We start from the raw sequence: 49,951 nt of genomic DNA, 5'->3' as shown, positions 1-49,951 counted from the left end.
CGCGCCCCGTGCAGCCGAGCCGGCGGCAGCCCCGCGTCCGGACAATCCGCCCGGCCCGACCGAGCCCGCTGCGGCCCCGGCCCCGGCCGGCGGTGCCGCTCCGGTGGCCGTCACGCGCCCGGGCAGTTCGGTCGCTGCCGCTGGCACCACGCCGACTATCGCGTCGTCCACGCAGTCGGCGGTGCTTGCGCCCGTCGCCTCCCTTCCCGCGCCCGATGCGGTGGCGGTCCGCCCGTTGCGCGACGCCGTGGCGATCGCCGTCCCGGCAGAGGACGGCACCGGCCTCGCCCTGTTCCGCCGCGGCGAGGTGCTTCACGCCGTTCTGGACCGGCCCCTCGTGCTCGACCTCGCCGCGCTGCGCGGCCATCCCGTTTTCGGAGGGCTGGAGGCGCTTCCGGCCGGGGAGGGCACGCTGCTTCGGCTGCGCCTTCCGGCGCCGGCGCGTCTGGCCGCGCGCCGCGAAGGTGCCTCCTGGGTGATCGAGGCGACGCGCGCTCCCTCGCCGCCTGAGCTGGGTACGTTGCGCGTGGTCGCGGAGCCCGGCCCGCCTGCAAGGCTGCTGCTGCAGGGAGGCGCCGGCGGCGATGTCTCCGGTGGCATCGTCGCCCTGGCCGACCCGGAGACGGGGGAGCCGCTGCTCGTCGCCACCCTGCGCCGTCCGGGCCCCGGCCTGGCCCTGGCTCGGCGCCTGCCGGAACTGGAACTGCTGCCGAGCATGATGGGCGCGGCGGTCCTGGCGCGCTCCGACCGCGTCGCGCTGCGTCCGCTCGCCGAGGGCATCGCCGTGCAGGCGGCCGGTGGCTCGCTGGCCCTCGGCGGCGCCACCGGGCGGGAGCCGCCGGCGCAGGTCGTCGCCATGACCCGGCTGCTCGACCTGCCGGTCGCGCCCGTGCCGGTCTTGATGGAACGGCTGCGCATCCAGTTGCTCGCGGTCAACGAGGCACCGCCCCTTGCGCGCGGCGCGCGCCGGCGGGATGCGGCCGAGACGCTGCTCGCCCTCGGCATGCCGCAGGAGGCGCAGGCCATGGCGGGCCTTGGCCTGCGGGAGGATCCCCGGGCGCGCGAGGACGCGAGGCTCGTCTTCGCCCAGGGGGTCGCGGCGCTGCTGGCCGGACGGCCCGCCGAGGCGCGGGGCATCCTCGACCCGATGCTGCCTCGGCGCGACGAGGTGTCGCTCTGGCGCGCCCTGCTCGGCGCGGCGGAAGGTGAGGCGGGGGCCGCTTCCGCGCTGGTCGCGGGGGCGCCGCTCCTGCTCGCCTATCCGGAGCCGCTGCGCGTGCGCCTGCTGCCGCTGGCGCTCGAGACGATGGCGATGGGCGACGAGGCGCCAGCCGCTGCGCGCCTGCTTGCCGAGGCCGGGGACGTGCCGGGGCTCGACCTCGCGCGCGCCATCCTCGCGGAGGCCGCCGGCCGGCAGCCGGACGCGCTGGAAGGCTACGCCGCCGTGGCGCGGGGGCGGGATCGCCGGCAGCGCGCGGTGGCGATGCGCCGCGCGGCGGAACTGCGCCTCGCGGCGGGAGAGATCGATCCGGCTGCCGCGGCGGCGTTGCTGGACCAGGCGCTCGTCGCCTGGCGCGGTGGTGCGGAGGAGGTGGCCGCACGTCGGCGCATCGCCGCACTCAGGATCGCGGCGGGGCAGGGGGCGCAGGCCTTCGCGCTGCTCGACGAGGCGACGCGCCTATTCCCGGACGAGACGGCCGCGCTGCGTCCCGACCTCGCCACCGCCTTCGCCGCCGCACTCGAAACCGCGCCGCCCCTTGCCGCTGCCGCGCTGTTCGACGCCCACCCCGATCTCCTCCCCGAGGGCGAGCGCGGGGAGGCTGCGGTGCTGCTGCTCGCGGACCGGCTTGCGGGGCTCGACCTGCCGGGGCGCGCGGCGGCGCTTCTCGAGCGCACCTTGTCGCGGGCGGGGGCTTCGGCGCGGCCGGCGATCGGCGCGCGGCTCGCCGCGCTGCGCATGGAGGAAGGTGATGCGGGCGCTGCACTCGCGGCCCTCGATTCGACCGCGGCGGATGCGATGCCCGAACCGGTTGCGACGGCGCGGGCGCTGATCCGCGTGCGGGCGCTGTCACGGCGCGGCGCGCGGGATGAAGCGATGTCGGTTCTCGCCGCGCTGGGTCCCGCCGGCGCAGAGGCACGCGCGGACCTCCATGCCGAAGCGCGGGACTGGCCTGCCGCCGCTGCCGCGCAGCGCCAGCACCTGGCGGCGAAACTGCCGCCGGCACCCGCGCCGCTCGGCCAGGCGGAGCGCATGGCCGTGGCGCGCGCGGCGGCCTATGCCGCGCTGGCTGGCGACGAGACGGCGCTCGCCGAACTCCGGGCGGCCCATGGCGCGCGCATGGAAGGCGGCCCGCTGGCCGAGGCATTCGCCATGCTCACCGCCGATCCGCTGCGCGGCGTGGCCGACCTTCCGCGTCTGCAACGGGAGATCGGAGTATTGCGCGCAATGCCCTCGCGGCTGGAGGCCTTGCGGGGACCGGTGCAGGTCGCGCGATGAGATGCGCGTCCCCCGGTGGGGGGGTCTGCAATTTTTACGGTCCCGTCGCCGTGATTTCGCTTGCGCGCCGGACCCCCTTGCCCCATATGCCCCCGCCGTTGACCCAATGATCGGAATTCACCGATCGCCCTGGTCATCTGCTGGCTGGAAGGAGCCCTTAACATGGATGCTCTCGTCCAACCGGGGATGGTCTCGGATCTGCCGAGCGACACCCGGAACATTGACGAAGACCGCTCGGTGAGCCCCGAGAAGGATTACTTTATCGCGCGCAACGGCGTTCGTTACGCTGGCACGCACCTGATCATCGACCTCTGGGGCGCGACGAACCTCGACGACCCCGAGCACATCGATGCGGTGCTGCGTGATGCCGCGCTGGCGACCGGTGCGACGATCCTGCACGGGCACTTCCACCACTTCTCGCCGAATGGCGGAGTGTCGGGCGTGCTGGTGCTGGCGGAAAGCCACGTCTCCATCCATTCCTGGCCGGAGCGCGACTACGCGGCGCTGGACATCTTCGTTTGCGGCGACTGCGACCCATATAAGGCATTGCCGGCGCTCAAGCGCGGCTTCCTGCCGGAACGGGTGCAGCTTTCGGAGCACAAGCGCGGCCTGATCGGCTGACGCTTCACCGCGTTCAAGCCTCTTGGAAGGGGCCGGGCGGCAGCGCCCGGCCCCTCTTTGCGTGAAGGGGGATCATCCTCATGACCTTCGACGTCTGGGTGAACGAGACGATCTATGCCGCCTGGGGCCAGCGCTTCCGGGTAAAGCGCGAACTCGCCCGCGCGAAGTCCGACTTCCAGGACATCATGATCTTCGAGAGCGAGACTCATGGCCGCGTCATGATGCTCGACGGCGTGGTGCAGATCACCGAGGCGGACGAGTTCTCGTACCAGGAGATGATCGCCCATGTGCCGCTGCTGGCCCATGGCGACGCGAAGCGCGTGCTGATCATCGGCGCGGGCGACGGCGGCGTGCTGCGCCGCGTGCTGCAGCATCGCAACGTCGAGAAGGCCGTGATGGTCGAGATCGACGGCGAGGTGATCCGCCTCGCGAAGGAATTCCTGCCGAACATCGCCGGCGACGCGTGGAACGACCCGCGCGCGGAGGTGCTGGTCGCCGACGGCATCGACTATGTCCGCAACGCGCCGGCCGGTTCCTTCGACGTGGTGATCGTGGACAGCACGGATCCCATCGGCGTGGGCGAAGTGCTCTTCACCGACGAGTTCTACGCCAATTGTGCCCGCCTGCTGGGCCCGCGCGGCGTGCTGGTGAACCAGTGCGGCGTGCCGCAGATGCAGGCGGACGAGCTGCGCGACACCTCGGTCCGCCGCGGCAAGTCCTTCCCGGACATCTGGGCGTATCTCACCGTGGTGCCGACCTATGTGGGCGGCTTCATGACGCTCGGCTGGGCGGCCAAGGATGCGTCCTGCCGCGCCGTGCCGGTGGAGGAGATCCGCCGCCGCGCCGAGGCCGCGGGCATTCTCGGCACCACGCGCTACTGGACGCCGGAAATCCACGCCGGCGCCTTCCACCTGCCGCCCTTCATCGCCGAGCACCTGCCGCGCCGGTGAGGCGCGGCGGTATTCAGTATATCTCTGGCGTCGGCCGGTCCCCCGGGCGCAGCTGCATCAGCCGCTGCGCCTGGAAGCGCTCGCCGAAGAAGTCGAAGAGCGAGGTGCCGAGAGCGTTGCGCGCCGTCTCGAAGGCGAGCTCCGCTGCCTGGTCGCCCGGCTTGGCGATGACCTGCAATTCGGCCTCGCGCGCGGCGCGCACCTCCTCGTTCAGCCGGTTGGCCGATTCACGCGGCAGGGCACGGCCGGCGACGTAGACCGCCTGCGACAGGCCGATCAGGTAGTTGAGCTGTTCCGGAATCTCGAAATGCTCGAGGTCCCCCGTGCCGTTCACCACCAGCGCCAGCGCGGCGAAGATGCTGAAGGCCAGCGCCTGCACGCGGGTGACATCGATTTCCCCCTCGCCCGCCAGCATGTCCTGCCAGCGCGGGATGCGAGGGGAGGGATCGATCACCCCGGTCCCGAGCAGCCAGACCCGGTTCGGCGTGTCCACCACCGGCCCTTCGATCACCCGGGCCAGGGTCGAGCCCGTCATGGTGATGCCGAGCAGCGCCAGCACCGTGTTCGACAGCGTCGGCAGGCCACCGGTGCGCGCCATGACGTAGGCATAGACGCCGGCGAGCACGAGGGTGAACATCAGCACCTGGAAGCGCGCCAGGCTGCAGTAGCCGAAGGCATCCTGCGTGATCACGGTGGGGCGCAGGGCGAACTGCCAGGCGGGGATGCTGCGCCGCGCCTCGCGTTCCGCCGCCGCGCGCGCCACCTCGTATTGGCGCCGGTGCAGCCGCGCGGCGGTGAATGCCAGCACGACATAGAGCAGTGCGAATGTGCCGATTCCAATCGCCGCCGAGAGCTTCAGGCTGGAGAAGTAGAGCGTAACCCGGCCGAATTCCCGCACCATGCGGTTGTTCTCGAGGTTGGGGTTGGTGCCCGCGCCGACATCCACGCAGATAAGAAGCACCACCTCCCAGCGCGATGGCAGCCAGCCCGTGCTCGCGCTGGGGAACTCGACGATGACCTCGGTCTCGGTTTCGGAAGGCGTATGCGGCTGGACGATGCCGACGACGAGGCTTTCGGCCGGGATCGCCGTGCGCGAGGTGCCGGCGGGGTAGAGCACGGCCTCGAGCCAGGCGCGGCTCCAGTCTTCCGGCGAGACGGTCGTCGGCCGCGCGAGGCGGAACTGCGCTGTCGGCACCGCCTTGGCGGTCTGTTGCCCGGCCTTGATGGAGAGCCGCGGGGCGGCCTCGGTGAGGTAGGCGACGAGTTCCTGGGGGGCCATCCAGGGGCGCCTCGCGTGGATGTGGCCTTCGGGGGCGGCGAAGCTGTCGGTGCTGGGGCCACAGGCGATGAGATCGCCGGCCTGCCGCCGGCCTTCCGCGACCGGCTGGGCGACGGCGCTGAAACAGGCGAGGAACGATGCAAGGGCCGCGAGGAACACCCTCATGGCGCGATCCCTCTCTCCGTTGCCGTTACGATATCGGTAGGAGGTCGGTCCTGTCGACAAATGGTTGATCCGGCCGCGCCTGCTCGCCGCGGGGTTGTGCTGCCTTCACCCGCCGGCGAAGCCCTGCACCAGACTGGCCGAGACCAGCCGCCAGCCATCCACCAGCACAAAGAAGATCAGCTTGAAGGGCAGCGCCACGACGGATGGCGGCAGCATCATCATGCCGAGCGACATCAGGACGCTCGCCACCACCATGTCGATCACCAGGAAGGGCAGGAACAGCAGGAAGCCGATCTCGAAGGCGCGCTTCAGCTCGCTGACCATGAAGGCGGGCACGAGGGCACGGTAAGGGGCGGCCTCGGCGCTCGCCGGCGCGGGCAGGTTGGCGAGGTCGATGAAGTGGGTGAGGTCGTCCTCCCGGACGTTCGCCGCCATGAAGCGGCGGAAGGGCTCGGCGGCGGCCTCCAGCCCGGCGATCTCGCCGAGGCGCCCCTCGGTCATGGGCAGGATGCCCTGGGTCCAGGACGCCTCGAAGACCGGCTGCATGACGAAGAAGGTGAGGAAGAGCGCGAGCCCCACCAGCACCGGATTCGGCGGGATGCCCTGCGCGCCGATGGCGCTGCGCAGCAGGGACAGCACGATGACGATGCGCGCGAAGGCAGTCGCCATCACCAGCAGGGACGGGGCGAGCGAGAGCATCCCGATCAGTGCCGTGAGCTGCACGAGCCGCGCCGTCGCCCCCGGCTGCCCGGCCTGGCCGAGGTCGATCGCGACGCTCTGCGCCAGCGCCGCGCCCGGCAGCAGCAGCAGAAGCGCGACAAGCGCCGGCGGCGCGCGCCTCATGCCGGGGTTTCCGGCAGCCAGCCCACCACCTGGTCCTGCGTACCGCCGGTCAGCAGCAGCAGCGCGCGCCCGTCGCAGCGCACGATCAGGAGGCGCCGGCGTGCGTCGAGGACGAGGGTTTCCTCGACGCGCAGCCTCCCCGCGCCGGCGCGCGGCGCGAGCCCAGCCCGGCGCGCCAGCCGCGCGGCGAGCAGGATGAGCGCCAGCACGCCGAGCAGCGCGGCGGCGGCGGTGAGCCATTGGGTCGTCTCGGGGATCATGCCGCGGCCTCCTGCCGGCGGGTGGGTGTCGTCAGGGGCGCGGAAGCCCGGCCTCCAGCCGGTCGAGCGCGAGGCGCAGCGCCTCGAGCCGTGTGCGGATGGTGGGCAGCGCCTCGGCCGGGGCGAGCAGGGAGGCGGCGCAGAGCCGGCCCATCTCGTTCTCCAGGCCACTGAGATCGATGCGGCGGCGCCCGGCGAGCAGCGCCTCGGCGACCGAGAGGGTGCCTTCCATCGCCTCGAATGCGGCGAGCAGCGCGGTGGTCTGGCGCGCGCGTTCGGCATCCGCGGAAGGGGGCGTGGTCCGGTTCATCGGACCCATCCAACACGGTGGGTGGTTACCGCGCGGTTGTCGGCGGCGTTAACCGATCCTTCGCGGCGGCATGGCACCAATGGCGGCATGGACCCGACCCGCACCGGCCCCGTCGCGCTCGCCGAAACCCGGCTGCGCTGGCTCGACGCCCGCCAGCGCGTGCTGGCGCAGAACGTGGCGAATGCCGATACGCCGGGCTACCGGCCATCCGACCTGACGCCCTTCGCGCAGAGCCTCACGGCCGCAGCGCCCGCGGCAGCGATGCGGCAGACGAATCCGCAGCACATGTCCGGCGCGGGCGGCAACGACCCGCGCGCGCGGCCGGAGCGGCGCCTCGCCGAGCGCAGCCTCGACGGCAATGGCGTCGCGCTGGATCGGGAAGCCATGCGCATCGCCGATACCGAGACGGCGCATGCGCTCGCGGTCGGGCTGCACCGCCGCTACCTCGGCATGTTCCGCACCGCGCTCGGGCGCAATTCGTAACCGGGGAGGGATCGCATGGATCTCGATCGCGCGCTCCGCATTTCCGCCGCCGGCATGCAGGCGCAGTCCACGCGCCTGCGCGTGGTGGCGGAGAACCTCGCAAACCGCGACAGCACGGGGCAGTCGCCCGGCGCCGATCCCTATCGCCGGCGCACCGTCACCTTCGCGAATCGGCTCGACCGGGAACTCGGCACCAGCACGGTGCGCGTGGCGCGCATCGGGACCGCGGGCGGGGATTTCCCGGTGCGGCACGACCCGTCCCACCCGGCCGCCGATGCGCGCGGCTACGTGCGCGTGCCGAACGTGGACAGCATGGTGGAGACCATGGACATGCGGGAGGCGCAGCGGTCCTACGCCGCCAACCTCTCGGTGCTGGAAGTGACGCGCGGCATGCTGACCCGCACCATCGAGGCGCTGCGCGGATGAGCATCCCGCTCGCCCCGGCGGGGGCCGCCGCCGCCTATCGCGCCGCCGAGGCGCTGCCGCAGGCCGCGACCCAGGGCACGGGCGGCGCGGGCTTCGGCGCGGCGCTGACGCGCGCCATGGAACAGGCCGTGGATGTGGGGCGGGAAGCCGATGCCAGCACCACGCGCGCGCTGACCGGGCAGGGCAGCGTGACGGATGTCGTGCTCGCCGTGGGGCGGGCGGAACTGACGTTGCAAACCGCCGTCGCGGTGCGCGACCGCGTCGTCGCGGCATACCAGGACGTGATGCGCATGCCGATCTGAGGCACCGGTGACGAAAGCAGGTGACATGGCCGCAGGATGCGGCCGGGGCAGGGCGATGCCCATGGGCGTGCCGGTGCGCGGGTGAACGAGGTCGCGCTCGCCTCTCGGGAGGCGCTTTGGATCGCGCTGCAGATCGGCGGGCCGCTGCTGGTGCTGATGCTGGTCACGGGCCTCGTCGTCGCCGTGATGCAGGCGCTGACGCAGGTGAACGAGGCGACGCTCGGCTTCCTCCCGAAAGCCGTCGCGCTGGCCGTGGCGCTGCTGTTGCTCGGCCCTTTCTTCGCCGGCGTGCTGCGCGGCTATGCCGGCAGCCTCTTCCAGGCCGCGATAGAGGTCGGGCTGCGCGGCTGAGATGGACGAGGCCGCGCTGCTCGCCGCCCTGCCGGTGCTGGCCTTCCACGCGGTACTGGCCTTCGCGCGCCTGGGCGCCGCGGTGATGGTGCTGCCCGGTCTCGGGCAGGAGGATGTGCCGCCCGCCATCCGCCTCGGCCTCGGGCTTGGCCTCGTGCTGCTGCTGCTGCCGGGGCTGACCGACCGCCTGCCGCCGCCGCCCGACGATGCGGGCGAGGCGGTGCGGCTGATCGTCCTGGAGGTGGTCGTCGGGCTCTGGCTCGGTGGGCTGGCGCGGGTCACGGTGCTGGCCATGGCGATGGCGGGGCAGGCGATCGCGTTGCTGCTGGGGCTGGCGCAGGCGCTGGTGCCGGACCCCGCCTCGGGTGGCATGGGTACGGCGACGGGGCGGCTGCTGGCACTTGCCGCCACAGTTCTGGTGCTGGGCAGCGGGCTCTATGTTCTGCCGTTGCAGGCGCTGGCGCAGTCCTACGATCTGCTTCCGGCGGGCGAGCCTTTCCCGGCCGGGACAGGGGCGGAGGCATTCGCGGCCGCGGCCGCGGAAAGCCTGGCGCTCGCGCTGCGTCTTGCCGCGCCCTTCGTGGTGGCGGCGATCCTGGTGAACGTCGCCCTGGGTCTGCTCGCGCGCATCGCGCCACAGGTGCAGGTCTATTTCGTGGCGGTGCCGGGCCAGGTGTTGCTCGGCCTGGCCTTGCTCGCGGCGCTGATGCCCGCGCTGCTCGGCGCCTTCGGGGAGGGGGCGCGGGCCGCCTTCCTCGCCCTGCCTGGCATGCCCTGAGCCATGGCCGAGCAAGGTCGGGACGCCGAAGACCGTACGGAAGCCGCAACGCCAAGGCGGCTCGAGAAGGCGCGCGAGGAAGGCCAGGTCGCGCTGTCCCGCGAGATGGTGAGCTTCGGGGCGCTCGGCGGTGGCGTGCTGGGGATGATGATCGCGCTGCCGCCCATGGGCGCGGGCATGCTGCGCGGGATGCGCGCGGTGCTGGAACGGGCGCACGAGGTCACGCCGGCGGCGGCGGCGGTGGAGCTCGGGCGGCTCGGGCTGCTCGCGGTGCTGCCGGTGGCGGGGCTTGCGGCGGCGGGTGCGGTCGCGGCGACGATGTTGCAGACGCAGGGGCTCGTCTCGGCCAAGGGGTTGAAGCCGCAGGTCTCGCGCATCAATCCGATGTCGGCGCTGAAGCGGATCCTCGGGCCGGAGGGCGCGATCGAGTTCCTCCGCACGCTGCTGAAGCTGGGGTTGGTGGGGGCGGCGCTGTGGTGGGCGCTGGGCGACCCCTCCGGGTTGCAGGCGCTGTTGCATCTCCCGGCGGCGGCGCTGCTGGAGCGCGGCGGATGGGTGGCGCTCGACCTCGCGCTGCCCGCACTCGTGGCCTTCGCGGCGATCGCGGCGCTCGACTGGCTTTGGGTGCGCTGGCGGCACCTGCAGCGCCTGCGCATGAGCCGCCAGGACATCAAGGAGGAGATGCGCGAAAGCGATGGCGACCCGCAGGTGAAGGGGCGGCTGCGGCAACTCCGCCAGCAGCGCGCGCGGGGACGCATGATGGCGGCGGTGCCGAAGGCGGCGGTGGTCATCACCAACCCGACGCACTACGCCGTGGCGCTGGCCTATGAGCAGGGTGGCAGCGCCGCGCCGCGCGTCGTTGCCAAGGGGGCGGATGCCATGGCTGCGCGAATCCGCGAGGCGGCGGCGGAGGCCGGCGTGCCGATCGTCTCCAACCCGCCGCTGGCGCGCGCACTTTACCGGCTCGACCTGGAAGCGGAGATTGCGCCCGAGCATTATCAGGCGGCGGCCGAGATCATCGCCTATGTCTGGCGGCTCGGCGGGCGGGGGCAGGCAGGTTGAGCGTGACCGATCCGGAAGCTGCGGCATTCCGCAGGCTGTTCGAGGCGGAGGAAGAAGCGGGCCTTGCGGTGCTCGATGCCGAAGGGCGCATCCGCGCGGCGAATGCAGCCCTGGCTCGCATGCGCGGCGCGGCGCCGGCCCCGGGCATGCCGGCGGCGGCGCTGTTCGTCGAAGCCTCGCGCGAGGCCGTGGCCGGCGCCATCGCCGTCGCTTTGGCCGGGCCGCCGGCGCCGCCCGTGGTGCCGGCGCGGCTCACAGGCGCGGCGCTTCCGGCCGATGCCAGTTTCGAGGTCGCCTGCCGCCCGCTGCGCGGCGAGCCCGGCGCGCTCATGCGCGTGACGGACGTGACGGCGCGCCGGCGCATGCAGGCGCAGATGGAGGAAGGGGCGCGGCTGCAGTCGATCGGGCAGCTCGCCGGCGGCGTGGCGCACGACTTCAACAACCTGCTCGCGGCCATCTCCGGCGCGGCCGAGGCCGCCCTGGCCCGCGGGCCGGAGGCCGAGACGGCGGAGGACCTGCGCCAGATCCTCGACAGCGCGACGCGCGGCGCACGGCTGGTGAAGCAGTTGCTCGCCTTCGCCAGCCGACAGGCGCTGGCCCCGCGCGTGATCGCGCTGGGGGAAGCGGTGGAGGCGATGGCGCCGCTGCTCGCGCGGCTGCTCGGCGCCCGGCATACGCTGGAGGTGCAGGCGCCGGCACCCGGCCCGAGGGTGCGCGTCGATCCGTCGCAACTCGACCAGGCGCTGCTGAACCTGGTGGTGAATGCGCGCGACGCCATGCCGGATGGCGGCGCCATCCGCATCGCACTGAACGAGGTGACGCTGGCGACGGAGGAAGTGGCTCAGGGCGCCGTCATCCCACCGGGCCGCTGGGCGGTGCTCTCGGTGGAGGACAGCGGCAGCGGCATGCCGCCCGACCTGCTGCCGCGCATCTTCGAGCCCTTCTTCACCACGCGGCGCGGCGCCGGGGGAACGGGGCTGGGGCTGTCCACCGTGCTCGGCATCCTGCGGCAGTCGGGCGGGCATGTCTCGGTGGCCTCGTCGCGGGGGCGGGGGACGGTGTTCCGCCTGTGGTTCCCGCCCGCCTCCGGCGCGGCGCAGGCAGCGCGCCCGCCCGCCCCGGCCGAGGCCGCGCCCGCCATGGCCCGGCGCGTGCTGCTGGTGGAGGACGAGGCGCCGCTGCGTCTGCTCGCCCGCCGCGCGCTGGAAGGCGCGGGGCATGAGGTGCGCGCGGCGGAGGATGCCGACGCCGCGCTCGATGTGGTCGAGACCGGCTTCCTGCCGGAAGTACTGGTCAGCGACGTCACCATGCCCGGGGAGATGGACGGGCTGGCGCTGGCCCAGGCGCTGCGGGCGCGCATCGCCGGCCTCTCGGTAGTCCTGGTCTCGGGTTACGCCGAGGCGACGGTGGGGGAGGGGCTGTCGGGCCTCGGCATCCGCTTCCTGGAGAAGCCCTTCCGCATGGCCGATCTGGCCGCGGCGGTGGCGGGGGCGCGACCCTTCGAAGGTTAATGTTCTTTGTCTGTTCTTGATGCCGCGGCCTGTTTGGCGCATGCTCCGCTTGCGTCGAATCGCCTCGCCGTGCGCGGGTGGGGCGAGCGAGGGACCCGCCGGGTCTCATTATTAACGGGCGATGGACGCCTGGAGGATATCGCCCTATGGTTGAGAAGCCATCGCTGGAGCGGGGGAAGGGCATGGACAAGGGAAAGGCGCTGGATGCGGCGCTGAGCCAGATCGAGCGGGCCTTCGGCAAGGGCTCGATCATGCGCCTCGGCGCCAAGCAGGCGGCGCAGGGGGATATCGAGGTCGTCTCGACCGGTTCGCTCGGCCTTGACCTGGCGCTCGGCATCGGCGGCCTGCCCAAGGGCCGCATCATCGAGATCTACGGCCCGGAATCCTCGGGCAAGACGACGCTGGCGCTGCATGTCATCGCGGAAGCCCAGAAGAAGGGCGGCACCTGCGCCTTCGTGGACGCGGAACATGCGCTCGATCCGGGCTACGCCAAGAAGCTCGGCGTCGATGTGGACAACCTGCTGATCAGCCAGCCGGATGCGGGCGAGCAGGCGCTCGAGATCGCGGACACGCTGGTGCGGTCCGGCGCGGTCGACGTGCTGGTGGTGGATTCCGTCGCGGCGCTGGTGCCCCGCGCCGAACTCGAAGGCGAGATGGGCGACAGCCATGTCGGCCTGCATGCCCGCCTGATGTCCCAGGCGCTGCGCAAGCTGACGGGGTCGGTGTCCAAGTCCAACACGCTGCTGATCTTCCTGAACCAGATCCGGCTCAAGATCGGCGTCATGTTCGGCAACCCGGAGACGACCACGGGCGGCAACGCGCTGAAGTTCTACGCCTCGGTCCGCATGGAGATCCGCCGCATCGGGGCGATCAAGGACCGCGACGAGGTGACCGGCAACCACACCCGCGTGAAGGTGGTGAAGAACAAGATGGCCCCGCCGTTCCGCGAGGTCGAGTTCGACATCATGTACGGCGAGGGCATCAGCAAGGTGGGTGAACTCATCGACCTCGGCGTGAAGGCCAATGTGGTCGAGAAGTCGGGCGCCTGGTTCTCCTGCGACAGCCAGCGGATCGGGCAGGGGCGCGAGAACGCGAAGCAGTTCCTGCGCGACCACCCGGAGATGGCCATTTCCATCGAGCAGCGCGTCCGCGGCCAGGCCGGGCTGCTGGCGGAGCAGATGCTCGTCGGCGAAGGCGGGGACGACGACGAGGCGCTGGCGGCCGAATAGGCCGCCCTTGCTCGCGGCGGGGCGCAACCATCTACGGCGCGGGGTGTTTCTCCGGGAAGGAGGACCCCGCATGAATCAGCCTCGCCGCCCCCGACTTCCCCGGATTGCGCCCGATCCCCCGCCGCCGCACCGGCCGGACCCCAGGTTCCGGCCGGATGAGCGGAAGGAAGGTGGCCCCGATTTCGGGAAGGAGGCGCTCCAGCATGAAAAGGCCCACCAGGACCGGCAGAACGCGGCCCGGGAGGCCGAGGTGGGCCCGCCTACCGCGAAGGAACGCTGACGCGCCCCTTCACGCCCCGGCCCCCGCGCGCTACCTCTCCCGCCCTTGAATCCTTGCCAGCCCCCGGCTGGCCTTGCAGGGCGACGCGACGGGCAGGACATGACCAGCAGCAACGACATCCGCGCCACCTTCCTCGACTACTTCCGCCGCAACGGGCACGAGGTGGTGGAAAGCAGCCCGCTGGTGCCGCGCAACGACCCGACGCTGATGTTCGCGAACTCGGGCATGGTCCAGTTCAAGAACGTCTTCACCGGGCAGGAGACGCGGCCCTACAAGCGCGCCACCACGGCCCAGAAGTCGGTGCGCGCGGGCGGCAAGCACAACGACCTCGACAATGTCGGCTACACCGCGCGCCACCACACCTTCTTCGAGATGCTGGGGAACTTTTCCTTCGGCGACTATTTCAAGGAACAGGCCATCCCCTATGCCTGGGACCTGCTGACCAAGGATTTTGGCCTTCCGAAGGACCGGCTGCTGGTCACGGTCTACAGCGAGGACGACGACGCGGCGGCGATCTGGAAGAAGGTGGCCGGGCTGCCGGACAGCCGGATCATCCGCATCTCCACCTCCGACAATTTCTGGCGCATGGGCGATACCGGCCCCTGCGGCCCGTGCTCGGAGATCTTCTTCGACCACGGCGACAAGATCCCGGGCGGCCCGCCGGGCAGCCCTGACGAGGACGGCGACCGGTTCATCGAGATCTGGAACCTGGTCTTCATGCAGTTCCTCGAGGAGCCGGCCGGCACTCGGAACCCGCTGCCCAGGCCCTCGATCGACACGGGCATGGGGCTGGAACGCTTCGCCGCCATCCTGCAGGGCAAGCACGACAACTACGACACGGACACGCTGCGGGCGATCATCCTCGCTTCCGCCGAGGCGACGGGGCAGGCGCCGGATGGGCCATTCCGCGTCAGCCATCGCGTCGTCGCCGACCACCTGCGCGCCGGCGCCTTCCTGATGGCGGACGGCGTGTTGCCGTCCAACGAGGGCCGCGGCTATGTGCTGCGCCGCATCCTGCGCCGCGCGATGCGCCACGCGCACATGCTCGGCGCGCGGGAGCCGCTGATGCACCGGCTGCTGCCGGCGCTGGTGCGCCAGATGGGCGCCGCCTATCCGGAGCTGGTGCGCGCCGAGGCGCTGATCAGCGAAACGCTGCGGCTGGAGGAAACGCGCTTCCGCTCGCTGCTCGAACGCGGCCTGCACCTTCTGGCCGAGGAAACCGGCAAGCTCGGCTCTGGCCAGACCCTGCCGGGCGAGGTCGCCTTCCGCCTCTATGACACCTACGGCTTCCCGCTCGACCTGACGCAGGACGCGCTGCGCGCCGAAGGCCGCCCGGTGGACGTGGAGGGCTTCAACGCCGCCATGGCCGAGCAGCGCAAGCGCGCCCGCGCCGCCTGGGCCGGCTCGGGCGAGGCAGCGACAGAGAGCGTGTGGTTCGACCTCAAGGAGACGGTCGGCGCGTCCGAATTCCTCGGCTATTCGACCGAGACGGCGGAAGGCGAGATCGTCGCCATCGTCGCCGATGGCAAGCCGGTGGGCAGCGCTCCGGTCGGGATGGAAGTGGCCGTGCTGTTGAACCAGACGCCGTTCTACGCGGAGTCCGGCGGCCAGGTCGGCGACACCGGCATCATCCAGGCGGGCCCGGCCTGCTGGATCGAGGTGCGCGACACGCAGAAGAAGCTCGGCGCGCTCTACGTCCATCTCGGCACGGTGGTGCAGGGCGAGGCGAGGCTCGGTCTCGCGGTGCAGGCGGAGGTCGCGCATGACCGCCGCGCCAGGATCCGTTCGCATCATTCCGCGACCCACCTGCTGCACGAGGCACTGCGCCGCCGGCTCGGCACGCATGTGGCGCAGAAGGGCTCGCTGAACGCGCCGGACCGCCTGCGCTTCGACGTCTCCCAGCCGGTGCCGATGACCGAGGAGGACCTGCAGTGGGTCGAGGCCGAGGTGAACGCCCGCATCCGCGAGAACGCCAAGGTCACGACGCGGCTGATGACGCCCGAGGCGGCGGTCGAGGCCGGCGCGATGGCGCTTTTCGGCGAGAAGTACGGCGAGGAGGTGCGCGTCGTCGGCATGGGCCATGACCCGGCGGCGGTGGAGAAGCACGGCGTCTATTCGCTGGAGCTCTGCGGCGGCACGCATGTGAAGCGGACTGGCGACATCGGGCTGTTCAAGATCGTGTCCGAGGGCGCGGTCTCGGCCGGCATCCGGCGCGTGGAGGCCGTCACCGGCGACGCCGCGCTCGCCTACATCTCGGAGATGGAGGAAAGCCTGCAGGCCGCGGCAGCGGTGCTGAAGGCGCAGCCGGGCGAACTCGCCGGCCGCATCTCCGCGCTGGTCGAGGAGCGCCGCAAGCTCGAGCGCGACGTGGCGGAGCTTCGCAAGAAGCTCGCCACCGGCGGTGGCGGGGCGGAGGTCGAGCAGGTCGCCGGGCTGCGCGTCGCGCTGCGCGACCTCGGCGAAGTGCCACCGCGCGACCTCAAGGGCCTGGCGGAAGCGATCCTAAAGGGCGGCGCGGCGGATGTGGTGGCGCTGGTCTCCACGGCCGAGGGCAAGGCCTCCATCGTCGTGGCGACGGGCGACGCGGCGAAGGGCAAGGCGGACGCCGTGGCGCTGGTGCGTGCCGCCTCCGCGGCGGTCGGCGGCAAGGGCGGCGGTGGGCGGCCGGACATGGCGCAGGCCGGCGGTCCGGACGGCGCCAAGGCTGCCGAAGCGCTGGCTGCGGTGCGCGAGACGCTGGCGCACGGCGTCGCGGCATGACGGAGGGCGCCGGCGCGGCTGCGCCGGTGAGCGCCCGCTGCCGTGCGCGCGACCTCGGCCTCGCGCCGGGTATTTTCGCGCCCGGCACGCACAACGCGATCACCGACGTGGCCGGCGTGCGCGTCGGCCATGTCACGCTGATCGAAGGCGACGCCACCCGCACCGGCGTCACCGCCATCCTGCCGCATCCCGGCAATCCCTTCGCCGATCGCGTTCCGGCGGGGCTGTCCGTCATCAACGGCTTCGGCAAGCTCGCCGGGGGTACGCAGGTCGCGGAACTCGGGGAACTCGAGACGCCCATCGTGCTGACCAACACCCTCGCCGTCGGGCGGGCGGTGGAGGCGCTGGTGGACTGGACGCTGGCGCGCAACCCGCAGGCCGTCAGCGTCAACGCCTTCGTCGGCGAGACCAATGACGGCCGCCTCAACGACATCCGCGCCCGCGGCGTGACGCAGGACCACGTCCGCGCCGCGCTGGACGGCGCCGCGGAGGGTGCCGTCGCGGAAGGCTGCGTCGGCGCCGGCACGGGCACCATGGCCTTCGGCTGGAAGGGTGGGATCGGGACGTCTTCGCGCGTGCTGCCGGAGGCACTCGGCGCCTGGACCCTCGGCGCGCTGGTGCAGGCGAATTACGGCGGCGTGCTGACCATGGACGGCGTCCCGGTCGGGCGCGAACTCGGCAAGTGGTATCTGAAGGAGCACACCGATCGCGGCGACGCGGACGGCTCGGTCATGGTGGTCATCGCGACCAATGCGCCACTCTCCGACCGCAACCTGATGCGCCTCGCGACACGGGCGATGGCGGGGCTTGCGCGCACCGGCGCGGCCTTCAGCGACGGCTCGGGCGACTACGCCATTGCCTTCTCGACCCATCCCGACGTGCGGCGGACCGCGGAACGCCGCACCCACCAGTCCGTCATCGCCGACTGGCCGAACGACCGCATGTCGCCGCTGTTCCAGGCGGCGGCCGAAGCGGTGGAGGAAGCGGTGCTCAATGCCCTGACCATGGCCACGACCGTGATCGGCCGGGACGGCCGCACCGGGCGCCGCGCGAAGGGGGAGGCGATCGACCTCGACGCCTTGCGAGCGGTGCTTGCGCGGCACGGGCAGGCGGCATGAGCCGGCGCGCAATCCTTGCCGGCGTCGCGTTGCTCGCTCTCGCGCTGTCGGCCGCGGAGGCCGCGCGCACCACGCTGCGGGCCACCCGCCCCGGTGCCCCGCCGCTGACGCTGCGCGCGACCTCCAGCCAGGAACACTGGACCATCAGCGTCCTCGAGGGCGGCATCGAGAGCCAGCGCATCGAGGTGCAGTCCGACCTTCCCGACATGCTGCCCCGGCTCGCTGACACCAACGGCGACGGCGCGGTGGATCTCTGGGTGCCGGTCATCGGCGGCAATGCCAACACCGCCTGGGACCTCTGGCTGATGCAGCCGGACCAGGCGCGCTTCCGCCGGGCGGGCGAGATCGGCGGCCTCGGCTTCTCGCGCGATTCCGCCGGGCGGCTGGTCTCGGTCGGGCGCAACGGGTGCTGCGCCGTCTCCTACACGTTCCATACCTTCGACGCGGAAGGCACGCTGCGGGAGGCCTTCTCCATCGAGCGGCAGGTGGACGACCTCGGTCGCGGCACATGCGAGCCAGTGCCCATCGCCGTGACGCCGCCGCCCGCCGCGGTGCGCGCGACCTGTGGCCTGCGTCCCGGCCAACTGCCCGGCAGGCCGTTGCCGCTGCCCTGAGCGGCACGCCGCGACAGTCGCCGCCCGCGCGCCTTGCAGCGCGACATCACGCGAACCCGGGAGCAGATCCCGATCAGGTGGAACCGCCTGATCGGGTGAAGATGCTTGCAGGAACAAGGGCCTGGAGCGGTATCCGTGAGCCGAGGCGAACGGAGACCGCTCCATTGGGCCGCGTGAGTGCCGGGAATGATATGCCCGGCATCCTTGCCGAGCGTATCCGCACGCGGGGCTGGTGTGGTGGCCGCGTGCAAGACCAAGGGCATGCGGGCGGCAGCGACCTTCGACCTCGAGTCAGCGATCGCTGCCGCTCGTATGAGCGCGAGACCGGCGCACTTCCGCCGGGCTCGCACCTGGAGCGATGTCCGGTCGCGATGGCTTGCGGCAATCGCTCCAGGTTATCGCGCTCGAGGGTATGGTCACCCGGTCGGGTCATTCCATCGATCGGGTCTGCCCTGGGATGCGCAATCAGCCGCGCTGCGGATAGGTGAAGGCCGGACGGGCCTTCAGGCTCTCCACCGTAGCGCCGGGCAGCGTCCAGCGGCTCCGCTCGATGTTCCACTGCAGGTCGCTCAGCGGCACGGTGACATAGCGTTCACCGATACCGAGGAAGCCGCCGACCGACAGGACCGCGGTGATCGCGCCGCCCGACTGGGTCACGAGCAGGTCGTGCACCTCGCCGACGCTGCGGTTCTCCTCGTTGTAGATGTTCGCGCCGATGATGCTGCTGGCGCGGCGGGGTTCGGTGCTCGCGACACGCATGGGCGTCACAGGCTGCGTCGTCTGCGGCATGGGCGGCGCCGGGGCGGGCGTGGTCGCGGCCGGTGGCGTGGCGCGAGGCTGGGCCGGCGCTGGCTGCGTCTGTGACATGACGAGCGTCGGCAGCGTCACGATGGCGGCAGCGAGGGCAGTCGTCATCAGGGTGTTGGTGCGCATGTATGCGTTCTCCTCCGATCTCCCCGGCTTACCGGGATCAAAGTGAAACGCACGCGCCGCCAAGCGGTTTTGGCGGCTCCGTCAAGTCGGCGTGAGTGCATCCCGCGCGGCGGAGCGGAACTCCCGCCGGTGCAGCTCGCGCAGCACGAGCAGGCTGGCGACGATCAGCGCGACCGGGTGGATGATCCAGGCGAGCGCCGCGAGCCCGAAGTAGAAGGACCGCAGCCCGGTGTTGAAGTGCCGCGCTCCGCGGTTGGCGAGGCGCGCCGCAGCCTCTGCCTGCGCCAACGCCTTCGGGTCGCAGGGCATGCCGACGACGAGGGTGCTCGTGTAGTTGAACTGCCGCAGCGCCCAGGTCAGCTCGAAGAAGGCGTTGATGAAGATCAGCAGCAGCAGGCCGATCTTCACCTCCCACATCGTCTCGTCCGGGACCGTGCTCCAGGGCAGCATCGCGACGACGCGCCGCCCGATGTCCGGCGCGGAGAGCATCGCCACCAACCCACCCAGCAGGAGGATGGAGGTGGTGGCGAGGAAGGAGGTGGACGACATCAGGTTGCCGATCGCCGAGATGTCCGCGATGCGGTTCTCCCGCGTCAGCGCCGCACGCATCCAGCGGCGCCGGTGCTCGTCCATGGCGGCGATCACGCTCTTCGCGCGAATGGAGGGCACGCGGTCCACCACCAGGGCATAGACCACCCAGCACAGCACGAAGACAGCGAGGGCGAGCCAGTCGAGGAGGGTCAGCGGCGGCATGGCGCCAGAGTAGCGCGGCGAGGCCGGGAATCGGAACGGCCGCCGCGGTTGCCCGCGACGGCCGTCCCTTCACGCCGGGAAGAAGGCCGGATCAGGCCATCTTCTTCTTCAGGTTCTCGTCCAGCTTGGCGAGGAAGGCCTGGGTGTTGAGCCAGGGCTGGTCCTTGCCGATCAGGATGGCGAGGTCCTTCGTCATTGAGCCGCTCTCGACCGTCTCGATGCAGACCTGCTCGAGCGCGTTGGCGAAATCGACCACGTCCTGCGTGCCGTCGAACTTGCCGCGATAGGCCAGGCCGCGCGTCCAGGCGAAGATGGACGCGATCGGGTTGGTCGAGGTCTCGCGGCCCTTCTGGTGCTCGCGGTAGTGACGCGTCACCGTGCCGTGCGCCGCCTCGGACTCCACCGTCGCACCGTCCGGGGACAGCAGCACCGAGGTCATCAGGCCGAGCGAGCCGAAGCCCTGCGCCACGATGTCGGACTGCACGTCGCCGTCGTAGTTCTTGCAGGCCCAGACGTAGCCGCCTTCCCACTTCAGGGCGCAGGCGACCATGTCGTCGATCAGGCGGTCCTCGTAGATCAGGCCGGCGGCCTTGAACTTCTCCGCGAACTCCTGGTCGAAGACGCGGCGGAAGATGTCCTTGAACTCGCCGTCATAGGCCTTGAGGATCGTGTTCTTGTGGCTGAAGTACACCGAGTAGCCGCGGGCGAGGCCGTAGTTCAGGCTGGCGCGGGCGAAGCCCTCGATCGACTTGCGGGTGTTGTGCATGCCCATCAGCACGCCGCCGCCGGCCGGGAAGTTCGTCACTTCCAGCTCGATCGGCGCGCCGCCATCGGCCGGCGTCCAGGTCAGCGTCGCCTTGCCGGCGCCGGGGATCTTGGTCTCGGCGGCGCGGTAGATGTCGCCATAGGCGTGGCGGCCGACGACGATCGGCTTGGACCAGTGCGGCACCAGGCGCGGCACGTTCTGGCAGATGATCGGCTCACGGAAGATCGTGCCGTCGAGGATGTTGCGGATGGTCCCGTTGGGCGACCTCCACATCTTCTTCAGGCCGAATTCCTTCACGCGGGCCTCGTCCGGCGTGATGGTCGCGCACTTCACGGCCACGCCGTACTGCTTCGTGGCATTGGCGGAATCGACGGTGATCTGGTCGTCCGTCTCGTCGCGCTTCTGGATGCCGAGGTCGTAGTACTTCAGGTCGACGTCGAGGTACGGGAGGATCAGCTTGTCCTTGATGAACCCCCAGATGATGCGGGTCATCTCGTCCCCGTCCATCTCGACGACGGGGGTCTTCACTTTGATCTTGGCCATTGGCTGTCCTCTGCGGGGCGATCGTTGTGCTGGCCCGTCCCGGAGGCGGCCGGCGCGGGCGGAAATTGCCCCGGTTAGGCGGGGGCGGCAAGCCCGGGCGGGCCTGAAAGCCCCGGATCGGAGCCGCCTTGGCGGCTTTCGGAACGGGAAATGCACAGACGATGCGGCGAAAGGGGCGGCGGGCCGTCTTGCCCGCAGCCCGCAGGGGGCAACCGGGACCTGTTGCCGCCGGCCGCGAAGCTCCCTGGCCCGCCCCTCGAGGCAGGCCGCGCGGACATCGCCCGGCGCGGGTGCGCCCTGCGGGCCCTGGCCAGGGTCCGCAGGGCCGGGAAAGCCTCAGCCGAGGCTGGTCACGTCCATCGGCGCCGGCATCCAGGCGTAGCCTTCGCCCTCCTTCGCCACGCGGCCAAGGCCCGGCCAGGGGAAGTGGTAGGAAAGGAGCACCGGCCTGTCGGTGGCGAAGCGGTCGAGCGCCCGCGCCCGGGTCTGCGCCGACTGCTTCGGATCGGTATCGAAGGAGAATTCCAGCAGCGGCCGCCGCAGCAGAAGCACGTGGTGATGCGCGAGGTCGCCCGTGTAGACCATCACGTTGGGCCCGGAACTGATCGCGTAGATCATGTGGCCCACCGTATGCCCCGGGGCGGAGACGGCGGTGATGCCCGGCACCACGTCCTGCCCGTCCTGCACCATGATCATGCGGTCGCGATAGGCGGCGAGGTTCTTCTTCGCCCCGTCGATGAAAGGCACCATGAAGGCCGGGCCGCGCTTGTTGGCGTCGTCGGTCCAGAAGCGGAGGTCGGCCTCGCTGATCGCCACCTGCGCGTTGGGGAAGTTGCGGTTGCCCTGCGCGTCCACCAATGCCCAGCAATGGTCGCAATGCGCGTGGGAGAGCACGACGAGGTCGATCTGCGCCGGGTCGATGCCGGCTTCGCGCAGGTTGCGCAGCAGCCGCCCCGTGGTCGGGCCGAACATGCGGCTCGCCTCGCCCATGCTCTCGCCCATGCCGGTGTCGAACAGGATCAGGTGGCGTCCGGTGTTCAGCACCAGTGCGTTCTGCTCGAGCACCGCATTGGCCGGGTCGAGGAAATTCGCCTGCATCATGGCGTTGATCTCGCCGGGGCGCGCGCCGACGAAGGCATCCTCGGCCTTGCCCAGCGGCAGGGAGCCGTCGGAGACGATCGTCGCTTCGTATTCGCCGAAGCGGAACCGATACCATGCCGGGGCGCCCCGGCCGGCGAAGGGCGCGGCCGCCTCGGCCCGCAGCAGGGGCAGCATCGCGGCGCCAGCCCCAGCGCCCAGGAGGGCGCGGCGAGAGATCGTCATGTTCGGTGTTTCCCCATGTCTGTCGTGGCAGCCGGGACGGGCCTGCGCAGGAAGGCTATGTTCGGGGGCGGGTGCTGGGCCAGTCGCGCTTGCGGGCCGAGGCTACACACCTGCGTTACGGGAAAGGAAGAATTCGATGATCCTCCGCGTGATCGGGGCCGGAATCCTGGGGACCGCCGTGGCGACCGCGGCGGCCGTGACGGCGGTGGCCGCGGGTGGGGCCGGGCTTGCCCTGCTCGTCTGCGCCGCGAAGCGTCGGGCGGCGGCGCGCGCCGCCTGGCCGGCCGAGGCGGACGCGGCGCCCCCGCCGGTCGCCGAGGAAGGCTGAGAGACCGTTTGCGAATGCGCCATCCGGCGCGTTCTGAAGCCCGGCACCGCCCCGGTGCCGGCGTTCTCGAACGGTCCTTGAGCCCGGCCCCTCGCACCCCGGCCGCCCTGCCGGTATGACGCTGGCCTACGACAGGGAAAGGGGCTGCGCATGCGGGTGCTGATCGCGGGCGGCGGTGTAGGTGGGCTGACACTGGCCCTCTGCCTGCATGAGCGCGGCATTCCGTGCACGGTGCTTGAGGCCGCGACGCAGGTTCGCCCCCTCGGCGTCGGCATCAACACCCTGCCGCATGCGATCCGCGAACTCGCGGCACTCGGGCTGCTGCCGGCGCTCGATGCCGTCGCGGTGCGCACGCGGGAACTGCGCTACCTCAACCGCTTCGGCCAGGAGATCTGGGTCGAGCCGCGCGGCACCTGGGCCGGGCACGACGTGCCCCAATTCTCCATCCATCGCGGCCATCTGCACGAAGTGTTGTGGAAGGCGGCGCTGGAACGCCTCGGTCCCGACGCGCTGGTGGCGGGGGCGCGCTTCGCGGGCTTCGAGCAGGATGCGGAAGGCGTGACCGCGCGTCTTGGCGATGGCCGCAGCGCGCGCGGCGACGTGCTGGTCGGCGCGGACGGCATCCATTCCGTGCTCCGCGCCGCGCTGCATCCGGATGATGGCGGGATCCGCTGGAACGGCATCGAGATGTGGCGCGGCGCGGTGGACTGGCCGGAATACGAGGGCGGCGACACCATGATCGTCGCCGGCGACATGCGGGAGAAGCTGGTCCTCTACCCGATCGCCGCCGGGTCGCGGCCGGGGACGCGCCTCACCAACTGGGTGGTCTGCGCGCAGATCGGCGATCCGGCACGGCCGCCGCCGCGACGGGAGGATTGGTCGCGGCCGGGACGGCTCGAGGAAGTGCTGCCGCATGTCGCGCGCTTCCGCATCCCGTTCCTGGACGTGGAATCGCTGGTGCGGGCGACGCCGGAATTCTGGGAATACCCGATGTGCGACCGCGACCCCCTGCCGTGGTGGACGCAGGGAAGGGTGACGCTGCTCGGCGACGCGGCGCATCCGATGTATCCGGTGGGTTCGAACGGCGCGTCGCAGGCGGTGCTCGATGCGCGCTGCCTCGCCGCGCTGCTCGCGGAACAGCCGGCGCCCGAGGCGCTCGCCGCCTACGAGGCCGAGCGCCTGCCGAAGACCGCCGAGATCGTGCGCAGCAACCGCAAGGGCGGCCCGGAGCGCGTGGTGGACGTCGTGTCCGAACGCGCGCCGGAGGGCTTCGTGCGGCTGGAGGACGTCATCGCGCGTGACGAACTCGCCGCCATCGCCGGCGGCTACGCACGCATGGCCGGCTTCGCGACGCCACGGTAGTGCTTCGCTCCTCGCCGCAACATCGGCGCGCGGCGGCAGGCATCCTCGGTTCCGCACATGGCGGGAGAGAGGATGATGGCAAGCCACAGCCGAGCATGGTCGGACGGGCGCGTCGCGCCTGCGGTGCCGCGGTCCTGGCGGTCGGCACTGGACCGGATGGTGACGGCGCTGGAGCGGCGCCGCCAGCGCGCGCGGCTTGCGGTGCTGGAACCGCGCCTGCTGCGCGACATCGGCGTCACCCCGGAGGAGGCGCTGGCGGAATCCCGCAAGCCCTGGTGGCGGCGCTGAGCGGCCGCATTGGCAGCCCTTTCATGCGCGGGCAGGATGCGCTGCGAATGGAGGGATTGCCATGGCAGGACGGATGGATGTGCGGCGCTCGCATGAGGGGCGCGTCGCGCATGTCGCGGTGGATCACGACGCCAAGCTGAACACGCTGAACCCCGACTTGATGCGGGAGTTCGCCGCGACCTTCGCGGCGCTTGCGAAGGAGCCTTCGCTGCGCGCCGTGGTGCTGACCGGCGTGGGGGGGCGGGCCTTCATCGGCGGCGCGGACATCTCAGTGATGGCGGGCATTCCCGGCGAGGTGGCGGCGCAGGACTTCATCCGGCTGGTGCATGGCTGCTGCCGCGCGGTGCGCGACCTGCCGGTGCCGGTGATCGCGCGGGTGAACGGGTGGTGCCTCGGCGCCGGGCTGGAGGTCGCGGCCGCCTGCGACCTGCGCATCGCGGCCGAAGGCGCCAAGTTCGGCATGCCCGAGGTACGGGTCGGCATCCCCTCGGTGGTGGAAGCCGCGCTGCTGCCCGGCCTGATCGGCTGGGGCCGCACGCGGCGCCTGCTGTTGCTGGCCGAGACGATCGGCGCGCGGGAGGCCGAGGACTGGGGCCTGGTCGAGCGCGTGGTCCCCGACGCGGCGCTGGACGCGGCGGTGGAGGAATGGCTCGACCTGCTGCTGGATGCCGGCCCGGAGGCGATCCGCGGCCAGAAGGCGCTGATCCGCAAGTGGGAGGACAGCACCGTCACCCAGGGCATCGCCGCCGGCGTCGAGGCCTTCGGCGCGTCCTGGCGCAGCGACGAGCCCGGGCGGATGCTCGGCGCCTTCATGGCCAACAAGAAGAAGAGCGCCAAGCCCTGAGCACCCCCGTCGCGCCGACGCAGGAGGCGCGACCCTGACAAAGAAGGGAGGGGGCCCGGGGGAGGTTCATCCTCCCCCGCTCTTCTTCCTTCAGCCCGGCGGCGGCAGGAACTCCACCTCGTGCTCGGCCGCGATGCGCACCACCTCGGCCGGGTCCGGGACGTTGTGGATGCGCTTGAACAGCGTCTCGAGGCTGCGTGCCGGGCTGACCCAGAACAGCGCGCGCACGGGCGCGCCGGACTTGTTGAAGATGCCGTGCATGATGCCCATCGGCATGCGGATCAGGTCGCCGGCCTTGGCTTGAACCGGCTGCCCGTCCAGCACCAGGTCGAAGCGCCCTTCGAGGATGCGGATGAATTCGTCCTGCGTGGTGTGGATGTGCGGCGGGACGAAGGTCTCGGGCGGGAAGAGCGTGTCGAAGGCGAAGCAGGACTCGCCGCTCGCCACCGGCTTGTAGGTCTGGCCCAGGATGTTCCAGACGACGCCGCCGATGCCTTCCCCGGCGGGGGTGATGCCTGCGGTCAGAGCGGTCATGATGGGGTCCTCCCTCAAACGTGAAGATACGTGTCGCGCACTTCCGGTGCGGCCGCCAGGGCGTCGCTGCTGCCGGTCCAGACCACAGCGCCCTTTTCGATGACGACATGGCGGTCGGCGAGGCGAAGCAGGGCCGCGAGGTTCTTGTCGATCAGCAGGATCGCCAGCCCCTCGGCGCGCAGGCGGGCGAGGACGGACCAGATCTCGGCGCGGATGATGGGGGCGAGGCCCTCGGTGGCCTCGTCCAGGATGAGCAGGCGCGGATTGGTCATCAGCGCGCGGCCGATGGCGAGCATCTGCTGCTCCCCGCCCGAAAGCCGCGAGCCCAGGTTGCGCCGCCGTTCGGCGAGGCGCGGGAACAGCGCCAGCACCTCCGGCAGCGTCCAGCGCTGCGCACCGCCGGAGCGGTTGGCGGCGGTGGCGACCAGGTTTTCCTCGACGGTCAGGGTCGGGAAGATCTGGCGGCCCTCGGGCACCAGGCCGATGCCCTGCTGCGCGATGCGGTGCGGCGGCCGGCCGGCGACGTCGTTGCCCGCGAAGCGGATGCGGCCGGCGGTGGGGGTGAGCAGCCCCATGACGGCGCGCACGGTGGTGGTCTTGCCCATGCCGTTGCGGCCGAGCAGCGTCACGACCTCCCCCGCGCCGACGGAGAAGGAGACGCCGTGCAGTACGCGGCTGCCGCCGTAGCCGGCGACCAGGTCCTCGACGATCAGCATCAGGCGCCGTCCTCGCCGAGGTAGGCGGCGCGGACTTCCGGATTGCCGCGGATCTCGGCGACCGTGCCGGTGGCGATGACGCGGCCATAGACCAGGACGGAGATGCGGTCGGCCAGCGCGAAGACAGCCTGCATGTCGTGTTCGACGAGCAGGATGGTGTAGGCGGATTTCAGGCGCGTCAGCAGGGCGATAAGGCGTTCCGTTTCCTCCGGCCCGGCGCCGGCGAGGGGTTCGTCGAGCAGCAGCAGGCGGGGTTCCGTGGCCAGCGCGATCGCCAGTTCCAGCGCGCGCTTTTCGCCATGGCTGAGGGCGCCGGCGGGCGTGTCGGCGCGGTCGGCGAGGCCGACCTCGGCGAGCGCCTGCATCGCCGCGTCGTTCAGCCTGCGCTCGGATGCCGCGGGGCGGAAGAAGCGGAAGGACGAACCCGAGCGCGCCTGCGCGGCGAGCGCCACATTCGCCCGCGCCGTGAATCCCGCGACGACGCTGGTGATCTGGAAGGTCCGCGCGAGACCCGCGCGCACGCGGCGCGGCAGGGAGAAGCGCGTCACGTCCTGGCCGGCGAAGACCACGCGGCCCTCATCGGGGGCGACGATGCCGGTGATCTCGTGGATCAGCGTGGTCTTGCCGGCGCCGTTGGGGCCGATGACGGCGTGGATCTCGCCGGGCAGCACCTCGAGCGAGACGCCGTCCGTCACGGCGAGGCCGCCATAGTGCTTGCGCAGCCCGTCGAGGCGCAGCAGGGGCTCAGCCATGGCGCCGCGCCACCAGGCCGGAGAGGCCACCGCGCAGGAAGATCACCGCCAGCACCAACAGCGGGCCGAAGACGAGTTTCCAATGCTGCATCTGCTGCGCGAGCCAGGTCTCCAACAATACGAAGGCCAGCGCGCCGAGGATCGCGCCCCAGAGCCTGCCGGCGCCGCCGAGGATCACCATGAACAGCAGTTCCCCCGACCGCTGCCAGGACAGGCTGGCCGGGGAGACGAACTCGGTTGCGTTCGCCAACAGGAAGCCGGCCAGCCCGCCCATCGCCCCGGCCAGGACGTAGCCGACCAGGCGGAAGGAGTAGGGGGCGAGGCCGACCGCCTCGACGCGTTGCGCGTTCTCCCGCGCCGCGCGCAGCACGCGCCCGAAGCGGGAGGCGAGCAGCATGGCGCAGACAGCCCAGGTCAGCGCCAGCGCGCCGAGGCAGATGTAGTGGAAGGCGAGACGGTCCTCGAGCAGCCGCGTGCCCAGCACTTCCGTCCGGCTGTAGAGCGTGTAGCCGTCATCCCCGCCATAGGCCGCGAGCGAGGAGGCGGTGAAGAACGCCATCTGCCCGAAGGCCAGCGTGATCATGATGAAATGCACGCCGGAGGTGCGGATGGCGATGGCACCCGTGGCCAGCGAGAAGACCGCCGCCGCGCCGACGGCGACAGGCAGCACGCGCGCGGCCTCGGTGACGCCATGCGCGTCGAGGATCGCCACGGCATAGGCGCCGACGCCGACCGAGGCCGCATGCCCCAGGCTGGCCAGCCCCGCCCCGCCGACCAGGAAGGAGAGCGAGACCGCCGCCATACCGAGGATCATCGTCCGCGCCATCAGCGTGGTCTCGTAGGACCCGCCGAACCCCAGCAGCGGCGCCGCACCGAGGGCGATCAGCACCGCAAGCGGCAGCCAGGCCTCGCGCATGGATCAGCCCGCGCGCACGGGAAACAGGCCCGCCGGACGGAAGGCCAGGATCGCCGCCATGGCGACATAAACGAGCATCGACGCCAGCGCCGCCCCCGCCTGCCGCGCCGCGGAGGCATCGAGGAAGAGCCGCATCAGGTCCGGCATCAGCGACTTGCCGAGCGTGTCGATCAGCCCGACCAGCAGCGCCGCGACGAAGGCGCCGCGGATGGACCCGATCCCGCCGATCACGATCACCACGAAGGCGAGGATCAGCACATTGTCGCCCATGCCGGGCTCGACGGAGAAGATCGGCCCCGCCAGCACGCCGGCAAAGCCCGCGAGCATCGCGCCGAAGGCGAAGACGAGCGTGAAGAGCCGCCCGATATCCACGCCGAGGGCCGAGACCATCGCCGCATTGGTCGCACCCGCGCGCACCAGCATGCCGGCGCGGGTGCGCTCCACCAGCCACCACAGCCCCGCCGCCGTCGCAATGCCGGCGGCGAGCACCGCCACGCGGTAGAGCGGGTATTGCAGCCCGGGCATGATCTCGACGCCGCCTTCGAGCAGCGGCGGCACCGCCACCTGGAGCGGGGCGGCACCCCAGACGACCTTCACGCCCTCGTTCAGGAACAGGATGACGCCGAAGGTCGCGAGCACCTGCGCCAGGTGGTCGCGGGCGTAGAGGTGCCGGAACACCAGCACCTCCAGCAGCAGCCCTGCCGCCAGTGCCGCGGGCAGCGCGAGCACCAGTCCCCACCAGAAGGACCCCGTCGCCGCGGCCAGCGAGGCGCCGAGATAGGCGCCCAGCATGTACTGCACCCCGTGCGCGAGGTTGATGAAGTCCATCACCCCGAACACCAGCGTCAGCCCCGCCGCGACGAGGAAGAGCAGGATCCCGAGCTGCAGGCCGTTGAGCGCCTGCACCAGCAGAAGTTGCGTGGTCACGCCCCGCTCAGCGCATGCGGCATTCGGCGGCCCAGGGGTCGACGTTGTTCTCGAAGACCTTGCGCACGGTTTCCGTCTGCAGCTTGCCGTCCGGACGCTTGGCCACCTTGCACAGCCAGAAATCCTGCACCGGGTAGTGGTTCACGCCGAACTTGAACGACCCGCGCACGGAGCGGAAATCGGCGGCGCGGATCGCCTCCCGCAGCGCGCCCTTGTCGGCGAGGTTCCCGCGCACGCGGCGGATCGCGGAATCGAGCAGCACCGCCGCGTCATAGGCCTGCGCGGCATAGGTGGCCGGGACGTAGTTGAAGCCGTCCTCGAAGTCGCGCACGAAGCGGCGGTTCTGTTCGCTGTCCATGTTCGGCGCCCAGGATGCGGCCGAGTAGAAGCCGAGCGCCGCTTCGCCCTGCGCCGGCAGCGTCGCCTCGTCCACCGTGAAGGTGGACAGGAACGGGATGTTGGCGAGGCCGGCCTGGCGGTACTGCCGCACCAGGTTCACGCCGAGCCCGCCCGGCATGAAGGTGAAGATCGCGTCGGGCCGCGCCGCGGCGATCTTCGCCAGCTCGGCCGAGAAGTCGAGCTGCGTCAGCGGGACATAGACCTCGTCCACCACCTCGCCCCGGAAGCGGGACTTGAAGCCCGCCATGGCGTCGCGCCCGGCCTGGTAATTCGGCGTCATCAGGAAGACGCGGCGGTAGTTATTGTCCTGCGCCACCTGGCCCATCACCGCATGGACCTGGTCGTTGTTGTAGGAGGTGGTGAAGAAGAACGGGTTGCAGCCGCGGCCGGCAAAGGTGGACGGCCCGGCATTGGTGCTGATGAGGAAGGTGTTGCTCTCCGTCACCGGCCGCATGATGGCCTGGAGGATGTTGGAGAAGACCACGCCGACGATGAAGTCCACCTTGTCGCGCTCGAGCGCGGCGCGGACCTTGGTGACGGCGACATCGGGCTTCAGTTCGTCGTCGATCAGCACCGTCTCGGCCGTCAGCCCGCCAAGCTTGCCGTCCAGGTGACGCAGGCCGAGGGCGAAGCCGTCCTTGAGCTGGTTGCCGAGCGCGGCCTGCGGGCCGGTCTGCACGGCCACCACGCCGATCTTCACGCCGCCCGCGGGCTGCGCGTGCAGGATGGCGGGCGCGGCCAGCAAAGCCGTGGTGCCGCCCAGAAGCCCGCGCCGTCCGATCCCGATCATGGAAGTTCCCCGTTCGTGGTGTGACCCGCCTGTAAAGCGCGAAGCATCACAGGGACGCAAGCCGCCGGGCCATCCCTGCCGCGCGGGCGGTCAGGGGGTGGTCCGGGTCGGTCAGGGGGTCGAGGACGGTGAAATGGTTCGCGCCCGGGATCTCCTCCGCGGTGCCGCCCCAGGCGGCGGAAAAGTCATGGGTCTGGCGGAGGAACTCGGCGCTTTCCGCCCCGCCCACCACGGCGTGCAGCACGCCCCCGGGCGGCGGCAGCCAGCGGGGGGAGAGGGCGCGGGCCGCCTCCGGCGTCAGGTTCAACCCGCGGCCGATGCCGGTCGGCAGCACGGGTTCGATTTCGAAGACGCCGGAAATCGGCAGGGCGGCCGGCACCACGTCCTTCGGCAGCCCCGCTGCGAAGGCGGGGAAGTCGCTTGCCAGCAGCATGGCCGAGAGGTGCCCGCCGGCCGAATGGCCCATGGCGAGCATCCGCTGGCGGGTCGTCAGGCAGAGCACGGCGGCGGCGCGGCGCATCTGCTCGACGATCGTCGCCAGCGGCACCTGCGGGCAGAGACCGTAGGACGGCACTGCCACCGCTACCCCACGCAGCAGCAGGCCGCGGGCGAAATGGCTGGCCGCCGTGCGGTCCAGCGCCTGCCAGTAGCCACCATGGATGAACAGGGCGAGCGGGCAGGGGCCGTCCGTCTCGGGCAGGAAGAGGTCCAGCAGTTCCGGCTCAGTGTCGCCGTAGCGGATGTCGAGCCGTTTCCGTGGCCAGGCGGCGCGGAACGCGGCGGCGTCGCTCAGCCAGCGGGCGATGATCGCGGCCGAATCCGCCACGCGGGCGCGGTTGTTGTATTCTTCCTCAGGGTTCATCGGCGGCATTGCGCATGGCGCGCGGCCCTCCGGCAAGGCAGGAGTGTGTGGATGCGCGTCTATCTCGCCGGCCCTGAGGTCTTCCTCCCCGGCGCCCTGGAGGTGGCGGCGGCCAAGAAGCGCATCTGCGCGGCGCATGGGCTGGAAGGGGTCTTCCCGCTCGATGCCCCGCCCCAGGTGCCGCCGGCCGAATGCCCCTACTGGATGCGGATCTACCTCGGGAACGAGGCGCACATCCGGTCCTGCGGCGCGCTGATCGCCAACCTGACACCCTTCCGCGGGCCCTCCGCCGATGTCGGGACCGTGTTCGAACTCGGCTTCATGCGCGCGCTCGGGCGGCCGGTGATGGGGTACAGCAATGCGGCGGCGGATTTCCTCGACCGCACGCGGGGTTTCCTCGGGGCTGCCGCGCGGCGGCGCGCCGATGGTGGCTGGGAGGATGCGGAGGCCATGGGCCTCGAGGATTTCGGCCTGGCCGACAACCTCATGATCGATGGCGGCATCGAGGCCGCGGGCGGCGCCTTCGAACGGCACGAGGCGACAGGCGACCGCTGGCGAGACCTGACGGCCTTCGAATCCTGCGTCCGGCGCCTCGCTGCGCTGCGCGCCGGTTAGCGCGAAAGGCCGAGGCCCTGCGGGTCCTCCCGCCGGGCCGAGCCGCGGTCGAGTTCGTCGAGGCTGGATCCCTCGATCGCCGCGTCGATATGGGCGATGTAGCGCCGCACCGGCCCCGCGCGCTCATCCTCGATGATCAGTTCCTCGAGCCCCACCAGCGCGGCGCGCAGCCTCCGCAGCACCTGGATGGAGGTGATGCCGAACATGCGGATCTCGTCGAAGGCGAGGGAAAGGTAGTCCTCCCAGTTCGGCGTCGGGAAGACGACGCGCAGCGTGCCCTCGGCGTCGCGCACGCGGCCGACATCGAGCTTCTGACGCGCCAGGCGCCGCAGCAGGTCGTCGATCTGGTCGAGCGCCTGCACTGCCGTGGTCGGGTCGTTGATGGCGGGGGAGAGCGCCTTGATCGCGATGTCCACCAGCAGGCGGAGGGGATACTTCGGGTCCTGCTCGAAGGTGCGTTCGAGACCGAGGGCAATCGCGCGCAACAGTTCCGCCTCGGGGATCTGCGCCGTGCCGCCATGCACGCGCAGCAGCACGGACCCGCTGGTGACCATGTCCCCGACGGCGCAACCCATGACGACCCGGCCGCCCGCCCGGCGGGCGAGCGCGGCCAGCGCAGGGATGTCGAGGCGCTCGACGTAACGGGGGGAGCCCCCGAATCGTAGGGTCTGGGTTGGCGGGCCTTCCGGCGCGTCGGGCGCGCGCGCCGGATGCGTGGGCGGGGCGTCGTAGGCGCTGGAGAAGCCTTCGGCGATTATCTCCCGCCCGCGGTCGCCCAGGAAGCGAAGCGTATTGCCGATCTGCAGGTCGGCGAGACGGCGGATCAGCATGGCGAAGACGAGCAGGCTGGCCACCAGCATCACGACGCAGACGAGCCAGGAGACGATCGGCACCCGCCCCGTCCCCTCCCGGTCCACCCAGGCGGTGGCGGTGAGGGCGTAGCTGAAGGTCGCGAAGAAGATGCCGAGCGCATGGAACAGCAGCGGGTCGTTTGCGAAGCGGGCGGCGAAGCGCGGCGAGTAGGTGACCGCGCTGAACTGCACCATGACGAAGGCGACCGTGAACACGATGCCCGTCAGCGCCATCATGCCGGAGGCGACCGCCGACAGAGCCGCGAGCGCCGAGGAGGCCGAGATTCCGAGGTCGACATGGGGCACGAGCGCGTGCTCGACGCGCGGCAGCACGCCGGCGAGGAGCATGCTCGCCATCATGTAGGCGATGGGGATCAGCCAGACCGGCATGTCGTCGTCCTACCGTTTGTGTCCTGCGACGTCGCGCCCCGCGCGAAGAGGGCCGCCGCGACGAGGGCGCAGACGAGTTGCACCGGCAGCGCCAGCACGACGGCGACGACCGCCCGCTCGTCGGGCGCCTCCATCGAGAGCAGCGGCGCCAGCGCCGCCCCGAGGTTGCGCGTGCACATGCCAAGGCCGAGCACGCTGCGTTCCCGCTGCGCGAGCCCGCCGCCGGAGCGGTAGGCGGCGAGGGTGAGCAGGCCGAGGAAGAGGACCTCGGCCGCGATCACCCGCTGCCCGAAGGTCCCGGCCATGCTGCGGCCATAGACGACCACGCAGAGCGCCAGCAGGGCGAGCGCCGCGATGCCGCCCACCGCCCTGGCCCAGGGGTGCAGCGCCGCGGCGATGGCGGGCGCCATGGCGAACACCGCCATGCCGATGAGGAGTGGCAGCAGCACCAGGACGAGGATCGGCCTGGCCACGGTCCAGGCATCGACGGTCAGGCCTTCGGCGATCAATGGCGTCGCGACGGGCAGCACCGCCACCGTGGCGAGGGCCGTCACCAGCATCATCGCCGCCGCATGGCGCATGTCGCCCTTCGCGCGCCGCACCATGGCCGGCAGGAAGGGCGCGCCGGGCGTCAGGCCCACCAGCATGAGCCCGGTCGCGTAGGACGGGTCGAGCCCGAGCGCCCGGCCGATCGCCCAGGCGAGCGCCGGCCCCGCCAGGAACCCGAACGCCAGCACACGCACCAGGAAGCGCCGGTTGCCGAGGCAGGCCAGCGCATCCCGCACGCGCATCTCGAGGCCCATGTCGAGCAGCGAGCCCACCATGAAGGCGATGAGGGAAATCCTCACCGCCAGGGCGAGGAGCGCATCGGCATCCTGCATGACGGACCCCGCGCCCCAGCGGCGTCAGGCGGTGGGCGGCGGCGTGCCCACCGTGTCCGCGACCACCTTCCAGGGATAGTCGGGCTCGACGTAGTCGCCCTGCTTCTGGCGCTTCGGCAGTTCCACCTTCGCGCGCTTCGGCTCCTCGTAGGGGATGTGGTGCAGCAGGTGGCGGATGATGTTCAGCCGCGCCCGCTTCTTGTCGTCCGAATGCGCGACGTACCAGGGCCCCCAGGACGTGTCGGTGGCCTTGAACATCTCGTCCCGCGCGCGGGAATAATCGTACCAGCGGCTGTAGGACTTGAGGTCCATGGGCGAGAGCTTCCACAGCTTCCGCCCGTCGTCGATGCGCGCCTCGAGCCGGCGGGTCTGTTCCTCCTTGCTCACCTCGAGCCAGTACTTGAGGAGGATGATGCCGGAATCGACCATGGCCTTTTCGACCCCCGGCGCCATGTTCAGGAAGTAGTGCGACTGTTCGTCGTTGGCGAAGCCCATGACCCGTTCGACGCCGGCGCGATTGTACCAGGAGCGGTCGAAGATCACGATCTCGCCGGCCGCCGGGAAGTGCTGGATGTAGCGCTGGATGTACATCTGCGACTTCTCGCGCTCGGTCGGCGCGGGCAGGGCGACGACGCGGAAGACTCGCGGGCTGACGCGTTCGGTGATCGCCTTGATGGTGCCGCCCTTGCCGGCGCCGTCGCGGCCTTCGAAGACGATGCAGACCTTCGCGCCGGTTTCCTGCGCCCACATCTGCAGCTTCACCAGTTCCACATGCAGGTCGTAGAGCGCGCGCTCATAGGCCTTGCGGGTGACCCGGCCGTCCGGCTTGAAGGGGGATGCCTCCGCCGTCCGCTTCGCGGGCCGGGGCGCGGGCGGGTCTATCGACGCGGCATCCTGGCCGCGCCCGTCCTTCCTGTTCTTCTTGTCCTTCTTGGACATCGCGGCTTTCTCCTGGTTTCGTCGCGTCGTGGATGGGGCCGTCAGCCTTCCTCCGGGTGCTTCCAGGCGAGGAACCAGCCGCAGTCGCCCGGCATGCCGCCTGGCCAATCGATGATCTCGACCTTCAGCTGGAAGCCGCGCGGGGCGAGTTCCTTCACGTAGTAATCGTAGGCCCGCCTCGGGAAGCCCTCGAGCTTTTCGTGCCAGCGGGGGTCGTGGGTGGTCAGGGAGCGACCCGAGTCCGGCAGCCAGTCCGAGGGAAACTGGAACAGCAGCACCTCCTTCTCGCCGCGCTCGACGGCACGGCTGACGGCGGTGGCGATGTTGTCCAGTGCCTCCGGCTTCACCTCCCGGGCCTCGAAGGCCTCGCGGAGCGCGTCGCGCGCCGCCTTCGCATCCGCCTCGTGGGCGAGCCGCGCATCCTCCTCCGCGCGCTTCTTGCCCGAAATGTGATCCCAGATGGCCTGGGCGCTGAAGTTCTTTCCGGTAATGGCCATCCCTATGTCTCTCCTGCCTTTGCTCGGGCCCGTCGCCGCCTGCGCGTGGCTCCGCGTTTCGTCCGCCCGGCGCCCGCGGCGCGCACCGAGCGCGCAGCGAAGGGGCGGGCATGGCAACGAGCGCCAATGTTTCAGAATGGTCCCGTGACGGCCCAATCGGTCTTGATGCGAATCAAATTTCGGCCAGCCGGTCCAGGCTAAAAAGCGTCACTCAAGAAGCCGCAGCTCAGGTCGCGTAGTCGTGTCCCGAAAGGGAATGGCGTCATGCGGCCCGGCGAGGCGACAGTCTGGCAGTAGCTTTCCGTGGGATGCGCGCGTCAGGGCCGTCGCTTAGGGCGCTGACCGTCGGCCCGGCCGTTGCGGTCCCATGCATGAGGAGACGAGCGATGACCCCCGATCCTGGCCTTTTCCCCTGGGCGGCCTATGCCCTGGACGCCTGGCAGCGCTCGGTGCTGTTCCTCGACGTGCTGCGCCGGCGCGGCAATGCTTTCCTGGAGAGCGAGGACGACCCGATGCGTCACGTCCTCACCTTCGGCTTCGAGGTGGTGATGGACGGGCGCGACCTGCCGCGCCCGGTCAACTACTGGCTGGCGCGCGTGACACCCCCGGCCGGCGCACCGCCCACCGACCCGCTGAACCGCCCCTTCATCGTCATCGACCCGCGCGCCGGCCACGGCCCGGGCATCGGCGGCTTCAAGGCGGACAGCGAGATCGGCGTCGCCATCAATGCCGGCCACCCCTGCTACTTCGTCGGCTTCCGCCCCGAGCCCGAGCCCGGCCAGACGATCGAGGACGTGGTCCGGGCCATCGTCGCCTTCGCTGAGGAGGTCGGCCGCCGCCACGCCGACGCCGAGGGCAGGCCGGTCGCCATCGGCAATTGCCAGGCCGGCTGGGCGCTGATGATGGCCGCCGCGATCCGCCCCGAGGTCTTCGGGCCGCTGATGGTGGCAGGATCGCCGTTGTCCTATTGGGCCGGCACGCGGGGCAAGGCGCCGATGCGCTACCTCGGCGGGCTGCTCGGCGGATCATGGCTGGCCGCCATGACCGGCGACCTCGGCGGCGGGAAGTTCGACGGTGCCTGGCTGGTGACGAACTTCGAGAGCGGCAACCCGGCCAATACCTACTGGACCAAGCAGTACGAGGTCTGGGCCGACGTCGACAAGGCGGGCGACCGCTACCTCGGCTTCGAGAAGTGGTGGGGCGGGCATGTCACGCTGAACGCCGAGGAAATGCAATTCATTGTCGACCAGCTTTTCGTCGGCAACCGCCTGGCGACGGGGGAACTCACCTTCTCCGACGGCACGCGCGTCGACCTGCGCGCGATCCGTTCGCCCATCATCGTCTTCTGCTCGGAGGGCGACGAGATCACGCCACCGGCGCAGGCGCTCTCCTGGATCAGCGACCTCTATGCCGACATGAACGACCTGCGGACGCACGGGCAGACCATCGTCTATTCCGTGCACGGCAACGTCGGGCACCTCGGCATCTTCGTCTCGGGCGGTGTGGCGCGGAAGGAGCACAACGAGTTCGCGTCCAACATGGACATGATCGACGTGCTGCCGCCGGGCCTCTACGAGGCGGTGCTGGAGCAGGGGAAGGCGCCGGTCGGCCCGGATGTGGGGGAATGGGCGGTCACCTTCGAGTCGCGCGGCCTGGCGGACCTCACCGCATACGGTGGCACCGACCCGGAGGACGAGGCGCGCTTCGCCGCCGCGCGCCGGGTCTCGGAAGCCAACCTCGCGCTCTACCGGATGTTCGCCCAGCCCGCGCTGCGCGCCATGGCGACACCGGCGATCGCGGAGGCATTCGCCCAACTCCACCCCGCCCGCCTGGGCTACACGCTGTTCTCGGACCGCAACCCGTTCATGGCGTGGGTGCCCCCCGCCGCCCGCCTGGCGGAAGCGAACCGTCGCCAGGTGGATGCGGCGAATGCGGGGCGCGCGGCAGAACGCTTCTTCTCCAACGCCGTGGAATCGGCACTGACGACCTACGGCCGACAGCGGGATGCACTCAGCGAGCGCACCTTCCTCGACATCTATGGCTCGCCGCTGGTGCAGGCGCTCACGGGCGTCGCGATGAAGGGCGTGCCGCTGCGGCACCGGCCCGGGGAGTCGCCGGACCACCGGCAATTCGTCGAACTCGCCACCGAGCGGCTGCGGGCGACGATGAGCGAGGGCGGATTGCTCGAGGCCGTCCTGCGCGCCCTGATCTGGATCCGCCTCCCGGCCGGCGCGGCCGAGGAGCGGTCCTTCGCCGTCATCCGCCAACTCCGCAAGGCGCAGGGAGACAAGCGGGTGCCGTTGCCGCAGTTCAAGCAGACGATGCGCCTGCAATTCTTCCGCCTGCTGATCGACGAGGAAGCCGCGATCGCCGCCCTGCCGGACTTGTTGCCCGAGGACCAGGAACCGCGCAGCGCGGCCTTTGCCATGCTGCGCGACGTGGTGACGGCCGCGGGTGAGCTGCCGGAGGCGCTGGCCCAACGCCTTGCCGCGGTGGAGCGCATCTTCCTCGGCGATGGCGGGCCGGTCGAGGACGAGAAGGTGCGCCGGCTGCGGCCCGCCGGCCCGCGTGGCGGCAAGGCCGCCGCGGCCGAGGCCCAGGGCCGGCAGGGCCGCCGGGGCGGGGAAGGCGGCGCGGCCTGACCCGCGCCGCGCCGGGGATCAGTGGTCCTCGGCGTCCAGCGCGTAGCCTGCGGAGCGGACGGTACGGATGAGGTCCACCTCGTTCGTGCCGTTGATCGCCTTGCGCAGCCGGCGAATGTGCACGTCCACCGTGCGCGGCTCGACATGGATGTCGCGGCCCCACACGGCGTCGAGCAGTTGCTCGCGCGTGAAGACGCGCCCCGGGTGCTGCAGGAAGAACTCGAGCAACCGGTACTCGGTCGGCCCGAGGTGCAGCGCACGCCCGCCGCGGGAGACCCGGTGCGCGTCCTGGTCCATCGTGAGGTCGCGGTAGGTCAGCGTGCCCTTCACCGCGACGCTGCCCGAACGGCGCAGCAGCGCCCGGATGCGCGCGAGCAGCGCTTCCATCACGAAGGGCTTGGCGATGTAGTCGTCCGCGCCGGTGTCGAGCGCGCGCACCGCGTCCTGGTCCTCGGTGCGTGCCGTGACCATGATGATGGGCAGGTCACGCGTGTTGGGGCGGCGGCGCAACTGGCGGCAGACCTCGATGCCCGAGAGCGCGGGCAGCATCCAGTCGAGCAGCACCAGGTCGGGGCGGGCCTCGGAGACGCGCAGCAGCGCCTCCTGGCCGTCGGCGGCCTCGTCGACCTTGAAGCCCTGCTTCTCGAGGTTGTAGCGCAGCAGCGTGAGCAGCGGCGCCTCGTCCTCGACCACCAGGATGGTCGGCTTGGTGAGCGAGGAAAAGGCCTCGGCCATCGGGATCTCCTGCGCTTAGCTGCCGGCCGGGCGGACCACCGCATAGGCCGATTCGTCGGCCTTGGGGCGGTCTTCCGGCAGGTTGTCGCCGCGTACTGCGTAGTGGATGCGCTCGGCGATGTTGGTGGTGTGGTCGCCGATGCGCTCGAGGTTCTTGGCGATGAACAGCATGTGGGTCGCCGAGGTGATGTTGCGCGGGTCCTCCATCATGAAGGTGAGCAACTCACGGAAGATGCCGTTGTAGATGGCATCCACCGGCTCGTCCGCTTCCCAGACGCGGCGGGCGGCCTCGGCGTCGCTGTTCACGAAGGCATCCATCGCCGCCTTCAGGTTCTCCTGCACCAGGTGCGCCATGCGCTCGAAGCCGTTGAGGCTGCCGATGGCGGGCAGGGAGGAGAGTACCAGTGACCGCTTCGCACCGTTCGCCGCGTAGTCCCCGATGCGTTCGAGGTCGTTGGAAACCTTCATCGCCGCGATGATGATCCGCAGGTCCGACGCGACCGGCTGGCGCAGGGCCAGGAGGCGGACGCAGAAGGCCTCGATCTCGCGCTCGAGCTGGTCGATCTGCACGTCGCGCTGCACCACCTCGGTGGCGAGCGCCGTGTCGCGGCGCACCAGGGCCTGGGTCGAATCCGCCACCTGGCGTTCCGCGAGGCCGCCCATGCGCGCGGTCATGTCACGCAGGCGGCGGAGTTCCTCGTCGTAGCTGCGCACGATATGCTCCGGGACCGGTTCGTTGGACATGGAGGGTCTTTCCCGTCACTCAGCCGAAGCGGCCGGTGATGTATTCCTGTGTCTTGGGGTGCTTCGGCGCGGTGAACATCTGCGCGGCGCCGGAAACCTCGATCAGCTCGCCGAGGTAGAAGAACGCCACCTGGTCGGCGCAGCGCGCGGCCTGCTGCATGTTGTGCGTGACGATGACGATGGTGAAGTCGCGCTTCAGCTCGTCGATCAGCTCCTCGATCTTCAGCGTCGAGATGGGGTCGAGCGCCGAGGTCGGCTCGTCGAACAGGATCACCTCCGGCCGCACGGCGATGGTGCGGGCGATGCACAGGCGCTGCTGCTGGCCGCCCGACAGGCCGAGGGCCGAGGAGTCGAGCCGGTCCTTCACCTCGTCCCAGATGGCGGCGCGCGTCAGCGCCCATTCCACCCGTTCCTCCATCTGCGCGCGCGGCAGCTTCTCGTGCAGCCGAACGCCGAACGCGATGTTCTCGAAGATGGTCATCGGGAAGGGCGTCGGCTTCTGGAAGACCATGCCGATCTTCGCGCGCAGCGCATTGAGGTCGGTCTCGGAGGCGATGACGTTCTCGCCGTCGAGCATCACCTCGCCGGTTGCGCGCTGGCCGGGATAGAGGCTGTACATGCGGTTCAGCACGCGCAGCAGTGTGGACTTGCCACAGCCGGAGGGGCCGATCATGCCCGTGACCTGGCGGTCGGGAACGTCGAAGTCGATCGACTTCAGGGCGCGATTGTCGCCGTAGAAGAAGTCGAGGTTGCGGATGGCGATGCGCGGCGGGTTGATCTCCGCCTCCGAGCGCGCCTGCACGCCGCCGAAGCCTTGGGTTGCCGTCGCGCCGGGGGCGGTGGTGGTGGTGGACATCGTGCCGTTCCTTCCGGTCACTTGCGGCCGCTCAGCACGGCGCGGGCGAGAACATTGAGGCCGAGCACGCCGAGCGTGATCAGCAGTGCGCCGGCCCAGGCAAGGGCGATCCAGTCCTCGAAGGGGGAACCGGCGAAGGAGTAGATGGCGATCGGCAGGCTGGCCATCGGCTTGGTGAGGTCGATGGACCAGGCGTTGTTGCCGAGCGAGGTGAAGAGCAGCGGCGCCGTCTCGCCGGCCACACGGGCGACCGCGAGCAGGATGCCGGTGATGATGCCCGACATCGCCGAGCGCCAGCAGATCAGGACGATCATCTTCCACTTCGGCGCGCCGAGGCCGATCACCGCCTCGCGCAGCGTGTTCGGAATGAGGTTCAGCATGTCCTCGGTGGTGCGGACCACCACCGGGATCACGATGATCGCCAGCGCCGCGACGCCGGCCCAGCCGGAGAAGCCGCCGAAGGGCAGCACCAGGATCTGGTAGACGAAGAGGCCGATCAGGATCGACGGCGCCGAGAGCAGGATGTCCGAGACGAAGCGGACCAGGTTCCCGAACTTCGACCCGCGCGCGTATTCCGCGAGGTAAGTGCCGACCAGCATGCCGACCGGCGTGCCGATGGCGGTCCCCAGCGCGGCCTGGATGATGCTGCCGACGATGGCGTTCAGCAGCCCGCCCTCCGAGCCCGGCGCCGCGGTGATGTGGGTGAAGACCCGCGGGGACATCGCCTCGAAGCCGCGGATCGTCAGCGTGAACAGGATGGAGGCGAGGAAGCCGAGCGCCACCAGCGTCGCGGCGACGCAGAGCGAGCGGATGATGCGGTCGGCCCGCTTGCGGCGCCGGCCGAGCGCGGCGGCGACCGCGGGATCCTTGCGCGGGCCGGGCACCATGCCGGCGGTGAGGGAAAGGCTCATCGGATCAGGCCTTCAGCCGCGAGCGCAGCATGTATCGGGAGGCGGCGAGCACCACGAAGGACAGCACGAAAAGGATGAAGCCGAGCGCCAGCAGCGAGGCGAGCTTGAGGCTGCCCGTCTCGCTCTCCCCGAATTCCAGCGCGACGAGGGAGGCGATGGTGTTGCCGGGGCCGAAGAGGCTGGCGCTGATGCGGTTGGCGTTGCCGATGACGAAGGTGACGGCCATCGTCTCGCCCAGCGCCCGGCCGAGCCCGAGCATGATGCCGCCCACCACCGAGCTGCGGGTGTAGGGGATGACGACACCCTTCATCACTTCCCAGGTGGTCGCACCCAGGCCGTAGGCGCTTTCCTTGTAGACGGGGGGCACCTGCTCGAAGACGTCGCGCATGGTCGCGGCGATGAAGGGCAGGATCATGATCGCGAGGATGAAGGCGGCCATGAAGATGCCCGTGCCGAAGGGCGCGCCCTGGAAGAAGATGCCGATCAGCGGCAACTCGCCGATGTTGTCGATGATCCAGGGCTGGAGGTTCGCGGCGAAGGCCGGGGCGATCACGAAGAAGCCCCACATGCCGTAGATGATGGAGGGCACCGCCGCGAGCAGCTCGACCGCCGTACCGACCGGCCGCCGCAGCCAGGCGGGCGCGAGCTCGGTCAGGTAGAAGGCGACGCCGAAGGCCAGAGGCACCGCGAGGACGATGGCCAGCACCGCGGTGACGACGGTGCCGTAGACCGAGACGCCGGCGCCGAACACCTCCTGCACCGGATCCCAGTCGGTCGAGATGAGGAAGCCGAGGCCGAAGGCCTGGAATGCCGGCAGGCCGGCAATGAAGAGTTCGACGATGATGGCGCCAAGCAGCAGCAGGACGAAGACGCCCGCGCCTCTGCAGGCCCATTCGAATATGGTGTCCCCGAGGCTGCCGCCGCGGCGCACCGCGCCTTCCTGGATCGGGGAGGAAGCTGTTGCCGCCTGGCTCAAGGGGAGTGGTCCGTCGCGTCAGGGTTGGGAGGGGCCGGCGCGTGCCGGCCCCTTCTTGTATCAGGCGCCGAACTGGGTGCGCCACGCCGCACGGATGGCGGTCTTGGTCGCCGCCGGCAGCGGGATGTACTCGAGTTCCCGCGCCAGGTCGTCCCCGCTGGTGAAGGCCCAGTCGAAGAAGCGGCGGACATGGGCGCTGCGCGCGGGATCCTGCGGGTTGGTCGGCAGCAGGATGAAGGTCGGCGAGACGATCGGCCAGGAATTCGCGCCGGCCTGGTCGATGATGCTCGCGGCGAAGCCCGGCACGCTCCAGTCGGCGTTGGTGGCCGCGGCGACGAAGTTCTCCATCTTCGGCTTCACGAAGTTGCCGGCCTTGTTGCGAAGCTGCGTCGTCACCAGGCGGTTGGCGGTGGCGTAGGCGTTCTCGACATAGCCGATGCCGCCGCGCGTGTTGCGCACGCCGCCGGCCACGCCCTCATTGCCGCGGGCGCCGTTGCCGACGGGCCAGCGCACCGAGGTCGCCGCACCGACCTTGTCCTTCCACTCCGCCGAGGTGGCCGAGAGGTAGGAGGTGAACACGAAGGTCGTGCCCGAGCCATCCGCGCGGTAGACCGGCGCGATGGCCTGCGCGGGCAGGTTCACGCCGGCGTTCAGGGCCACGATGCGCTGGTCGTTCCAGCGGGTGATCTTGCCGAGGAAGATGTCGGCCAGCACCTCGCCGGTCAGCTTGAGCTGCTCGTCCTCGATGCCCGGGACGTTGATGATCGGCACGATGGAGCCCATCACCGTCGGGAACTGCAGCAGGTTGCCTTCCTGCAACTGCTGGGCGGTCAGCGGCGCGTCGGTGGCGCCGAAATCGACCGTGCGGTTGCGGATCTGGTTGATGCCGGCGCCCGAGCCGACCGACTGGTAGTTGAGCTGCACGCCCACGGCGGCGCGGGCCGCCTCGGCCCACTTCTGGTAGATCGGGTTCGGGAAGGACGCGCCGGCGCCCGTGATCTGCGTGCCCTGCGCACGCGCATCGATGATCGGAAGGCTCAGCGTCGCACCGGCGCCGAGAAGGAAGGACCGCCTGTTCACAGCGTCTCTCTCCGTCAATGGTAGAACCATCGCTGCCCCGGACGGAGCAGCACCGGGCGGGGTTCTAGGCCCGACGAAAGACTTCGAGATTTCAAATTTGTGAAAGATCGATGACACTCCCTCCGACAAGCGGGCGTCTTGTCGGAGGGAGCCGTGCCTGCAACCAGAGGTTGAGGTAGCCTTACTTGTACCAGGCCGGCCGGCGCTTCTGCTGGAAGGCCGCGAGGCCTTCCTTCCCCTCGGCCGAGGCCCGCTGCATCCAGGATTCGTGCGCGAGCAGCGACATCTCCCGCTCCGAGAGCTTAAGCCCGTTGGCGCCGAGGAACGAATCCTTCGTCATGGCGATCGCGCTGGGCGCGGAAAGCATGGTCTGGTCGATGATCTCCGCGAGGCGGGCATCGGCCTTGCCGGGTTCGACCACCTCATGCACCAGGCCGATGCGCATCGCCTCGGCGGCGTCGAAACGCTCGCCGGTGAGGGCGTAGCGACGCGTCTGCCGCAGGCCCATGGCGTGCACCATGTGCGTGCTGATCGGGGTGGGGGCGACGCCGACGCGGACTTCGGTGATGCCGAAGATCGCATCCGTCGTCGCGATGGCGACATCGACGCAGCACACCACGCCGCAGCCGCCGCCGAAGCAGGCGCCGTGCACCAGGGCGAAGGTCGGGCGGGGGAATTCGTTCAGCTTCTGCATGGCGGTGGTGGTCGCCATGGAGGCGGCATAGGCCTGCTCCGGCCCATAGGTCGCGGCCACGGCGAGCCAGTCGAGATCCGCGCCGGCCTGGAAGTGCTTGCCCGCACCGCGGATCACCAGCGCGCGCACCGCCGGGTCGTCGCGCAGCTTGTCGAGGCCGGCGATCAGCGCGCCGAGCAGGTCCTCGTCATAGGCATTGCCCTTGGCGGGCTTGTTCAGTGTCGCGGTGGCGATGCCGCGGGCATCGATCGAAAGCAGGACGGGTTCGGACATGGGCGTTGCTCCCTTTGAGGCGGCGGCATACTTGCCTTGCCTCGGCCGCGCGCCAAGCCGCGGTTGACGCATGGCCGCCGCGCGCCGACCCTGCCGCCACCGACCCGGGAGGACCCACCCATGTTCGCCACCCGCCCGACGCTTTCCGGCCCGCGCCATGCCGTCTCGGCCGGGCATTATCTCGCGTCCACGGCAGGCATGGCCGTGCTGGAGGCAGGCGGCAATGCGGTCGATGCCGGCTGCGCCGCGGGCATCGCGCTGGGTGTGCTGCTGCCGGACCTGGTGAACGTCGCCGGCGTCGCGCCGATCATGATCCGCATGGCGGACGGCACGGTGGAGACCATCGCCGGCCTCGGCCATTGGCCGCGCGCCCTGCCGCCGGACGTCTTCATGCGCGAGCATGGCGGCAGGATCCCGAACGGCGTGCGCCGCACGGTCGTGCCCGCGGCGCCGGATGCCTGGATCACCGCGCTCGAACGCCACGGCACCATGGGCTTCGGGGATGTGGCCCGATACGCCATCCGCTACGCGGCGGAAGGCTTTGCCGTCTTCCCGCTGCTCGCGGAGACGGTGGCGGCGCATCGCGACGAGTATGCGCAATACCCGTCCAATGCCGCGATCTTCCTGCCGGGCGGGGAGCCGCCGCGCGCCGGCGAACGCTTCGTGCAGTCCGACCTCGCGCGCACGCTGTCCTTCATGGTGGAGGAGGAACGCCGCGCCGCCGCGACCGGCGGGCGGATGGCGGGGCTCGCGGCGGCTCATGCCGCCTTCTACCGCGGCGACATAGCGCGCGAGATCGTGCGCTTCATCCAGGGCGAGGGCGGCTTCCTCTCCATGGAGGACATGGCGGGCTTCCGTTCACGACTTGAGCCTGCCGTCATGCGCGGCTGGCGCGGCCATACGCTGCTGACCTGCGGGCCCTGGTGCCAGGGACCGGCGCTGGCGCAGGCGCTGCTGCTGATGGAGCGCGCGGGCTTCGACGGGATGCGGCACAACTCGGTGGACTACCTGCACCTGCTGACCGAATGCGTGAAGGCGGCGATGGCCGACCGCGAGTACCATTTCGGCGATCCGCGCTTCACGCCCGTGCCGCTGGACGAGTTGCTGTCGCCCGAGCATCTCGACGCGCGCCTTGCGCAGATCGACCCGCGGCATGCGCATCCGTCGATGTATCCGCCGCTGCTGGGGCAGGGCACGCCGGCCGATGGCCCGCAGCGCGCCGACCTGCCGAAGGTGGAGGCCGATACCTCCTACGTCGCTGTCGTCGATCGCTGGGGGAATGCCTTCAGCGCGACGCCGTCCGATGGGTCCTGGAACTCGCCGGTGGTGCCGGGGCTGGGGCTGATCCCGTCCAACCGCGGCAGCCAGTCGCGGCCCGATCCGGCGCATCCGTCGGGCGTCGCGCCGGGCAAGCGGCCGCGCCTGACGCCGAACCCGGCGATGGTCGTCACCGAGGATGGCGGCGTCATGCCCTTCGGCACGCCGGGCGGCGACGTGCAGATCCAGGCCATGCTGCAGGTCATGCTCAACGTCTTCCATTTCGGCATGGAATTGCAGGAGGCGATCGAGGCGCCGCGCATCGCCTCCTATGCCTTCCCCTCTTCCTTCGCGCCCTTCGACTACTTCCCGCGCCGCGTGGCGGCGGAGGCGCGCATCCCGCAATCGGTGCGCGACGGCCTCTCGGCGCGCGGGCACGAGGTGAAGGAGTGGCCGGAGGTCACCTGGCTCGCCGGCAGCGTGGAAGCGGTGCTGTCGGACCCGCGTGCCGGGCTGGTGCGCGCTGGCGCCGATCCGCGCCGCCCGGCCTACGCCATCGCGGGGTGAACGCGGAGGCGGTCCGGCCGGCCGAGGCCGCGACGGCCCGCCAGAGGCAGGGAAGGCCGCGGAGGCGCCGGAACCCTGGCGACGCGCGGGGCCGCCAGGCGATGGAGCATGAGGTTGCCCTGAAGGCGGGGCTCAGACGTAGCCCGGCCCTTCGATCGCCGGGTAGGCGGCGAGGAAGGCCTCGTCCACCTCCACCCCGATGCCGGGCGTCTCGTTCGGGCGGACATTGCCGTCCGCGCCGATAGCCCAGGGCGTACTGCCGAGTTCATCGCGGAAGCGGTTCGCCTTCGAGATGTCGGCCTCGAAATAGCCGCCGTTCTCGATGGCGGCGAGGAAGTGGATCGACGCCGCCTGGTTCACGCCCGTCATCGAGGAATGCGGGTGGATCGGGATCTTGAAGGCGGAGGCCATGCCGGCGATGCGCAGCGCCTCGGTGATGCCGCCGCATTTCGACAGGTCCGGCTGCCAGATCGTGATGACGCCGTCCTCCAGCACGCGGGTGAACTCATAGCGCGTGAAGTGGTTCTCGCCGGCGGCGAGCGGCGTCGAGCCATAGCCGCGCGCCTGCGAATAGGAATGGTGGTCGTGCGCGGGGAAGGGTTCCTCGAGCCAGCCGATGTCCAGCCGGTCCATCTCCGGCATCACCTGCCGCACCTGGTCCACCGAGTAGCCGATATTCGCGTCCGTCAGGATGGTGAGGTCGTTGCCGAAGGCGTCGCGCACCGCTTCCATGCGCGCCACGTCGGCCTTCACCGTGTCGCCGACGCGCAGCTTCGCCGCCTTGTATCCGGCATCGATGTGCGGCGCCGCCTCGTCGATCAGCGCCGCGGGTTCCTGGTAGCCGAGCGCGACGCCGCCGGCATAGGCCGGCACCGGCCGCGCCGAGCCGCCGAGCAGCTTGTAGAGCGGCAGGTTCAGCGCCTTCCCCTTGGCGTCCCACAGCGCCATGTCGATGCCCGACATCGCCATCGCGCAGGCCGCGCCCATCCCGTGCGATGCCAGTTGGTACTTGTAGATGCGCGCGTTGATGCCCGTGGTGTCGAAGGCGTCCATGCCGAGGATGAGGCCGCGCAGCGTCGTCTCGATGAGTTTCGCGATCGCGGTGTGCGCGCGGCCGTGATGGCTTTCGCCCCAGCCGACGATGCCGTCCTCGGTGATCACCTTGACCATCACCGCGTCGCGCTTCACCGCCTGGCCGATGCCGAGGCGCGGGCCGCCCTGCGGCAGCGGGAAGGAAGTGGGGAAGGCTCGGACGTCCACGATCTTCATCTGCGTTTCCTCGTCTGGCGGGCCGAGGCTGCCAGCCGGGCACGGGGTTTGCAAATCCGTCGGCACGGGCGACGATGGCGCGTCCTATGAAGGAGACAGCCAGCATGCCGACAGATCCGGTTCCGCAGATGATGGAGGCGATCCGCCTCTGGTCCGGCGTGACGAGCCCCAACCAGGCCGCGCAGCGCGGCCTCGCGGACCTCGCCGCGCTGATCGCGGAATTCGAGGCTGTCCGCGGCACGCTGGTCTTCGAGGACGAGCCGTCCTCCTTCGAGGCCGCGCTGCGCGAGGAAGCGGAGAAGCGGGCATGAGCGACCTCACGAACCTTTCGGTCACCGAGGCCGTGGACGCTTTTGCGAAGGGCGAGGCGACGGCGGAAGCCATGGTCCGCGCCAGCCTGGCGCGCATCGACGCGCATGACGGCAAGGTGAATTCCGTCATCCGCCTGGACCGCGACGCGGCGATCGAGGCCGCGGCTGCGCAGGACAAGGCGCGCGCCGCCGGCGCGAAGCCCGGCCCGCTCTCGGGCGTGCCGATGATGAACAAGGACATGTACTACCGCGCCGGGAAGGTGAGCACCTGCGGCTCGAAGATCCGCAAGGACTTCAGGCCCACGGTGACGGCGACGGTGCTGCAGAAGCTGGACGCGGCCGGCGCCATCGACATGGGCACGCTGAACATGGCCGAGTTCGCGCAGAACCCGACCGGCCACAACGGGCATTTCGGCGACTGCCACAACCCGTGGGACCTGGCCTATTGCACGGGCGGCTCCTCCTCGGGATCCGGCGCGGGCGTGGCGGCGCGGTTCTTCGCCGCTGCCCTGGGTTCGGACACCGGCGGATCGATCCGCCTGCCGGCAACCATCTGCGGCGTGACCGGCATCAAGGGGACGATGACGCGCGTCTCGCGCGCCGGGGTGATGCCGCTGTCGTTTTCCATGGACAATGTCGGGCCGCTGACGCGCACGGCGCGCGACGCCGCGCGGATCATGACCGTGATCTCCGGCAAGGACCCGCTCGACCCGACCAGCGCGCCGGAGGAGGTTCCGGACTACGAGGCAGCGCTGACCGGCGACATCCGCGGCCTTTCCATCGCCGTGCCGAAGGAGTGGTTCTTCGACGGTGCCGACGACGTCGTGGTGAAGGGCTTCGAGGCGGCCCTCGGGGTGCTGAAGGCGCGCGGGGCGAAGGTGGATTATGTCTCCTGCCCCTCGCTGCACGCCGTGGGGACCTATGTCACCGTGGTCAGCCGCGTGGAGGCCGCGGCGATCCACGCCCAATGGATGCGGGAGCATCCGGGCGACTACGCGATCCACCTCTCGGGCCGGCTCTATGCCGGCTATGCCATCCCCGGGCATTACTACGTGGAGACGCTGTCCCGCCGCGGGCCGCTGCTGCGGCAGTTCTGCAAGGAGGCCTTCGCCGGCCACGACATCGTCGCGACGCCGACGCTGCGCACGCGCGTGCCGACGCTGGCCGAGACCGACATCGACGCGAGCCCCGACAACTGGGCGCGGCACATGGTGGTCTCGGCGAATACGCGGCCGTTCAACTACCTCGGCATTCCGACGGTGAGCGTGCCCTGCGGCTTCGACGACCGCGGGCTGCCGATGGGGCTGCAACTCTCCGCCCGGCCCTTCGCGGAAGGGCGCGCGCTGCAGGTGGCGGATGCGTACCAGCGGGATACCGACTGGCACGCGCGCGTGCCGGCGCTGTAGCGCCTCGGCGCGCACCGAACGGGGGCGCCCGCGGCCGGTCGCCCCCGTGACCGCCATGTCCTCCTCCCGCGTGGAGGAGGACATGGCGCCGCAGGCGGCTTATCCGCGCAGGGCCTTGATCTGCGCCGGATAGCCGCTCGGATCGACGGCGACATCGATCAGCGCGGGACCCTTCGCCGCGCAGGCCTGTTCCAGCGCCACGGCGAATTCCGCCTCGGAATTGGCGGTCAGGCCGAGCCCACCCATCGACCGCATGGCGGCCGCGAGATCCGCGCGCGGCCAGCCGAGCGCGCCCTCGGGCAGGTCGCGCTTCTCCTTCTTGATGTCGATCAGCGAGAGCGTCGCGTCGTTGAACGCCACCACGACGACGCGCGCGCCGAGCACCGCGGCGGTCGCCAATTCCCCCAGCCCCATCAGCAGCCCGCCATCGCCCGTGAAGGCCAGCGCGCCACGCGTCGGATCGTGCAGCGCCGCCGCGATCGCCGCCGGCACCGCGAAGCCCATGGTGGCGAGGCCGTTGGAGATCAGCAGGTCGCCGGGCCGCTCGCATTGCCAGAAGGTGGTGGCGGGGAACATGTGCGCGCCGGCATCCACCGCGGCGCGTGGGTCGAAGCCCGCCTTGCGGCAGGCTGCCTGGGTGATTTCCACCACACGCTGCGGGCCGAGCCCCGCACCGCGCCGCGGGTCGTTCGCCAGGGCGCGCAGCCAGGCCTCGCGCAGCGACGCGATCTCGGCCGTGTCCCAGGCGGAGCGCGCCGCGCCCTCGGCCAGCGCCGCGACCGCCGGAGCGATTGCCCCGGAGAGCGCGGCGGCAGGAGACGCATAGGGCAGGGCGCGCGGGGCGGTCGCCACCTCGATGACCGGCACGGGCCAGCGCCAGGGCTTGGGGATGAACTCGACCGGATCGGCGCCGACCATCACCACGGCGTCGGCACGGTCGAGCACCGGACCTTCCGCCGCGCCGCAGGTGAAGATGCCGGCGAAGTGCGGGTCGGCATCGGCGATCACGCCCTTGGCCTTGTAGGTGACCAGCGCCGGGCAGCCGAGGGCCGCGACGAGCGCGCGCAACTCCGCCGCCGCGTCCATGGCTTCGAGCCCCGCAACGACCACCGGCCGGCGTGCCGACGCCAGGATGCGGCGCGCGCTGGCGAGGGCCGCGGCGTCCGGCGCGGGCAGGGCGGG

General features: G+C 70.9%; 50 protein-coding genes and 1 pseudogene. 23 read left to right on the top strand and 28 right to left on the bottom strand.

Annotated elements, in window-relative coordinates; translation table 11 throughout:
* The 3 genes and pseudogenes from GXW76_RS11725 to speE form a co-directional block, all read left to right on the top strand.
* Positions 1–2,497, top strand: a pseudogene (locus tag GXW76_RS11725) (hypothetical protein); the annotation flags it as partial.
* A 162-nt stretch (positions 2,498–2,659) separates the two neighbouring features.
* Positions 2,660–3,118, top strand: coding sequence for an adenosylmethionine decarboxylase (gene speD / locus GXW76_RS11720; protein ID WP_211862207.1), 459 nt, complete (start codon positions 2,660–2,662; stop codon positions 3,116–3,118).
* Positions 3,119–3,198: 80 nt separating this feature from the next.
* Positions 3,199–4,068: a polyamine aminopropyltransferase gene (gene speE / locus GXW76_RS11715; RefSeq protein WP_211862206.1), complete on the top strand. Its 870-nt coding sequence runs from the start codon at positions 3,199–3,201 to the stop codon at positions 4,066–4,068.
* 13 nt (positions 4,069–4,081) lie between these two features.
* Here the strand turns inward: speE and GXW76_RS11710 are convergent, their stop codons facing one another.
* The 4 genes from GXW76_RS11710 to GXW76_RS11695 form a co-directional block, all read right to left on the bottom strand.
* Positions 4,082–5,512 (bottom strand): hypothetical protein, encoded by a 1,431-nt coding sequence (locus GXW76_RS11710; RefSeq protein WP_211862205.1) that lies wholly within the window; start codon positions 5,510–5,512, stop codon positions 4,082–4,084.
* A 105-nt stretch (positions 5,513–5,617) separates the two neighbouring features.
* Positions 5,618–6,355: a flagellar type III secretion system pore protein FliP gene (fliP, locus tag GXW76_RS11705; RefSeq protein WP_211862204.1), complete on the bottom strand. Its 738-nt coding sequence runs from the start codon at positions 6,353–6,355 to the stop codon at positions 5,618–5,620.
* Complete coding sequence (locus GXW76_RS11700) at positions 6,352–6,615, bottom strand: flagellar biosynthetic protein FliO (protein WP_211862203.1); 264 nt, start codon at positions 6,613–6,615, stop codon at positions 6,352–6,354. The genes fliP and GXW76_RS11700 overlap by 4 nt, the downstream gene beginning before the upstream one ends.
* Positions 6,616–6,646: 31 nt before the next feature.
* Positions 6,647–6,925: a hypothetical protein gene (locus GXW76_RS11695; RefSeq protein WP_211862202.1), complete on the bottom strand. Its 279-nt coding sequence runs from the start codon at positions 6,923–6,925 to the stop codon at positions 6,647–6,649.
* Between the two features lie 87 nt (positions 6,926–7,012).
* On the opposite strand from GXW76_RS11695, the gene GXW76_RS11690 reads away from it, so the two are divergent.
* The 11 genes from GXW76_RS11690 to GXW76_RS11640 all read left to right on the top strand — a co-directional run bounded on the left by GXW76_RS11690 (position 7,013) and on the right by GXW76_RS11640 (position 17,839).
* Positions 7,013–7,408: a flagellar basal body rod protein FlgB gene (locus tag GXW76_RS11690; protein WP_211862201.1), complete on the top strand. Its 396-nt coding sequence runs from the start codon at positions 7,013–7,015 to the stop codon at positions 7,406–7,408.
* Positions 7,409–7,423: 15 nt separating this feature from the next.
* Positions 7,424–7,834 (top strand): flagellar basal body rod protein FlgC, encoded by a 411-nt coding sequence (gene flgC / locus GXW76_RS11685; RefSeq protein ID WP_211862200.1) that lies wholly within the window; start codon positions 7,424–7,426, stop codon positions 7,832–7,834.
* The gene (locus tag GXW76_RS11680) at positions 7,831–8,136 is read left to right on the top strand and encodes a flagellar hook-basal body complex protein FliE (RefSeq protein ID WP_211862199.1); all 306 of its coding nucleotides are present in this window, start codon (positions 7,831–7,833) and stop codon (positions 8,134–8,136) included. The genes flgC and GXW76_RS11680 overlap by 4 nt, the downstream gene beginning before the upstream one ends.
* A gap of 36 nt (positions 8,137–8,172) precedes the next feature.
* Entirely contained in the window at positions 8,173–8,487 is a 315-nt protein-coding gene (locus GXW76_RS11675; protein WP_211862198.1) for a flagellar biosynthetic protein FliQ, read from the top strand.
* A gap of 1 nt (position 8,488) precedes the next feature.
* The gene (locus tag GXW76_RS11670) at positions 8,489–9,265 is read left to right on the top strand and encodes a flagellar biosynthetic protein FliR (RefSeq protein WP_211862197.1); all 777 of its coding nucleotides are present in this window, start codon (positions 8,489–8,491) and stop codon (positions 9,263–9,265) included.
* A 3-nt stretch (positions 9,266–9,268) separates the two neighbouring features.
* On the top strand, positions 9,269–10,327 hold the full coding sequence (locus GXW76_RS11665; RefSeq protein WP_211862196.1) for an EscU/YscU/HrcU family type III secretion system export apparatus switch protein: 1,059 nt from the start codon (positions 9,269–9,271) through the stop codon (positions 10,325–10,327).
* 2 nt (positions 10,328–10,329) lie between these two features.
* Positions 10,330–11,838, top strand: a complete 1,509-nt coding sequence (locus tag GXW76_RS11660) for an ATP-binding protein (RefSeq protein WP_211862195.1) — start codon at positions 10,330–10,332, stop codon at positions 11,836–11,838.
* A gap of 182 nt (positions 11,839–12,020) precedes the next feature.
* A complete protein-coding gene (recA, locus tag GXW76_RS11655; protein ID WP_246514139.1) occupies positions 12,021–13,067 on the top strand; it encodes a recombinase RecA in 1,047 nt (348 codons plus the stop codon).
* Positions 13,068–13,446: 379 nt separating this feature from the next.
* Positions 13,447–16,107 (top strand): alanine--tRNA ligase, encoded by a 2,661-nt coding sequence (gene alaS, locus GXW76_RS11650; RefSeq protein WP_211862194.1) that lies wholly within the window; start codon positions 13,447–13,449, stop codon positions 16,105–16,107.
* Positions 16,104–17,225, top strand: coding sequence for a DmpA family aminopeptidase (locus GXW76_RS11645; protein WP_211862193.1), 1,122 nt, complete (start codon positions 16,104–16,106; stop codon positions 17,223–17,225). The genes alaS and GXW76_RS11645 overlap by 4 nt, the downstream gene beginning before the upstream one ends.
* On the top strand, positions 17,222–17,839 hold the full coding sequence (locus tag GXW76_RS11640; protein WP_211862192.1) for a hypothetical protein: 618 nt from the start codon (positions 17,222–17,224) through the stop codon (positions 17,837–17,839). Before GXW76_RS11645 ends, GXW76_RS11640 begins: the two co-directional genes overlap by 4 nt.
* A 465-nt stretch (positions 17,840–18,304) precedes the next feature.
* Here GXW76_RS11640 and GXW76_RS11635 read toward each other — a convergent pair whose 3' ends face one another.
* The 4 genes from GXW76_RS11635 to GXW76_RS11620 all read right to left on the bottom strand — a co-directional run bounded on the left by GXW76_RS11635 (position 18,305) and on the right by GXW76_RS11620 (position 22,157).
* On the bottom strand, positions 18,305–18,772 hold the full coding sequence (locus tag GXW76_RS11635) for a PRC-barrel domain-containing protein (protein WP_211862191.1): 468 nt from the start codon (positions 18,770–18,772) through the stop codon (positions 18,305–18,307).
* 81 nt (positions 18,773–18,853) lie between these two features.
* Positions 18,854–19,525 (bottom strand): DUF599 domain-containing protein, encoded by a 672-nt coding sequence (locus GXW76_RS11630; RefSeq protein ID WP_211862190.1) that lies wholly within the window; start codon positions 19,523–19,525, stop codon positions 18,854–18,856.
* Positions 19,526–19,616: 91 nt separating this feature from the next.
* Complete coding sequence (locus GXW76_RS11625) at positions 19,617–20,834, bottom strand: NADP-dependent isocitrate dehydrogenase (RefSeq protein WP_211862189.1); 1,218 nt, start codon at positions 20,832–20,834, stop codon at positions 19,617–19,619.
* Positions 20,835–21,170: 336 nt separating this feature from the next.
* Positions 21,171–22,157, bottom strand: coding sequence for an MBL fold metallo-hydrolase (locus tag GXW76_RS11620; protein WP_211862188.1), 987 nt, complete (start codon positions 22,155–22,157; stop codon positions 21,171–21,173).
* A 136-nt stretch (positions 22,158–22,293) separates the two neighbouring features.
* On the opposite strand from GXW76_RS11620, the gene GXW76_RS11615 reads away from it, so the two are divergent.
* The 4 genes from GXW76_RS11615 to GXW76_RS11600 all read left to right on the top strand — a co-directional run bounded on the left by GXW76_RS11615 (position 22,294) and on the right by GXW76_RS11600 (position 24,979).
* Positions 22,294–22,485: a hypothetical protein gene (locus GXW76_RS11615; RefSeq protein WP_211862187.1), complete on the top strand. Its 192-nt coding sequence runs from the start codon at positions 22,294–22,296 to the stop codon at positions 22,483–22,485.
* 150 nt (positions 22,486–22,635) lie between these two features.
* The gene (locus tag GXW76_RS11610) at positions 22,636–23,847 is read left to right on the top strand and encodes a flavin-dependent oxidoreductase (protein ID WP_211862186.1); all 1,212 of its coding nucleotides are present in this window, start codon (positions 22,636–22,638) and stop codon (positions 23,845–23,847) included.
* A 72-nt stretch (positions 23,848–23,919) separates the two neighbouring features.
* Complete coding sequence (locus GXW76_RS11605; protein WP_211862185.1) at positions 23,920–24,135, top strand: DUF1127 domain-containing protein; 216 nt, start codon at positions 23,920–23,922, stop codon at positions 24,133–24,135.
* Between the two features lie 61 nt (positions 24,136–24,196).
* Entirely contained in the window at positions 24,197–24,979 is a 783-nt protein-coding gene (locus tag GXW76_RS11600) for an enoyl-CoA hydratase (protein ID WP_211862184.1), read from the top strand.
* 90 nt (positions 24,980–25,069) lie between these two features.
* On the opposite strand, the gene GXW76_RS11595 is transcribed toward GXW76_RS11600, so the two are convergent.
* The 7 genes from GXW76_RS11595 to GXW76_RS11565 are packed head-to-tail and all read right to left on the bottom strand — an operon-like array spanning position 25,070 to position 30,875.
* Positions 25,070–25,513: a cupin domain-containing protein gene (locus GXW76_RS11595; RefSeq protein ID WP_211862183.1), complete on the bottom strand. Its 444-nt coding sequence runs from the start codon at positions 25,511–25,513 to the stop codon at positions 25,070–25,072.
* Positions 25,514–25,527: 14 nt separating this feature from the next.
* Positions 25,528–26,229 carry an ABC transporter ATP-binding protein gene (locus tag GXW76_RS11590; protein WP_211862182.1) on the bottom strand — a complete coding sequence of 234 codons (702 nt, stop codon included), beginning with the start codon at positions 26,227–26,229 and terminating at the stop codon, positions 25,528–25,530.
* Positions 26,229–26,981, bottom strand: a complete 753-nt coding sequence (locus tag GXW76_RS11585) for an ABC transporter ATP-binding protein (RefSeq protein ID WP_211862181.1) — start codon at positions 26,979–26,981, stop codon at positions 26,229–26,231. Before GXW76_RS11585 ends, GXW76_RS11590 begins: the two co-directional genes overlap by 1 nt.
* The gene (locus GXW76_RS11580) at positions 26,974–27,897 is read right to left on the bottom strand and encodes a branched-chain amino acid ABC transporter permease (protein WP_211862180.1); all 924 of its coding nucleotides are present in this window, start codon (positions 27,895–27,897) and stop codon (positions 26,974–26,976) included. The genes GXW76_RS11585 and GXW76_RS11580 overlap by 8 nt, the downstream gene beginning before the upstream one ends.
* A 3-nt stretch (positions 27,898–27,900) precedes the next feature.
* A complete protein-coding gene (locus GXW76_RS11575; RefSeq protein WP_211862179.1) occupies positions 27,901–28,824 on the bottom strand; it encodes a branched-chain amino acid ABC transporter permease in 924 nt (307 codons plus the stop codon).
* A 7-nt stretch (positions 28,825–28,831) separates the two neighbouring features.
* A complete protein-coding gene (locus GXW76_RS11570; RefSeq protein ID WP_211862178.1) occupies positions 28,832–30,013 on the bottom strand; it encodes an ABC transporter substrate-binding protein in 1,182 nt (393 codons plus the stop codon).
* Positions 30,014–30,059: 46 nt separating this feature from the next.
* Positions 30,060–30,875: an alpha/beta hydrolase gene (locus GXW76_RS11565; RefSeq protein ID WP_211862177.1), complete on the bottom strand. Its 816-nt coding sequence runs from the start codon at positions 30,873–30,875 to the stop codon at positions 30,060–30,062.
* A gap of 51 nt (positions 30,876–30,926) precedes the next feature.
* Between GXW76_RS11565 and GXW76_RS11560 the strand changes: the two genes are divergently transcribed.
* Positions 30,927–31,490, top strand: coding sequence for a nucleoside 2-deoxyribosyltransferase (locus tag GXW76_RS11560; RefSeq protein WP_211862176.1), 564 nt, complete (start codon positions 30,927–30,929; stop codon positions 31,488–31,490).
* Here the strand turns inward: GXW76_RS11560 and GXW76_RS11555 are convergent.
* From GXW76_RS11555 to GXW76_RS11540, 4 genes are read right to left on the bottom strand one after another with little or no spacing between them, the layout of a single operon-like run.
* Positions 31,487–32,731, bottom strand: coding sequence for a DUF2254 domain-containing protein (locus tag GXW76_RS11555; protein ID WP_211862175.1), 1,245 nt, complete (start codon positions 32,729–32,731; stop codon positions 31,487–31,489). The genes GXW76_RS11560 and GXW76_RS11555 overlap by 4 nt on opposite strands.
* Complete coding sequence (locus GXW76_RS11550; protein WP_211862174.1) at positions 32,716–33,612, bottom strand: hypothetical protein; 897 nt, start codon at positions 33,610–33,612, stop codon at positions 32,716–32,718. The genes GXW76_RS11555 and GXW76_RS11550 overlap by 16 nt, the downstream gene beginning before the upstream one ends.
* Before the next feature lie 24 nt (positions 33,613–33,636).
* Entirely contained in the window at positions 33,637–34,551 is a 915-nt protein-coding gene (gene ppk2 / locus GXW76_RS11545; protein ID WP_211862173.1) for a polyphosphate kinase 2, read from the bottom strand.
* 41 nt (positions 34,552–34,592) lie between these two features.
* On the bottom strand, positions 34,593–35,048 hold the full coding sequence (locus GXW76_RS11540) for a hypothetical protein (protein ID WP_211862172.1): 456 nt from the start codon (positions 35,046–35,048) through the stop codon (positions 34,593–34,595).
* Between the two features lie 386 nt (positions 35,049–35,434).
* Here GXW76_RS11540 and GXW76_RS11535 point away from each other — a divergent pair, with 386 nt between their 5' ends.
* Positions 35,435–37,690, top strand: a complete 2,256-nt coding sequence (locus GXW76_RS11535; protein WP_211862171.1) for a DUF3141 domain-containing protein — start codon at positions 35,435–35,437, stop codon at positions 37,688–37,690.
* A gap of 18 nt (positions 37,691–37,708) precedes the next feature.
* Here the strand turns inward: GXW76_RS11535 and phoB are convergent, their stop codons facing one another.
* The 7 genes from phoB to GXW76_RS11500 all read right to left on the bottom strand — a co-directional run bounded on the left by phoB (position 37,709) and on the right by GXW76_RS11500 (position 43,959).
* Positions 37,709–38,425, bottom strand: coding sequence for a phosphate regulon transcriptional regulator PhoB (gene phoB, locus GXW76_RS11530; protein WP_211862170.1), 717 nt, complete (start codon positions 38,423–38,425; stop codon positions 37,709–37,711).
* Positions 38,426–38,440: 15 nt separating this feature from the next.
* The gene (phoU, locus tag GXW76_RS11525) at positions 38,441–39,169 is read right to left on the bottom strand and encodes a phosphate signaling complex protein PhoU (protein ID WP_211862169.1); all 729 of its coding nucleotides are present in this window, start codon (positions 39,167–39,169) and stop codon (positions 38,441–38,443) included.
* A gap of 19 nt (positions 39,170–39,188) precedes the next feature.
* Positions 39,189–40,025, bottom strand: a complete 837-nt coding sequence (gene pstB, locus GXW76_RS11520; protein WP_211862168.1) for a phosphate ABC transporter ATP-binding protein PstB — start codon at positions 40,023–40,025, stop codon at positions 39,189–39,191.
* A 17-nt stretch (positions 40,026–40,042) separates the two neighbouring features.
* Positions 40,043–40,936 (bottom strand): phosphate ABC transporter permease PstA, encoded by an 894-nt coding sequence (pstA, locus tag GXW76_RS11515; protein ID WP_211862167.1) that lies wholly within the window; start codon positions 40,934–40,936, stop codon positions 40,043–40,045.
* Between the two features lie 4 nt (positions 40,937–40,940).
* Positions 40,941–41,867 (bottom strand): phosphate ABC transporter permease subunit PstC, encoded by a 927-nt coding sequence (pstC, locus tag GXW76_RS11510; RefSeq protein WP_338150942.1) that lies wholly within the window; start codon positions 41,865–41,867, stop codon positions 40,941–40,943.
* Positions 41,868–41,972: 105 nt separating this feature from the next.
* Positions 41,973–42,992, bottom strand: a complete 1,020-nt coding sequence (gene pstS / locus GXW76_RS11505) for a phosphate ABC transporter substrate-binding protein PstS (RefSeq protein WP_338150941.1) — start codon at positions 42,990–42,992, stop codon at positions 41,973–41,975.
* Between the two features lie 181 nt (positions 42,993–43,173).
* Positions 43,174–43,959: an enoyl-CoA hydratase-related protein gene (locus tag GXW76_RS11500; protein WP_211862164.1), complete on the bottom strand. Its 786-nt coding sequence runs from the start codon at positions 43,957–43,959 to the stop codon at positions 43,174–43,176.
* Positions 43,960–44,079: 120 nt separating this feature from the next.
* Between GXW76_RS11500 and GXW76_RS11495 the strand changes: the two genes are divergently transcribed.
* Complete coding sequence (locus GXW76_RS11495) at positions 44,080–45,783, top strand: gamma-glutamyltransferase family protein (protein ID WP_211862163.1); 1,704 nt, start codon at positions 44,080–44,082, stop codon at positions 45,781–45,783.
* Between the two features lie 132 nt (positions 45,784–45,915).
* Here the strand turns inward: GXW76_RS11495 and GXW76_RS11490 are convergent, their stop codons facing one another.
* Positions 45,916–47,052: a mandelate racemase/muconate lactonizing enzyme family protein gene (locus tag GXW76_RS11490; RefSeq protein ID WP_211862162.1), complete on the bottom strand. Its 1,137-nt coding sequence runs from the start codon at positions 47,050–47,052 to the stop codon at positions 45,916–45,918.
* Positions 47,053–47,156: 104 nt separating this feature from the next.
* Between GXW76_RS11490 and GXW76_RS11485 the strand changes: the two genes are divergently transcribed.
* A complete protein-coding gene (locus GXW76_RS11485; protein ID WP_246514133.1) occupies positions 47,157–47,363 on the top strand; it encodes a hypothetical protein in 207 nt (68 codons plus the stop codon).
* The gene (locus tag GXW76_RS11480) at positions 47,360–48,769 is read left to right on the top strand and encodes an amidase (protein WP_211862160.1); all 1,410 of its coding nucleotides are present in this window, start codon (positions 47,360–47,362) and stop codon (positions 48,767–48,769) included. The genes GXW76_RS11485 and GXW76_RS11480 overlap by 4 nt, the downstream gene beginning before the upstream one ends.
* A 99-nt stretch (positions 48,770–48,868) precedes the next feature.
* Here GXW76_RS11480 and GXW76_RS11475 read toward each other — a convergent pair.
* Positions 48,869–49,951, bottom strand: a 1,083-nt coding sequence (locus GXW76_RS11475; protein ID WP_211862159.1) for a thiamine pyrophosphate-dependent enzyme, incomplete at its 5' end; no start/stop codon positions are given.

This window comes from Neoroseomonas soli (assembly GCF_018129065.1).
Lineage (GTDB): Bacteria > Pseudomonadota > Alphaproteobacteria > Acetobacterales > Acetobacteraceae > Neoroseomonas > Neoroseomonas soli.
The sequence above is the reverse complement of the archived record's forward strand: the minus strand, read 5'-3'. Positions and strand labels throughout refer to the sequence as shown.

What these genes read in the sequence shown, in the direction of transcription:
- speD (WP_211862207.1), top strand. Translation starts at nt 2,660, where the DNA reads ATGGATGCTCTCGTCCAACCGGGGATGGTCTCGGATCTGCCGAGCGAC.
- speE (WP_211862206.1), top strand. Translation starts at nt 3,199, where the DNA reads ATGACCTTCGACGTCTGGGTGAACGAGACGATCTATGCCGCCTGGGGC.
- GXW76_RS11710 (WP_211862205.1), bottom strand. Translation starts at nt 5,512, where the DNA reads ATGAGGGTGTTCCTCGCGGCCCTTGCATCGTTCCTCGCCTGTTTCAGC.
- fliP (WP_211862204.1), bottom strand. Translation starts at nt 6,355, where the DNA reads ATGAGGCGCGCGCCGCCGGCGCTTGTCGCGCTTCTGCTGCTGCTGCCG.
- GXW76_RS11700 (WP_211862203.1), bottom strand. Translation starts at nt 6,615, where the DNA reads ATGATCCCCGAGACGACCCAATGGCTCACCGCCGCCGCCGCGCTGCTC.
- GXW76_RS11695 (WP_211862202.1), bottom strand. Translation starts at nt 6,925, where the DNA reads ATGAACCGGACCACGCCCCCTTCCGCGGATGCCGAACGCGCGCGCCAG.
- GXW76_RS11690 (WP_211862201.1), top strand. Translation starts at nt 7,013, where the DNA reads ATGGACCCGACCCGCACCGGCCCCGTCGCGCTCGCCGAAACCCGGCTG.
- flgC (WP_211862200.1), top strand. Translation starts at nt 7,424, where the DNA reads ATGGATCTCGATCGCGCGCTCCGCATTTCCGCCGCCGGCATGCAGGCG.
- GXW76_RS11680 (WP_211862199.1), top strand. Translation starts at nt 7,831, where the DNA reads ATGAGCATCCCGCTCGCCCCGGCGGGGGCCGCCGCCGCCTATCGCGCC.
- GXW76_RS11675 (WP_211862198.1), top strand. Translation starts at nt 8,173, where the DNA reads ATGCGGCCGGGGCAGGGCGATGCCCATGGGCGTGCCGGTGCGCGGGTG.
- GXW76_RS11670 (WP_211862197.1), top strand. Translation starts at nt 8,489, where the DNA reads ATGGACGAGGCCGCGCTGCTCGCCGCCCTGCCGGTGCTGGCCTTCCAC.
- GXW76_RS11665 (WP_211862196.1), top strand. Translation starts at nt 9,269, where the DNA reads ATGGCCGAGCAAGGTCGGGACGCCGAAGACCGTACGGAAGCCGCAACG.
- recA (WP_246514139.1), top strand. Translation starts at nt 12,021, where the DNA reads ATGGACAAGGGAAAGGCGCTGGATGCGGCGCTGAGCCAGATCGAGCGG.
- alaS (WP_211862194.1), top strand. Translation starts at nt 13,447, where the DNA reads ATGACCAGCAGCAACGACATCCGCGCCACCTTCCTCGACTACTTCCGC.
- GXW76_RS11645 (WP_211862193.1), top strand. Translation starts at nt 16,104, where the DNA reads ATGACGGAGGGCGCCGGCGCGGCTGCGCCGGTGAGCGCCCGCTGCCGT.
- GXW76_RS11640 (WP_211862192.1), top strand. Translation starts at nt 17,222, where the DNA reads ATGAGCCGGCGCGCAATCCTTGCCGGCGTCGCGTTGCTCGCTCTCGCG.
- GXW76_RS11635 (WP_211862191.1), bottom strand. Translation starts at nt 18,772, where the DNA reads ATGCGCACCAACACCCTGATGACGACTGCCCTCGCTGCCGCCATCGTG.
- GXW76_RS11630 (WP_211862190.1), bottom strand. Translation starts at nt 19,525, where the DNA reads ATGCCGCCGCTGACCCTCCTCGACTGGCTCGCCCTCGCTGTCTTCGTG.
- GXW76_RS11625 (WP_211862189.1), bottom strand. Translation starts at nt 20,834, where the DNA reads ATGGCCAAGATCAAAGTGAAGACCCCCGTCGTCGAGATGGACGGGGAC.
- GXW76_RS11620 (WP_211862188.1), bottom strand. Translation starts at nt 22,157, where the DNA reads ATGACGATCTCTCGCCGCGCCCTCCTGGGCGCTGGGGCTGGCGCCGCG.
- GXW76_RS11615 (WP_211862187.1), top strand. Translation starts at nt 22,294, where the DNA reads ATGATCCTCCGCGTGATCGGGGCCGGAATCCTGGGGACCGCCGTGGCG.
- GXW76_RS11610 (WP_211862186.1), top strand. Translation starts at nt 22,636, where the DNA reads ATGCGGGTGCTGATCGCGGGCGGCGGTGTAGGTGGGCTGACACTGGCC.
- GXW76_RS11605 (WP_211862185.1), top strand. Translation starts at nt 23,920, where the DNA reads ATGATGGCAAGCCACAGCCGAGCATGGTCGGACGGGCGCGTCGCGCCT.
- GXW76_RS11600 (WP_211862184.1), top strand. Translation starts at nt 24,197, where the DNA reads ATGGCAGGACGGATGGATGTGCGGCGCTCGCATGAGGGGCGCGTCGCG.
- GXW76_RS11595 (WP_211862183.1), bottom strand. Translation starts at nt 25,513, where the DNA reads ATGACCGCTCTGACCGCAGGCATCACCCCCGCCGGGGAAGGCATCGGC.
- GXW76_RS11590 (WP_211862182.1), bottom strand. Translation starts at nt 26,229, where the DNA reads ATGCTGATCGTCGAGGACCTGGTCGCCGGCTACGGCGGCAGCCGCGTA.
- GXW76_RS11585 (WP_211862181.1), bottom strand. Translation starts at nt 26,981, where the DNA reads ATGGCTGAGCCCCTGCTGCGCCTCGACGGGCTGCGCAAGCACTATGGC.
- GXW76_RS11580 (WP_211862180.1), bottom strand. Translation starts at nt 27,897, where the DNA reads ATGCGCGAGGCCTGGCTGCCGCTTGCGGTGCTGATCGCCCTCGGTGCG.
- GXW76_RS11570 (WP_211862178.1), bottom strand. Translation starts at nt 30,013, where the DNA reads ATGATCGGGATCGGACGGCGCGGGCTTCTGGGCGGCACCACGGCTTTG.
- GXW76_RS11565 (WP_211862177.1), bottom strand. Translation starts at nt 30,875, where the DNA reads ATGAACCCTGAGGAAGAATACAACAACCGCGCCCGCGTGGCGGATTCG.
- GXW76_RS11560 (WP_211862176.1), top strand. Translation starts at nt 30,927, where the DNA reads ATGCGCGTCTATCTCGCCGGCCCTGAGGTCTTCCTCCCCGGCGCCCTG.
- GXW76_RS11555 (WP_211862175.1), bottom strand. Translation starts at nt 32,731, where the DNA reads ATGCCGGTCTGGCTGATCCCCATCGCCTACATGATGGCGAGCATGCTC.
- GXW76_RS11550 (WP_211862174.1), bottom strand. Translation starts at nt 33,612, where the DNA reads ATGCAGGATGCCGATGCGCTCCTCGCCCTGGCGGTGAGGATTTCCCTC.
- ppk2 (WP_211862173.1), bottom strand. Translation starts at nt 34,551, where the DNA reads ATGTCCAAGAAGGACAAGAAGAACAGGAAGGACGGGCGCGGCCAGGAT.
- GXW76_RS11540 (WP_211862172.1), bottom strand. Translation starts at nt 35,048, where the DNA reads ATGGCCATTACCGGAAAGAACTTCAGCGCCCAGGCCATCTGGGATCAC.
- GXW76_RS11535 (WP_211862171.1), top strand. Translation starts at nt 35,435, where the DNA reads ATGACCCCCGATCCTGGCCTTTTCCCCTGGGCGGCCTATGCCCTGGAC.
- phoB (WP_211862170.1), bottom strand. Translation starts at nt 38,425, where the DNA reads ATGGCCGAGGCCTTTTCCTCGCTCACCAAGCCGACCATCCTGGTGGTC.
- phoU (WP_211862169.1), bottom strand. Translation starts at nt 39,169, where the DNA reads ATGTCCAACGAACCGGTCCCGGAGCATATCGTGCGCAGCTACGACGAG.
- pstB (WP_211862168.1), bottom strand. Translation starts at nt 40,025, where the DNA reads ATGTCCACCACCACCACCGCCCCCGGCGCGACGGCAACCCAAGGCTTC.
- pstA (WP_211862167.1), bottom strand. Translation starts at nt 40,936, where the DNA reads ATGAGCCTTTCCCTCACCGCCGGCATGGTGCCCGGCCCGCGCAAGGAT.
- GXW76_RS11500 (WP_211862164.1), bottom strand. Translation starts at nt 43,959, where the DNA reads ATGTCCGAACCCGTCCTGCTTTCGATCGATGCCCGCGGCATCGCCACC.
- GXW76_RS11495 (WP_211862163.1), top strand. Translation starts at nt 44,080, where the DNA reads ATGTTCGCCACCCGCCCGACGCTTTCCGGCCCGCGCCATGCCGTCTCG.
- GXW76_RS11490 (WP_211862162.1), bottom strand. Translation starts at nt 47,052, where the DNA reads ATGAAGATCGTGGACGTCCGAGCCTTCCCCACTTCCTTCCCGCTGCCG.
- GXW76_RS11485 (WP_246514133.1), top strand. Translation starts at nt 47,157, where the DNA reads ATGCCGACAGATCCGGTTCCGCAGATGATGGAGGCGATCCGCCTCTGG.
- GXW76_RS11480 (WP_211862160.1), top strand. Translation starts at nt 47,360, where the DNA reads ATGAGCGACCTCACGAACCTTTCGGTCACCGAGGCCGTGGACGCTTTT.